The organism is Dyella sp. 01L423, from assembly GCF_056399945.1.
In genome coordinates, this window is sequence record NZ_JBFTSI010000002.1 from 57,672 (window position 1) to 115,342 (window position 57,671).

The window sequence follows — 57,671 nt, forward strand, 5'->3', positions numbered from 1 at the left end:
AAGCCCGCATTTACTTCCAACCGCCGCCGGAAGGGCTCGATGGTTTCGCTCGGCCCCCGGCGCCGCATCGGCACAATGATGGCTCGCGAAAGGATCGTATCGGGCAGGCTACCGAGACCCGCCATCGCGACCGCGCAGTACGCGGGGATTTCCTCGGTAAAGACCTGTTTACCACGCACAACGCATCGGCCGGCGAACGCGTGCTTGCGATGCCCAGCGTTCAACAGGCCGCGAATTTCCTCGTTGTCCTTCGCTCGCGGTCCGAAGACGGTGTCGATTTCGTCGTAGAGCAACGTTGGACGGCCCTCGTTTCCGCCAACTTTGCGGAACAAATACGCGGGCGTGACATTAATCGCCTCGACGGGATTAGGCACAAGCAATTCGGTTACTTCCAGCGCACGTGATTTGCCGCTTCCAGGCTCCGGCGAAAGAAAGGCCATGCGGGCTGTCGAGTCCCAGCAATCCATGGCGTGCGTATGGCCGATCCACAGTACGTGCGCATCGTGCGATGCCTGGTCGGGGTAGGCGACGAAACGACCAAGAAACGCGTAAACGGCGTCCAGAATGGCATCGCCACGCTCATAGGAGGCAAGTGTATGAGCAACATACTCGTCGTGCGTTGCGCTGGCGCTTTCGGGCGATTTCTCAGACATCGAAAAACTCGCCCGCATCAAAGACGCGCAACGCTGCGACCTTCAAGCGTTGCATGTCCTCATCGCTAAGGGCGATGCCGTCGCCGAGCTGGATCGCGGCAATGAGCACGACTGAGACTTCCGGAAGAAGGGTTGTCAGCGCCGCGCGCCATTGGGCATGACGTGCGCCTTCACGCAAAGAAGCGCGCTCGTCGCGCGTGAGCGACCGAAGGTCGCGATGCACGAAGAGGTCCGCGAGCGTCAGATCGAGCAGGGCAAGCACCTCGTGGTTTGAATGCCCGCAAAACCATCGCGCAAGTACGGTACCGTTATCGCCTTCGGCGACCGCGCCTTTGAGCGTAGGTGTTCCGCATACCGGGCAGGGAACGCGCCATTTTTTTCCGCTACGGCGCGGTCGATAGCCGGTCTTGGCCTCCAGTGCCGAAAGTAAGCGATCAATCGGCATGGTCATGCGGCGCGCCATCGCTTTGCGCCATTGAGCGGCGATGCTGCTCGATGGCGGATACAGGATCATGATGTATAAGCAGCGCAAAAGCGGCCGGCGCGAAGAGTTCGCGACGGCCGAGAATGCGCTGCTTGTTGGTTTTTGCGATGACGCCAAGCTCAAGCAGCTTGGCGCGATGGACGCCCAGAAAGTTGGACAAGGCCTTTCTCGATGACGAGATGCCTAGTTGATTTGCCTCGCGGCAGAAAGGAACCCACAGATCAAAGATCGGTTGCCACTGCGCGGCATAGATGTTTTTGATCGTCTTGCGCATTGGTCTATCTCGCTACTTCCCCGGCAGGGATACGTCCCCGGCGGGGGCGCGAGATAGGTATTTAGTAGCAAGGCGCGGGGTATAACAGCGCGGAAATTTCCGATCAATGATCGGAAATCTAAACCTATGATTCGCTTTGCTTTTTGAACCGTTCTTCGGCGGCCTTCACAGGAAAGCAGGCTTCAAAGGCAATCGCACGAGCCCTGTTGCGTTCTGGCTTCGTCATCTTGGCGAGTGCTTTGAGGCGCTGTGCAGTTCGCGTGCGGTCGGTGGGATCGGTGAGGGACAATTCCGCGTGAGCCAAAGCGCGCTTTAGGAAGTTGCGCGGCCAAGGCTTATCGGGCGTGCCTTGCCGACACACTTCGAGGAACCCAAAGGTCAGGGCGACAAAGGCTTCGGCGTCGGGTCGCGATTGTGAGCGCGCCTGCGCGCGCTTCTCGCTGTCCCGTTGGCGGGCATATGCAACCTGGGTAAGTTCGCGCATATGGGCGAGCGCATGCTCGTCGTCGCTTCCGAATGCGCCCCACGTGCCATCGGGCGAGTGATAGCCCGTCATGCCATTGGCGGCATGAGTAAAGTCGGGATACCAAGGGTTAAGGCCGGGCTCAACGATTCCAACGGCGCGCGCAATGAGCGCCAGCGCGCGCCGCTGGAACTGTCGATCTATTTGCTCCTGGGCTAGCCGTTCGTCCATGCGCTTTCCTGCGCGGCGCGAAGCGGTTGGGTTTCGAGATGCGCGTACCGGCGATGCAGAATGAGCGACGAATGCCCCAGTACTTGCGAGGCAACCCCCAGCGTCACGCCGGTACGCAGCAGGCGCGCGGCGGCGACATGGCGCAGGTCGTACACGCGAAGATCAGGGCGACCGATAGCAGTAGTGAGGTTGCGCCACGCCTTGCGGAACTTGTTAGGCGATCCCGTTCGGCCGCCGAAGACCAATTGCGTGCGGTCCTGCGGGCGCAGGCGGCGAGCAAGGCCGGCGGTTTGCGAGGTAAAGAACAGCACGCGCGGCTTTCCGGTCTTGGTCGTGGGGGCGAGAATTTCGCCCTTGTCCAGATCGATTTCGTCCCAGCGTCGGCTAAGGACTTCGCTGGGACGCGCGCCGGTATCCATCATCAGAGCGATAAACAGGGCGAAGCGGCGGTCGCGATGGGCGAACGCGCCCTCGCGTAGGCGTTTTAGTTCCGTCGCGTTGCATTCGACACGCCGCAGGTCTTCAGCCTTACGCCGGACGCCTAGGGTCGGCGAACGAAAGTTGCGCGGGGTGAGATGTTCGTCCTTGGCCCATTTGTAGGCACTGCCCAGCGCCGAGATTTGGCGATTGGTATAGCCGGGCGAGTAGCCGGCGGCCAGCAATGCTTTGACGCCCCGGTTGAGTTGGTCCGTGGTAATCGCCCATGCGTCCGTGTCGCCGATGGCAGTGAGCCAGCCGGTCAGATGGGGCGTGATGGCTTTCGTGGGGTAGTGAGCATCGAAGGCGGACGCCAATTCCCGAACGGTCAGGGAGGCGGCTTCAAAACGCTCAACGGCCGCAATGGCGGCCGTGAGATTAACGGTCTTTTTCATCGCACATATCCTCAAAGGTCATTGCCTTGAAGCCCCTGCCGGGGGAGCGCGAAACCGTTGGTACATAAAGCGGTGGTGGGCGATGCAAGGATCGAACTTGCGACACCTGCCGTGTGAAGGCAGTGCTCTACCGCTGAGCTAATCGCCCGCCGAGCCCGGAAATATATTAGGAGCTGCCGGACAGGTCAAGCCTCCCGGCCAAAAAAAGTGCCCGGGATGGCAGGCGATTGAAAGGTGGGCGAGTACAATATCCGGCTTTTCAGCTATCGGCCTGCCGTCCATGGACTTCCTGACCCACGAACTCAGCCACGTCTTCGAAGCCTTGCGGCGCTTTGAGCTTACGCCCTGGAAGATGGTGGGTCTGCTGGGCTCGATCATGTTCACCAGCCGCTGGTTTGTGCAGCTGTACTACACGCGCAAGCTGAAGCGGGTGGTGATGCCGCTGTCGTTCTGGTGGTTGTCGGTGGTTGGTAGTGCGTTGCTGCTGTCGTATTTCATTTTTGGCAAGAATGACTCGGTGGGCATTCTGTCTAACTTCTTCCCGGCGTTTGTGTCGATTTATAACCTTGTGGTGCATATGCGTGAGGTTAGGCGGCGGGAGTTGGTTGAGAGTGAGGTTTGAGGGGTTTCCAGTCCTTCTAGCCCTACCTGTGGGAGCGCACCCTGTGCGCGACAGCCGGGCGGAGCGGTAACGACGGGGCTCTGCGGTCGCGCACAAGGTGCGCTTCTACAAGGTCATAGCGCGACGTAATGCCTCGACCTAATACCTGTTGTAGGAGGGCATCTTGTGCGCGACCGCGGCGTCAGTCTGTGTCGCTTCGTTGGGCCGTCGCGCACAGGGTGCGCTCCCACAAAAGAAGCGCTCCCGCAAAAGGAAAGCGCTCCCGCAAGGGGAGCGCTCTCATGGACAGACACCAATCGACGTCGTCGATCAATCCGGGTCGTAATCCAGATTTGGCGCCAGCCAGCGCTCGGCTTGCTCGCGCGTCCAGCCCTTGCGCTTGGCGTAATCGTCGACTTGTTCGCGAGTGACGCGGCCGACCACGAAGTACTGGCTGTCCGGGTGGGAGAAATACCAGCCGGATACGGCGGCCGTGGGGAACATGGCGTAGCTGTCGGTCAGTTCGATGCCGGCGTTGGTCGTGCCATCGAGCAGGCGGAACAGGGTGCCTTTTTCCGTGTGGTCAGGGCAGGCCGGGTAGCCGGGGGCGGGGCGGATGCCGGTGTATTTCTCTTCGATCAGGGCGACGTTGTCGAGCGACTCGTCGGGCATGTAGCCCCAGAATTCGCGGCGCACGCGCTGGTGCAGTCGCTCGGCGAACGCTTCGGCGAGGCGGTCGGCCAGGGCTTTGAGCAGGATCGCGGAGTAGTCGTCGTGTGCCGCTTCGAAACGCGCCACATGTTCGTCGATGCCGATGCCGGCGGTGACGGCGAAGCCGCCTACCCAGTCCTGCTTCTTCGCGGATTTGGGCGCGATGAAGTCGGAGAGGCAGAAGTCGGGGCGTTCGGCCGGTTTGTCGGCTTGCTGGCGTAGGTGATGGAGGGTGGCGACGGGCTTGCCCGTGGGTTCGGGCAAGTCTTGGCCCCTCACCCCGGCCATCTCCCCTGCGGGGAGAAGTGCGATGTCGTCGCCAATGGAATAAGCCGGCCAAAAGCCGATCACACCACGCGCCGTCAGCCACTTCTCGGCGATCAGCTGGTCCAGCATCGCTTGCGCATCGTTGAACAGTTCGGTCGCCTGTGTGCCCACGATCTCATCGGTGAGGATGGCGGGATAACGGCCGGCCAGTTCCCACGCATTGAAGAACGGCGACCAGTCGATGTACTGGCGCAGTTCGGCAAGATCGTAGTGTTCGAACACGGTGATGCCGGGCTGTTTGGGCTGCGGCGGCTCGTAGTTCGCCCAATCGGTGGTGTAGCGTTGTCCGCGCGCCTTTTCCAGCGATACCAGCGATTTGCCGGCGCCGCGATGCTTGTGGCGTTCGCGCACTTCGGCGTATTCGGCCTGCACCTTGGCGATGAAGTTGTCGACCAGCTCCTTGCTCAACAGCGACTGCGCCACGCCCACGGCGCGCGAGGCGTCCTTCACCCATACGGTGGGCGACTTGTAGTGCGGGTCGATCTTCAGCGCGGTGTGCGCGCGAGAGGTCGTTGCACCGCCGATCATCAGCGGGATGGTGAAATTCTGGCGTTGCATCTCACGCGCGACCTGGCTCATTTCCTCCAGCGACGGCGTGATCAGGCCGGAGAGGCCGATGATGTCGGCGTTCTCGGCAATGGCGGTTTCCAGGATCTTCTGCGTGGGCACCATCACGCCCAGGTCGATCACATCGAAGTTGTTGCAGCGGAGCACCACGCCGACGATGTTCTTGCCGATGTCGTGCACGTCGCCTTTGACGGTCGCCATCACGATCTTGCCGTTGGACTTGCCGGCATCACCGGTGCGCGCCTTTTCTTCCTCGATATAGGGAATGAGGTGGGCCACGGCCTTCTTCATCACGCGGGCGGATTTCACCACCTGCGGCAGGAACATCTTGCCGGCGCCGAACAAGTCGCCGACGACATTCATGCCGTCCATCAGCGCGCCCTCGATGACATCTAGCGGGCGCGAGGTTTCCAGGCGTGCGGTTTCGGTGTCTTCGACCACGTATTGGTCGATGCCGTGCACCAGGGCGTGGCTGAGGCGCTCGCGCACCGGCTTGTCGCGCCAGGCGAGGTTCTCGACGATGACTTCTCCTTTCTTCGCCTTGAACTGATCGGCGATTTCCAGCAGGCGTTCGGTCGAGTCAGGACGGCGGTTGAGCACCACGTCTTCGACGCGCTCGCGCAGATCCTCGGGCAGGTCGTCGTAGATCATCAACGCGCCGGCGTTGACGATGCCCATGTCCATGCCCGCCTTGATGGCGTGGTAGAGGAACACCGAATGGATCGCCTCGCGCACCATGTTGTTGCCACGGAACGAGAACGACACGTTCGACACGCCGCCGGATACATGCGAGTGCGGAAAGCGACGCTTGAGCTCGCGCGTGGCTTCGATGAAGTCCACCGCGTAGTTGTTGTGTTCCTCGATGCCGGTGGCAATGGCAAAGATGTTCGGATCGAAGATGATGTCTTCGGGCGGGAAGTCGAGCCTGGTGGTGAGCAGCTCATAAGCGCGCGAGCTGATTTCCACCTTGCGCTCGCAGGTGTCAGCCTGGCCTTGCTCGTCGAACGCCATCACCACCACGGCGGCGCCGTACTGCTGCACCTTGCGCGCGTGTTCGAGGAAAACCTCTTCGCCTTCCTTCATCGAGATGGAGTTGACGATGCCCTTGCCTTGCAGGCAGCGCAGGCCGGCTTCGATCACCGTCCACTTGGAAGAGTCGACCATCACCGGTACGCGGGCGATATCGGGTTCGGCGGCGATCAGGTTCAGATAGCGCGTCATCGCAGCTTCCGAATCGATCAGGCCTTCGTCCATGTTGACGTCGATGATCTGCGCGCCGTTCGCGACCTGCTGGCGCGCGACATCGACCGCTTCCTCGTAGCGTTCTTCCTTGATCAGTTTGCGGAACTGCGCCGAGCCGGTGACATTGGTGCGTTCGCCGACGTTGACGAACAACAGGTCGGGCGTGATGACCAGCGGTTCGAGGCCGGAGAGTCGGGTGTAGCGAGGCATCATCGGGACTCAGGCAGCCTTGGCGTTAGAAGAGGGAAGTGCGCGCGGCGCGCAGTTGGCGACGGCTTCGGCGATGGCCTTGATATGCGCAGGCGTCGTGCCGCAACAGCCGCCGACCATGTTGAGCAGGCCGTCGCGCGCGAAGCCGCCGATGACGGAAGCCATCTGCTCGGGTGTTTCGTCGTATTCGCCAAAAGCATTCGGCAGACCGGCGTTGGGGTGCGTGCTGACGAAACAGTTGGCCGTTTGCGACAGCACCTGCACGTGCGGGCGCAAGTCGGCCGCGCCCAGGGCGCAGTTCAGTCCCACCGAAATCGGGCGCGCATGTTGCACCGAGTAGTAGAACGCTTCGGCCGTCTGGCCCGAGAGCGTGCGGCCGGAACGGTCGGTAATGGTTCCGGAGATCATCACGGGCAGACGCGCGCCACGCTCGCGGAACAGCTCGCTCACCGCAAACAGCGCAGCCTTGGCGTTGAGCGTATCGAAGATGGTCTCGACCATGATGAGGTCGGCGCCGCCATCGACCAGGCCGCTGGCCGATTCGATGTAGTTGGCGACGAGTTCTTCGAACGTCACGTTGCGGAAGCCCGGGTCGTTGACGTCCGGCGACAGCGACGCGGTACGACTGGTCGGGCCGAGTACGCCGATCACGAAGCGCGGCTTGTCCGGCGTTTTCGCTTCCACGGCATCGCAGGCGGCGCGCGCGAGGCGGGCGCCTTCGAGGTTCAGCTCGTAGGCGAGATGTTCGAGGTGGTAATCGGCCTGGCTGATGCGGGTGGAATTGAAGGTATTGGTTTCGACCATGTCCGCACCGGCTTCGAGATAGGCCACGTGCACGCCGCGGATGATGTCCGGGTTGGTGAGCGTGAGCAGGTCGTTGTTGCCCTTCAGGTCGCAGCTGCCGGGATGGTCATGCGCATGCGAGCTGTCGTGGCCTTCCACGAAACGCTCGCCGCGAAACGCGGCTTCGTCCAGCGGGTGTTGCTGCAGCATGGTGCCCATGCCGCCGTCGATGATCAGGATGCGCTCGCGCAGCAGGCGTTCCAGCAGGGCGACGCGTTCGGGGTGAAGCCAGGGGAGGGTGCTCATGGGGAGAATTCCTCGCACGGAAATCGATTTAGTGCTCGACGCCCACCGCTCGTCATTCCAGCGAAGGCTGGAATCCAGAGCCTTTCATGCGGATCAGAACGGAGCGAAGGCACTGGATTCCGGCTTTCGCCGGAATGACGGTGAGGGGGATGGGGTGTGTGACGAGACATGAAAAGCACCTCAAGGCTTGCGCGCGAGCAGGCTGATCACTTCGAAGTGAGGTGCCTTGCGTTCGCGGCTCAAGCGGGTACAGCTCATGGATTCGAGGCCGGCCTGCTTGGCGAAGCCGGTCAGTTCCTCGGATGAAAAACCGAGGTTGCGGTGATCGAACGGTTCCACCACGGCGCGGTGATCGTGCTTGCCCAGGGTGACGGCCAGCAATCGCCCGCCGCTGCGCAACACGCGCGCGGCTTCCGCGACGGCCTTGGCCGGCTGCTCGGCATAGGTGAGGGCGTGCAGCATCAGCACAAGGTCGAAACGGCGGTCGCCGAGGTCGAGTGCGTGCATGTCGCCCTTGAGCACTTCCACGTTGCCGAAGGATTTGAGGCGTTGCGCTGCAGCCTCGGTCACGCGCTCGCTGCTGTCCACGCAGACGATGGAGTGCGCGTGGGGCGCCAGCAGTTCGGCGGTGATGCCGTCGCCCGAAGCGATATCCAGCACGTCGCCGGTTTCCAGCAATTGCAGCAGGGAGCGCGCCAGCGTTTCCCAGGTGCGGCCGGGGGAATAGTGGCGTTCCATGTCGCCAGCCACGGTGTCGGCCCAGCCTTCTTCGCGCGCGCGCTCGGCCAACACACCGGGTAGGCGGGCCGCGTCTTCGCGCAGCAGCGCATCGTCGATGTTGTCGCGCAGGGACCTCAGCAAGACCTGCAGGTGTTCGTCCGTTTCGGCGTTGGCGCGGTAGTAGGCAGACACGCCGGCGCGGCGGTCGCGCACCAGCTCGGCTTCCTTGAGCTTGGCCAGATGGGTGGACACGCGCGGCTGCGCCAGATGGAGGACCGCAGCCAGTTCCGCCACGGTCAGCTCCTCGCGCTCAAGCAAGGCCAGCAGACGAACCCGGGTCGGATCCGCCAGCAGGCGCAGAACGCTGGAGGCGGTGGCCAGGTCCATCGTTATCCTTATATCGCGATGCAGAGATACATAAGGCTAGGCTTCGGCGCGCAGGGCGTCAAGTCGAGCCGTTCTTTTGTAGGAGCCCACCCTGTGGGCGACCGCTGAGCGGAGAGGCAAGCCTTGGGGGCCGCGGTCGCGCACAGGGTGCGCTCCCACAAAGGGGGGCGGGGCCTGGCTGCTTTTTTGTAGGAGCCCACCCTGTGGGCGACGGCAGAACGGAGGGGCAGCCTCGGAGGCTGCGGTCGCGCACAGGGTGCGCTCCCACAAAGCGCGACGGGGCCTGGCTGCTTTTTTGTAGGAGCCCACCCTGTGGGCGACGGCAGAACGGAGGGGCAGCCTCGGAGGCCGCGGTCGCGCACAGGGTGCGCTCCTACAAGGGGACGGGGCGTTGCTGCACCTGCACAGAAGTCCCTTGGCCGGCCGGGTTAAAATAGAGGGCTTCCTGTCTCCCATTCCCCTTGGAGTCTTCCATGGATTTCCGCTTTACCGACGATCAGCTGTCCATCCAGGCCATTGCCCGCGACTTCGCGCAGAAGCGCATTGTGCCGGTGGCCGCCGAACTGGACGCCAAGGGTGAATTCCCGCTCGAGAACATCCGCGAGATGGGCCAGCTGGGCCTGATGGGCATCGAAGTGCCGACCGAGTACGGCGGCGCGGGCATGGATCCGGTGGCCTATGTGCTGGCGATGGTTGAGATTGCCGCGGCCGACGCCGCCACCTCGACCATCATGTCGGTCAACAATTCACTGTTCTGCAACGGCATCCTCAAGCACGGCACCGAGGAGCAGAAGCAGAAGTACGTGCGCGCCATCGCCCAGGGCGAGGCCATCGGCGCCTACGCGCTGACCGAGCCGCAGTCCGGCTCCGATGCCTCGGCCATGCACACGCGCGCCACCAAGAATGCCAACGGCGACTGGGTGATCAACGGCAAGAAGAGCTGGATCACCTCCGGCCCGGTTGCGCGCTACATCATTCTGTTCGCCATCACCACGCCGGGCATCGGCGCCAAGGGCGTGTCGGCCTTCATCGTCGACACCCAGCTGCCGGGTTTCCATGCCGGCAAGAGCGAGCCCAAGCTCGGCATCCGCGCCTCGGCCACCTGCGAAATCGAATTCACTGATTACGTGCTGCCCAAGGAAAACCTGCTGGGCGACGAGGGCAAGGGCTTCTCCATCGCCATGGGCGTGCTCGACGCCGGCCGCATCGGCATTGCATCGCAGGCCGTGGGCATTGCGCGCGCTGCGTACGAGGCCACCCTGCAATGGGTGCGTGACCGCAAGGCGTTCGGCACGCCGATCGGCACCTTTCAGATGACCCAGGCCAAGATCGCCGACATGAAGTGCAAGCTGGACGCGGCCACGCTGCTGACGTTGCGCGCTGCGTGGACGAAGGGCGAGGCCGAGAAGAACGGCGGCCGCTTTGGTACGGAGGCCTCCGTCGCCAAGCTCACCGCGTCGGAAGCGGCGATGTGGATTTCGCACCAGGCCGTGCAGATCCATGGCGGCATGGGTTATTCGAAGGAAATGCCGCTGGAGCGGTACTTCCGCGATGCCAAGATCACGGAGATCTATGAGGGCACGAGTGAGATTCAGCGCATTGTGATTGCGCGTGCAGAGACTGGTTTGCGGTAAATCGGCCAGGTTCTTCGTGTTGAGAGGCCCTCGGTGAGAACCGGGGGCTTTTCTTTTCAGGGAATCGCAACCTGTTTTTTTTGTGGGAGCGCACCCTGTGCGCGACGGCGGGGCGTCTGAGGCACCCTCGGACCGTCGCGCACAGGGTGCGCTCCCACAAGGGGGACCTTGGTTTGTTGACTGGCGTGGAAGTAATCGCAAATACTTGCGATCACCACGGAGACAGGTCCCCTCCCGCCAAGGATGGCGACTCCCTCCCCCCGGGTTCGTCACCCCACGTCGGGAACTGACCGAGCGGGGCCAGATGGACTTCATGCGGGCTCACTGGCCCGATGGCGCCAAGCGCCAAGCTGGCTGCTTTTGCAGGCTTTCTCCCTCCGTCACCGCCGCGGCACGATGGTTGCTTCGCACCAGGGATCCGAAACCACCTGCCGCGAGCCGCCCATGACCGATGTCGTTGAGAAGCTGGAAGTAGAGAGCATGGTCTACAAGACCCTGCTCGAGTCCACCAAGGCCATTCCCTGGCGCATCCAGTGGGACAGCCTGTCGTTCTCCTATATCGGCCCGCAGATCGAGCATCTGCTCGGCTGGGCGCCGGACAGCTGGGTCAGCGTGCAGGATTGGGCCGAGCGCATCCATCCGGAAGATCGCGACTGGGCGGTCAACTTCTGCGTGGCGCAGTCCAAGGCGGGCGTGGATCACGAAGCCGATTACCGCGCGCTGTGCAAGGACGGCAGCTATGTGTGGATCCGCGACGTGGTGCATGTGGTGCGCAAGGATGACGGCAGCGTGGATGCGCTGGTCGGCTTCATGTTCGACATCAGCGAGCGCAAGCGCACCGAGCAGCGCCTGATCGAACTGCAGCGCGAACTCGAAGCCCTGTCCTTCAAGGACGGCCTCACCGGCATCGCCAATCGCCGCCGCTTCGACAGTGTGTTCGAGGAAGACTGGGAGCAGGCGCGTCGCAGCGCCCGGCCGCTGTCGCTGCTGATGCTCGATATCGATTACTTCAAGCAATACAACGATCACTACGGCCATGTGCAGGGCGATTACACGCTCAAGCTGGTGGCCAAGGTGCTGGAGAAGGCGGTGCGCCGTTCGCATGACTTCCTGGCCCGCTTCGGCGGCGAGGAATTCGTGCTGGTGCTGCCCGATACCGATGCGGCCGCGGCGCGCGAAGTGGCTGAGCGTTGCCACGCGCTGATCGAGCAGGAATGGATTCCGCATGAGCGCTCGATGGCGCGCAAGTCGCTGACCATGAGCATCGGCGTGGGCTCGGTGGTGCCGATGCTTGGCGATGAGCGCTTGTCGTTCCTGGAGCTGGTCGACCGGCGCCTGTATCAGGCCAAGCAGCAAGGTCGCAATACGACCGTCAACAGCGACGATTGATGCCTCACGCACGCACCGCGGGTGATTCCGCGGTGCGCAGCGGCAAGATGAAATGAGCGGCGAGCAGGCCGAGCAAGCCACCGAGCAGCGTCTGCCAGATGCGCGCGCTCAGGAACATGATCGAGTGCTCGCCCGATGCGGCAAGCGTGACGATCAGGGTGAAGGCGAACGCGGCGCAGGCAATGTCGTAGCGCTCCGGCAACGCCATCGCGTAAACCACCATCGCCATCGCGGCCAACGCCCAGATCAGCAGCGGCGCATGCTCGGCCAGCGGAAGGCAGGCGAGGCCGAGCGGCACGCCAATCAGCGTGCCCACGATGCGCCGGCGCACGCGTTGCGCCGTGCCCGTGGCACTGCCGGCAACCACATAGGTGCACGCCGTGACCGCCCATGCGGACTCGGGCAGGTGCAGCTTAGCGTTGAGCAGCACCACGATCAGCGATGCCACGGCAGCCTGCACGCCCATGATGAAGGGCGCCGACAAATGCCAGCGGCCGGGAATGTCCGCAGGTGAAAGCACCGCGAGTTCGGCGGGCCGCTCGGCGGGGCCGGAGAGCAGGCGCGGCACCACCGAGGCGATGGCCGCGATGCATCCGGCGATCAGGATGGCGGGCCACGCGGAAGCGTCGAGCCGCATGGTGTAGGCCAGCAACTGGCCAATGTAGATCTGCGAACCGACGCCGGCGCCAGTGACGCCATACCGCTTGAGATAACTGGCCAGGAATGAGCCGCTGACCAGCGTGAATTCCGCTCCGTTCTGCGACAGCGGGGAAAGTGCCGGCACCAGCAGTGCCTGCATCAACGCGCCCAGCGTGGCGGCCACGCAGAGCAGGGCGAGATCGCGGCTGGATTCGAAACGCGTATGCCGCGCTTCGGAAACGCTGGCCCACAACGCAAAATTCGCTGCCAATGAGCCAACGGCGACGAGGCTGCCGAACGGATGCGCCACATCGTGCAAGGTGCCGATCGCCGCCGCCAGGCCGTAGGCAGTGACCAGCCGCAGTCCCTTGATCCGGCGGTGCGTGCCGGGATCGAGTTGTTCGAGCCAGTCGACGAATGAGCGCATGCGGGCGAAAGCAGGGATGGCCGTAGCCGCACATTATCAGCGGTCGGCACGTGCGGCTTTTTCGGAAACGCAGGGTCACCCATAAAAAAAGCCCCGGTCGTTCGACCGGGGCTTTGCTTTGACTTCCGTGATTCCGGATTAACCGCCGCGACGCGGATCCGAATCGAACGGCTGCATGGCACTGCTCGGCGTACCGCCGTTGCCACCGCCGCCCTGCGGCGTACCCGACGCGGCTTCGCCATGGGCCGGGCGGATCTTGCGGGACGGTTCGTCCAGCTTGTCGCCCAGTGCGCGGCGCACCGTCACGTAGAACACCGGGATCAACAGCAGACCCAGGAAGGTGGCGAAGATCATGCCGCCGATCACGCCCGTGCCGATGGCATGGCGGGAGTTGGCACCGGCGCCCGTCGAAATGAACAACGGGAACACGCCGAGGATGAACGCCATCGAGGTCATCAGGATCGGGCGCAGTCGCTGGCGGGCCGCCGTGATGACTGCATCGAACAGCGACTTGCCGTCCTGTTGCTGCTCCACCGCGAATTCCACGATCAGGATCGCGTTCTTCGCTGCCAGGCCGATCACCGTGATCATGCCGATCTTGAAGTACATGTCGTTCGGCAAGCCGCGCAACATCGAGAACACGACCGTACCGAGCAGGCCCAGCGGCACCACCAGGAGCACGGCGACCGGGATCGACCAGCTCTCGTACAGTGCGGCAAGGCACAGGAACACGATCAGGATCGACAGCGCCAGCAGCAGGGTGGCCGAGTTGCCGGCCAGGATTTCCTGGTACGACTGACCCGTCCAGTCCGCGCCGAAGCCCTTGGGCAGGTCGTGGTCGACGATGCCCTGCAAGGCGTTCATGGCCTGGCCGGTCGAGTAGCCCGGCGCTTCGTTACCCACGATTTCGACCGCGGCGTAGCCGTTGTAGCGGGTCAGGGCAGGCGAGCCCATGTCCCACTTCGTGTTGACCACGCTGGAGATCGGAATCATGTTGTACGGATTGACCGTCGCCTGGTACGACGACGAGCTCGACGAACCGCTGTTGGCCGCCGCACCCGGTGCCAGGCTACTGGGCGTGTAGATGTGCTGCAGCGCATCCGGGCCCATGCGGTAAGCCTGGTCCGCCTGCAGGTAGACGCGCTTCACGCGGCCGCCGTAGACGAAGTCATTGACGTACACCGGCGCCAGCGTGAGCTGGATGGCCGAGTACACGTCGCTCACCGACATGCCCATCGCCTGTGCCTGCGTGCGATCCACCTTCATATCCCACTGCGGAGCATCGGGCAGCTGGTTGGGACGCACGCCGAACAGCGCCTTGTTGTCCTTCGCCTTGCCCACCGCGGTGCCCATCGCCTGCATCAGCTCGCCATGCGTCTGGCCCGCACGGGCCTGCAGATACATGTCGATACCGCCGAACTGGCTGAGGCCGCGGATGGTGGGCAGGTTGACCACGAAGATCTGCGCGTCGCGGATGCCGTGGAACACGCCGTTCAACTTCATGATCAGCTCATCGGCGGTGATCGCTCGCGCGTCCCAGTCCTTGAGCTTGATGAAGGCCATGCCGGTGCTTTCGCTCTGGCCGATGAAGCTGAAGCCGCTGATCTGGTACATGCCGATGATGTCATCGTTGTACGGGCTCTTCTTGACGCGCTCGCGCATCTCGGCCATCACGGCCTGCGTGCGCTGCAAGGTGGCGCCCGGCGGCAGATTGACGATGGCCAGTGCAAAGCCCTGGTCTTCGCTAGGCACGAAGCTGGTGGGCAGGCGCGTGTAGAGGAAGCCGGCAAGCACGGCAACCAGGGCGAACACGATCATCCAGCGCGGCGCATGGCGGGTGGCGCTGCCGATGTGGCCGCCATAGGTGCGCGTGACCCAGTCGAAGGTCTGGTTGAACTTGCGGTAGACGATGTTCTTCTTGTGCTCGTGCTCAGGCTTGAGCAGCGTGGCGCACAACGCCGGCGTGAACGACAGCGCGAGGAAGGCGGAGAAGCCCATCGACACGGCGATGGTCAGCGCGAACTGCTTGTAGATCACGCCCGACGCACCCGGCTGCAGCGCGGACGGCACGAACACCGCCGCCAGCACCACCGTGATGGCCACCACCGCGCCGGTGATCTGGCCCATCGCCTTGCGCGTGGCTTCCTTGGGCGAGAGTTGTTCCTCGCTCATGATGCGTTCGACGTTCTCGATCACCACGATCGCGTCGTCCACCACGATACCGATCGCCAGCACCATGCCGAACAACGTCAGCTGGTTGATGGTGAAGCCCAGCGCCACCAAGCCGATGAAGGTACCCAGCAAAGCCACCGGGATCACCAGGGTGGGGATCACCGTGGCGCGGAAGTTCTGCAGGAAGATCAGCATCACCAGGAAGACCAGGATGATGGCCTCGATCAGGGTGTGCACCACTTCCTTGATGGAGATCGTCACGAACGGCGTGGTGTCGTACGGAGCAAACCAGGTGACGCCTTCCGGGAAGTCCTTGGACAGCTCGTTCATCTTGGCTTTGACGGCGTCGGCCACGTCCAGCGCGTTGGCGCCGGGCAGCAGCTGCACACCGAGGCCGCCGACCTGCTGGCCATTCCACGTCGCGCCCAGGCCGTAGCTCTGCGGGCCGAAGTCGATGCGCGCCACGTCGCTCAGCTTCACCACGGTGCCGTCGCTGTTGGCGCGCAGGATGATTTCGCCGAACTCCTGCGGGGAGGAGAAGCGGCCTTCAGCGGAGACGGTGGCGGTAAAGCCCTGTTCCTTCGGCGACGGATCGGCGCCGAGCGAACCGGCGGCGAACTGCACGTTCTGCGCCGCCACGGCGGAGAACACCGCGCTGGGCGACAAGCCGTAGCCGTGCATCTTGTCCGGATTGAGCCAGATGCGCACGCCGTATTCGGCGCCGATCAGGCGGGTGGCGCCCACGCCGGGAATACGGCCGACCTGGTCCGCCACCTGCGACGCGATCACGTCGGCCAGGCGGTTGCCGTCGATGTCCGGGTTGTTGGACACCAGCGACACGAACATCAGGAAGTCCGGGTTGCTCTTGGCCACCACCACGCCTTGCTGGGTCACGGCGGTCGGCAGGCGCGGCAAGGCCAGCTGCACCTTGTTCTGCACCTGCACCTGGGCGATGTCCGGGTCAGTGCCGGTTTCAAAGCTCAGCGTGATCGAGGTCGTGCCGTTGGAGTTGGACGAGGAGCTGAAGTAGAGCAGGTGGTCGATACCGGTAAGCTGCTGCTCGATCACCTGGGTGACGTTCTTCTCCATGGTGTCGGCGTTCGCGCCCGGATACGTCGCGGACACCACCACTTGGGGCGGCGCGATGTTGGGGTACGACTCGATACCCATGTTCAACACGGAGATGGTGCCAACCAGAGTGATCAAGATGGCTACCACCCACGCGAAGATGGGGCGGTCAATAAAGAAACTCGGCATGTCGGTCGACTCCCTTTACTGCTTGCCGCCAGCAGCATGACCCGCCGCTGCCGGCTGCCCCTGCGCGCCGGGCTTCTGGTCGGGCTGGTAAGGCCCCGCCTTGGCCGGTTTGCCGGGCTGCACCGTCTGCAGGCCGGAGACGATCACCTGGTCGCCGGTGCTCAGGCCGCTGGTGACGATGAAGTTCGAACCGGCCAGGTTGTCCGCGGTGACATTCTTGCGGGCGACATTGCCGTCCTGACCCACTACCAGCGCATAGGCGCCGACCACGTCGCGCTGGATGGCCGCCTGCGGCACCAGGAACACGTTGTGGAGCTCGCCGAGGTTGGCGGTGATGGTGATGTAGGTGCCTGGCAACAAACGGCGGTCCGGGTTGGCCAGCAGGGCGCGCAGGTTGATCGAGCCGGTGGTCGGGTCGACGGTGGCGCCGGAGAAGTCCAGCGTGCCGTCCTGGGCGTACTTGCTGCCGTCGGGCAGGGTGACCTTCACGGTGGTCTTGCCCTGGTCGCTCAGCGACACGTTGCCGGCGGCCTGGGCGGCGCGCAGGCGATCGAGATCGGCGGCACTGACGGTGAAGTTGACGTACAGCGGGTCGAGCTGGTCGACCGTGGTCAACAGCGTCGAGCTCGAGCCGGAATCGGCGGCGCCGTTGCCGACGATGGCACCCTCGGTCACCTGTTGCTGACCGGCGCGGCCGTCGATGGGCGCGACTACGCGGGTATAGCTCAGGTTGATCTTGGCGCTTTCCACGGCGGCCTGCAGCTGCTTGACCGAGGCGGCGCCGCTGCGCTCGTTGGCTTCGGCGGCGTCGAGGTCGGACTGCGAGATGTAGTTCTGCGGGCGCAGCTTGCGGTCGCGCTCGGCCAGGTTGTGGAAGTTCACGTAGGTCGCCTGGCCCGCGGCCAGATTGGCCTTGGCCGAGTCCAGCGCTGCCTGATAGATCACCGGGTCGATCTCGAACATGACCTGGCCGGCTTTGACGTCGGTGCCTTCCTGATAGACGCGCTTGAGCAGCACACCCGACACGCGGGCGCGCACATCGGCGCTACGGTAAGCCGACACGCGGCCCACGAGATCCTTGGCTAGCGGCGTGCTCTGGGCCTGGGCCTTGACGACACCGACTTCCGGCGGCGGCGCCTGCGGCGGGCCTTGATCCTTGCCTTTGCCACAGGCGGCCAGTGAGAGCAGGCCAAGGCACAGCAGAGGTGTGCGCAGTGACGTGGACTTCATGTGGGCTCCATTTCTTTTTTAATGTGGTCGGGGATGCAGCGCGTCGACGCCTCTCCGGGCGGCGACAAAAGGGGCTTGCAACGAACACGCAGCGGCCCCGCTAGTCCGAGCGTCCCGTGAACGGGTAGGCAAGGAAGGGCAGGGTCGGTAAAGCCGTGGCTCGTTCAGGCAGGCGAGCTTGGACTATACCGTACAGTTTACAATTTGTAGAGACACCCCTGATACGCCGGATCGGCCTCCCTGGGCCATTCAGACGCGTCTTATGTGTTCCGCTGGGTTGGGTGGCTGTACTCCCAACGGGACGTGCGACCTAATTTTGGCTGAATTCCGTGAAGGAAGGGTGTCGGCCGCTAAGACAGGGGGATGGCCGTCGGTTTCATGGTGCCTGCGGCGGCTGGCAAACGCCTGTGCCGATGGTCCGGTTGCAGCATCTGCGTGCTTGCTTACAACAACCGGCCGCACCCGCGGATAGCGGGCCCAGGTTGTCGGCATGGCGGTTTGTCTGTCGACTATTTCATCTGCTGCGCTGCAACGTTTTGAATGCGTCGACGCCATGACATACGCAGCGGTATCGGTTGCCTGCGATGGACGGGAATCACCAGCGCTGCAGCGGCAACACGCGAGCGCAGCGAGTTTTTCGTCCAACTGCGCAAGCGCTGCGCATGTGCTTGGTTGTCATGCAATCGTCGCAGAAATCTCCTATCGCAGCCGTTGCTGCACGGGCGTCATGGCCTGCCGCTAGCTGAAGTGCATCTTTCGCAAGTGTGGATAAGGCATCACGCGAGGCGTATTCTTTTGAGGCTTTTTTAGCCTCATTCCGTCTCCCCAACACAGTAGATGCCATGAACGCGATTCGTGCGGCTAGCAACAGCTCGTTCCCCAGTGTTGTTTTCGAAGAACTGAAGCAAAGCGGATTTCCTACCGGGCGCCTTGATGAGGCGCAATTTTTTATCAGCGCTTTCTTCGCGCGCATCGCCGACGGCGATCTGCAACTCCATACCGCCCGCGAGTGGGCTGCCCTGATCGCAGACCTGCTCAGCTTCATGCAGCAGCGCCAGCCGGGCCGCGCCGCGGTGCGTGTGGTCAACCCGGCTACGGGCCACGCCGGCCGCAGTTACATCCAGGTCGTCACCGACGACATGCCGTTCCTGGTCGACACCGTCACTATGGTCGCGACCGAACAATTGCAGATCCACGCCGTGATCCATCCGGTGGTGGAAGTGGCACGCGATGCCTCCGGCAAGCTGCTTAAGATCGGCGCCCCCGACGGCCAGCCCGAATCGGTCATGCATTTCGAAGTGGACCGCGTGGCCGACGACGAGGAGCTGGCCAAGCTCAAGGCCAAACTCGAAGGCGCGCTGGAAGACGTGCGCGTGGTCGTCGCCGACTGGAAGAAGATGCGCGACCAGGCGCTCGCCACCGCCGACGACCTGCCGTCGCGCCAGCTGCCGCTGGACGCCGCCGCCGTGAAGGAAGCCTCCGCGTTCCTGCGCTGGCTGGCCGACGACAACTTCACCTTCCTCGGCTACCGCGAATACGAAGTGACCGAAGCCGATGGCGAGGAAGTACTGCGCGCCAACGAAAGCTCGGGCATGGGCATCCTGCACAAGAGCGAGCGCTCGCTCGCACCGCGCTCGCTGCGTTCGCTGGTGGCCAGCGACCTGCCGCAGTCCGGTTCCACCGACGCCATCATCCTGACCAAGACCAATGCGCGCTCGCACGCGCATCGTCCGGGCTACATGGATTACGTGGGCGTGCTCAAGTTCGATGCCAACGGCAAGCCGGTGGCCGAACAGCGCTTCCTCGGCCTGTTCTCCTCCAACGCCTATATGGCGCGTCCGCAGGACGTGCCGCTGGTACGCCAGAAGTTCGAATACGCGATGGAGCGCTCCGGCCTCAAGCGCGATTCGCATTCGGGCAAGGCGTTGCGCCATATCCTGGAAACTCTGCCGCGCGACGAGCTGTTCCAGAGCAGCGACGAAGAGCTCTACACCACCGCCATGGGTACGCTGGAACTGCGCCAGCGCGCACGCACGCGCCTGTTCGTGCGCCGCGACCGCTATGGCCGTTTCGTCACCTGCATCGTTTATGTGCCGCGTGACCGCTTCAACACCACGGTGCGCGAACGCATCGAAGCGCTGCTGAAGGATGCCATGCGCGGCGAAAGCCTCGATTCGTCCGTGCTGATGGGCGAAGCGGCGCTGGTGCGCCTGCATGTGGTGGTGCGTCCGAAGATCGGCGACCAGGTGCATTACGACGTGGCCGAACTCGAGAAGGGCGTGGCCACCATCGTGCGCAACTGGCACGACGATGTGCGCGACGAACTCGTGCGCACGCTGGGCGACCACGATGGCGTGGTACTGGCCAACCGTTACGCCAAGGCGCTGCCTGCCGGCTACGTGGAAGACGTCTCGCCGGCCACCGCTGCCGAGGACGTGCACCAGCTCTCGCTGCTCAAGGGCGACGACGCGGTACGCATGTCGTTCTATCACCCGGCCTCGCGGCCGGAAGAACTGCGTTTCAAGATCTACCGCAGCGGTGGCGACATCGCGTTGTCCGAAGTGCTGCCGCAGTTGGAGAACCTGGGTCTGCGCGTGCTCACCGAGCACCTGTACGACATCCATGTCGGCGACAGCATGCTGTACATCCAGGACTTCGAAGTGCAGACCGCCGGCAGCCTCGCTTTCAGCGTGGAGCAGGTGGACCAGTTGTTCGAAGACGCTTTCGAGCAGATCTGGCGCGGCAACGCCGAGAACGACGGCTTCAACCGCCTGGTGCTCGGCGCCAAGCTGAGCTGGCGCCAGATCGCCATGCTGCGCGGCTACTGCAAGTACCTGCTGCAGACCGGCGTGGCGTTCTCGCAGAGCTATATGGAAGACGCCTTCAACCGCTATCCGGCGATTGCCGGCCTGCTGGTGGAGCTGTTCCTGGCCAAGTTCGACCCGCGCCGCGAGTCGCTGTCCGCGGATGAACTCAAGCGCGCCGGTGGCTTGCTGCGCGGCGAAATGCAGGTGTTGATTCCCGAGGCGCTGCGCCAGGCGCATCCGGCCCTCGTCGACGGCCTGGTGGCGGCGCTGTCCAAGCCGCGCGACGAGCAGCTGGCGGTGATCGAAGAGACCATCGGCACGCTGCTGGAAACCGTCTCCAGCCTCGACGACGACCGTATCCTGCGCAGCTTCGTGGCGCTGATCCGCGGCACGCTTCGCACCAGCTTCTTCCAGCAGTGGAACGACCAGTACCGCAGCTACATCAGCTTCAAGTTCGATTCGCACCGCGTGCCGGATCTGCCCAAGCCGGTGCCGTACCGCGAAATCTTCGTCAGCGCACCGCGCGTGGAAGGCATCCACCTGCGCTTCGGTGCGGTGGCGCGCGGCGGCCTGCGCTGGTCGGATCGTCGCGAAGACTTCCGTACCGAAGTGCTGGGCCTGGTGAAGGCGCAGATGGTGAAGAACACCGTGATCGTGCCGGTCGGTTCGAAGGGCGGCTTCTTCGTGAAGCGTCCGCCGGTGAACGGCGACCGCGATGCGCAGCTGGCCGAGGGCATCGCGTGCTACCGCATGTTCATCAGCGGCCTGCTCGACATCACCGACAACCTGATCGAAGGCAAGGTGGTGCCGCCGCACGACGTGGTGCGCCATGACAACGACGATCCGTACCTGGTGGTGGCGGCCGACAAGGGCACCGCGACGTTCTCCGATATCGCCAATGCCATTTCGGTGGAACACGGCTTCTGGCTGGGCGATGCGTTCGCTTCGGGCGGCTCGAACGGTTACGACCACAAGGGCATGGGCATCACCGCCAAGGGCGCGTGGGAGTCGGTCAAGCGCCACTTCCGTGCGCTGGGCCGTGACAGCCAGTCGCAGGACTTCACCTGCGCGGGCGTCGGCGACATGTCGGGCGACGTGTTCGGCAACGGCATGCTGCTGTCGCGCCACATCAAGCTGGTGGCGGCGTTCGATCATCGCCATGTGTTCCTCGATCCGAACCCGGATGTCGAGCGTTCCTTCGTCGAGCGCGAGCGCATGTTCAAGCTGCCGCGTTCGAGCTGGGACGATTACAACAAGCAGCTCATTTCCGCGGGCGGCGGCGTGTATCCGCGTACGCTCAAGTCGATCCCGATTTCGCCGGAAGTGCGTGCGGTGCTCGGCCTCAAGTCTGACGTGACCCAGCTGGCGCCGAACGACCTGCTCAGCGCCATCCTCAAGGCGCCGGTGGACCTGCTGTGGAACGGCGGCATCGGTACCTATGTGAAGTCCAGCGCCGAGACGCACGCCGACGTGGGCGATCGCGCCAACAACGCGCTGCGCGTCAACGGCGTCGAGCTGCGCTGCAAGGTGGTGGGCGAGGGCGGTAACCTGGGCTTCACCCAGAAGGGCCGTATCGAAGCCGCCCAGCATGGCGTGCTGCTCAATACCGACTTCATCGACAACTCCGCCGGCGTGGACACCTCCGACCACGAGGTGAACATCAAGATCCTGCTCGGCGACGCCGTGCAGCGCGGCGAGCTGACCACCGAGCAGCGCAATACGCTGCTGGCCAGCATGACCGACGAAGTGGGCCAGCTGGTGCTGTGGGACAACTACCGCCAGAACCAGGCCATCACCTTGATGGAGCACCAGTCGGTGCATCGCATCGGCTCGATGGCGCACTTCATCCGCCAGCTGGAATCGGAAGGCCTGCTCGATCGCCAGGTGGAAAACCTGCCGAGCGAAACCGAACTGACCGAGCGCAAGGCGCGCGGCATCGGCATGACGCGTCCGGAGCTGTCGGTGCTGCTGTCGTACGACAAGATCAAGCTGTACCAGCAGCTGCTCGACTCGGACGTGCCCGAAGATGCGTACCTCTCCAAGGAATTGGTGCGCTACTTCCCCGAGCCGTTGCACGGCAAGTACGCCGAGCACATGCAGCGCCATCGCCTGAAGCGCGACATCATCGCCACGGCCGTGACCAACTCCACCATCAACCGCATGGGCGCCACCTTCATGATGCGCATGCAGGAGGACACCGGTCAGGGTCCGGCAGCCATCGCCAAGGCGTATACCGCAGCGCGCGAAATTCTCGATGCGCGTGAACTGTGGGCGCAGATCGAAGCGCTCGACGGCAAGGTGGCCGAGAACACCCAGATCGACGCCATCCTGCAGATCTGGTCGCTGCTGCGTCACACCACCCGTTGGCTGCTGAACCGTCCGGGCGGCACGCTGGACATCAACGCCAACGTGGCGCGCTACCAGACCGGCGTGACCGAGCTGCGCGCGGCCCTGCCTGACGTGCTCACCGAAACGGGCAAGCAGGACTTCGCCACCAGCCAGGAGAAGTGGGACGGCCTGGGCATGCCGGGTGAACTCGCGCTGCGCATGGCCCGCCTGCCGGAGCTGCGCGCCATGCTCGACATCGTCGAGGTGGCACAGCAGGGCAACCAGCCCATCGCCAAGGTGGCCGGCGTGTTCTACGAGCTCGGCCAGGCGCTGGACCTGGAATGGCTGCGCAACCAGATCGAAGCGTTGCCGGTGGAAGGTGCATGGCACGCGCAGGCACGCGGTTCGCTGCTGGATGAGCTCAACCACCAGCATCGCGCGTTGGCCCTGCAGGTGCTGTCGATGACCGGCAGCGCCAAGGACGTCTCGCCGGTGCAGGCGTGGCTGCAGCGTGACGATGCCACGCTCAAGTACACGCGCAACATGCTGGCGGAAATCCTCACCGAGAAGGCGGACTACCCGATCGCCTCGGTGGCGGTCCGCCGCCTGGCCCAGCTGGCGCAGGTGCCGGTGAACCAGTAAGTAATTCCAGCGGCTGCCCGGCTTTGCTGGGCAGCCGCTGAGGGTGCTCGACGATTCACTAAGGTTTGTACCCCCTCTCCGTCATTCCCGCGAAAGCGGGAATCCAGCGCCTTTAAAACGCAACGAGTGCCCTTAAAGACAAAGTCAGAGGCACTGGATTCCCGCTTTCGCGGGAATGACGGTGAGGGGATGGATGTATTTGGGAGCGAGACAAGCAGGGGGCGGGATCGGCAACGGTCTTGCGCCCTTCGTCCATCTACGCTCAACTGGCGTCCTCGCCCTGACCGTTGCCCGACCCTATGCGCTTCGCCTTTGTCGCCAGCGAAACCAATGTCGCCCAGCAGGCCCGGCGCAAACTCATCGACCGCTATGGCGATGCCGTGCCGGAGCAGTCGGACGTGATCGTGGCGCTGGGCGGCGACGGCTTCATGCTGCGCACGCTGCACGCCTATCGCGCGCTGCCGGCGCCGGTGTACGGCATGAAACTGGGACGCGTCGGCTTCCTGATGAACAAGCACCGCATCGACGAGCTTGAAGAGCGCATTTCGCGCGCGCATGCCGCGGTGCTCTATCCGCTGGACATGCGCACGGTCGATATCAACGGCGACGTGCATCACGCGCTGGCGTTCAACGAAGTGTCCTTGTTGCGCCAGAGCAACCAGGCGGCGCATCTGGAAGTGAAACTCAACGACATCGTGAAACTGCAGAACCTGGTCTGCGACGGCATCCTGGTGTCGACACCGGCGGGTTCCACGGCCTACAACCTCTCCGCACATGGGCCGATCCTGCCATTGGACGCCAATGTGCTCGCGCTGACCCCGATCAGCCCGTTCCGCCCACGTCGCTGGCGCGGTGCGATCTTGCCGCATCGCACCCTGGTCACCATGCGCGTGCTCGATCCCGGCAAGCGCCCGGTGAGCGCCACCGCCGATTATCACGAGGTGCGCGACATCCGCGAGGTGGAGATCCGCCAGTCGGAGGGGCAGGGCGTGCGCTTGTTGTTCGATCCGGAGCACAACCTGGAGCAACGCATTCTGGATGAGCAGTTCGCGCCGGATTGAGGAGAGCAGGAGTGAGTGGAGAGGAGTGAGTAGTGAGAGTAGAGCATCTCGCTGGCTGCCTTTTCTTACTCCTCACTCCTCTCCACTCACTCCTCGCCTTTTGCGCTAGATTGAGCGGCATGACCCGCCCAACGCCCGATGCACACGATCCCACCGCCGCCGGCGACAACCGCCTGGTGGTGGCCATTTCCTCGCGCGCTCTGTTCGACCTGGGCGACAGTCATGAGCTGTTCGAGCACCAGGGGCTGGATGCCTATCGCGCGTTCCAGATTGAGCACGAGAACGAGCTGCTCAAGCCCGGCGTGGCGTTCCCGCTGGTGCAGAAACTGCTGGGCTTGAACAAACTAGCGGGCGATGTGCCGCCGGTGGAAGTGATCCTGTTGTCGCGCAACTCCGGCGACACCGGCCTGCGCATCTTCAACGCGATCCAGCACTACGGGTTGGAGATCAGCCGCGCCGCGTTCACCAGCGGCGCGCCTACGTCCGATTACATCGCGCCGTTCAAGGCCGATTTGTTCCTGTCCGCCAACGCCGAAGACGTGGGCCGCGCGCTGGCCGCCGGCGTGGCGGCGGCCACCATCCTGCCGTCGGTGGCGCCGCCACGCGCTACCGAGCAATTGCGCATCGCCTTTGACGGCGACGCGGTGATCTTCGGCGACGAAGGCGAGCGGGTGTCGCGTGAGGAAGGTCTGGAAGCTTTCCATCGCAGTGAGCACAAGCTTGCCAACGAGCCGCTCTCGGTCGGACCGTTCCGCGGTTTCCTCACCGCCGTGCACCGCCTGCAGGCAGCGTTCCCGGCCGAAGATTCGCCCATCCGCACCGCGCTGGTCACCGCGCGTTCCGCGCCGGCGCACAAGCGGGTGATCCTGACCCTGCGGCGCTGGGGCGTGCGTATCGATGAAGCGCTGTTCCTGGGCGGTCGCGACAAGGGCCCATTCCTGGACGCCTTCGGTGCCGATATCTTCTTCGACGACTCACCGGCGAATGTGGAGTCCGCGCGCAAGCATGTGGCGACGGGGCATGTGCCGCATGGGGTCAGCAACCGCTAAAGGCTGACCTCAAGGCACCCTGTGGGAGCGCACCCTGTGCGCGACAGCCACCAGTGCAAGGTCAGCGTTCAGTTGAGCGGTCCCTTCATGTGGCCGGCTGCAAGATAGGTTGCCGTGTCGCAGTCGCGCACAGGGTGCGCTCCCACAAGGGCGGTTACGGAACCGAATGCCCCTTGCTGGCCGTCCATATCGCATACCAGTCTTCGGCATCCAGCTTCACATCCAGCGCCGCCACCGCCTCGCGCAGACCATCGATACGGCCGGTGCCGGTAATGACATGCGGACGCGAGGGATGGCGTAGCGACCACGCGAAGGCCAGCGTGGTGAGCGTGATGCCATAGCGGTGTGCGATGGCCGTCATTTCGGCGCGCACGCGTTCGACCTGTTCGTCATCACCGGTAAACAGTCGCCCGCCGCCCAACGGCGACCAGATCATCGGCCGCAGGCCCAGCTGCTGCGCCTGATCGAGCGTGCCGTCGTCCAAGGCATCCATCTGCAAGGGCGATAGTTCGATCTGGTTGGTGAGCAACGGATGATGCTGGTTCAGTAGCGCGAACTGGCTCGTCGTGTGGTTGGACACGCCCCAGTGCGCCACCTTGCCCTCGCGCGTGAGCGTGTCGAACGTCTCCGCCAGCGCCGCGGCATCCATCAGATAGTCGGGCCGATGGATCAGCACGAGATCCAGCTGTTCGGTGTGCAGGTTTTTCAGTGACTGCTCCACCTGTTGACGCACGTAGCCGGCGGAGCTGTCGTAGTAGTTGATGCGATAGGGGTGTTGCGCGGAGCGAAGACGGATGCCGCATTTGGTGATCAGCTGCATTCGTTCGCGCAGTGACGGTGCCGCCTTGAGCGCCTCGCCGAACTGTGCCTCGGCCTGGTAGTCGCCATAGATGTCGGCGTGGTCGTACGAGGTGATGCCCAGCTCCAGCGCTTGTTCGATCCAGCGCACGCGCTCCTGCACGCTGAGTTGCCAGCTGACGATGCGCCAGAGGCCGGCGACGATGGGGGAGAGGGGGAGGTTGGTGGTTGGCATTGGCGAGGGCTGGGGTGAGTGAGGTGGCAGTGTGACAAGGTGAGTTGATTGTCGCCAGCCTCAGATTTTTTAGTTTGTTTGCAGCGCGCACGCACCGGTTCTGGGCTGGTTGTTTGGCTTTCGGCAGCTTGCCGACCGCAGGATTTTGACCTTGGCTCGTCATCCCGGCGCAGGCCGGAAGCGCCCTTCAACAGCCGAAGGCTGCTCATCCAGTAGCGACTGGCTTCGGATGTCGCGATATCGCGATCTGGCTCGCCTGCCGCGGGCTTTCGTGCCGCTGCCGCGGCCCGAGTTACTTTTCTTTGCTTGCCCAAAGAAAAGTAACCAAAAGAAAGGGCCCCCCGGATGACGCGCCCTCCGGGCTGCGCCCGCCAGGTGCGCGGCCGGGTTGCGGGGTTTTTCGACAGGACATCCTTGTCCTGTCGAAAAACTGGCCGCATCCATGCGGCCACCCTTCGGGCTTTCCTCCACCCGCCCGCCGCGTCATACGGGGACTCCGGGGGCAAGAGCCACATCACGAGCCGAACCACGCCCGGCGTTGCCGGGCTGCTCTTTTGTAGGAGCGCACCCTGTGCGCGAACGCCGCCCGCAGGGCGGCCTGTTAGGCCGCGTTCGCGCACAAGGTGCGCTCCTACAAGGGAGCGCGCTGCCTTTTGGATGGCGGATCAACGGCGATGCTCAGCTTTTTTGTGGGAGCGCACCCTGTGCGCGACAAACCTACGGAGCGGTACACCGCAGCGTGGCTGTCGCGCACAGGGTGCGCTCCCACAGACAAGCGCCAGGCGTGGCACGAGTGCGGCATGCATGGGCCAAAGCCGATGCGCAGCGAGGCTCCGCTTTAAGTCCTCTTCGCTGTGGCGCGTTGCGGTGTAGCCGTAACGCGTGTCGGACGATCGCCACGCTTCCGAACCCCTCGAGCGACAGACGATCGTATTCAACAGAACGCTACGAGCCCTTGCTCTTTTAGGCCATTCTCTTTGGGTTACTTTTCTCTTACTCCGGGCATCCTGCCCTCCGCCCTTCGGGCCGGCTTCGCCGTTCGCATGCACTCCTGCGCATGCGTGGGCCAGCAAGAGAAAAGTGACTCGAGCGGCGGCAGCCGTTCGAAACGCCCGCCGCGTAGGCGGCACGCTGGCCTCAAGGCGACAACCGAAGACTGACGAAACTGGATGACCAGCCTTCGGCTGTTGAAAAGCGCATCCAGCCTAAGCCAGCATGACGAGCTCCAGACGAAGCAGTCGAGCAGTAGCCCAAATAAACCAACCCTACTGCGCCGCAGTCGCAGCAGCCGCCACCGGCGCATGGGCCAACTCATCCGCCGACCAGCCACCACCTACATCCCCCATCAACGACACCGCATCCAGCAACCGCTGCTGCTGCACACTCAACGCATCCTGCTTCGTGCTCAACTCCGTCGTCTGCGCCAAAGCAGCCGTCGTGTAGTCGACCGTGCCGGCCTGATACTCGTTGAACGCAATCTCCGATCCACGCGTGGCATCCTTCACGGCGGCATCCAGCACCTGCGCTTGTTGGGCGAGGATGTTGATGCCGGAGAGATCGTCTTCCACATTCTGGAATGCACCCAATACCGTGCCGCGATAGTTGGCGAGAGCGGCTTCGTAGTTCGCGCGGGCGGCGGCCACTTCGCCGTGGCGTGCGCCGGCGTCGAAAATCGTTTCGCTCGCGTCGGCGCCCAGCGACCACACATGGTTAGCTACATGGAGCAGGCCGGCGAGCGGGGATTGCGAGAAACCGTCTGCTGCAGAGAGCGACAGCGACGGGTAGTAGGCGGCGATCGCCACGCCAATGGCAGCATTCTGCGCAGCCATCTGGCGCTCGGCCACCGCGATATCGGGGCGGCGCTGCAGCAGCGTGGAAGGCACGCCAGCGGGGACCTGCGGTAGGGTCGGCAGCGTGGCGTTGTGCGGAAGGTCGAGCTCCTCGGGGTTCTTGCCCACCAGTACGGCGATGGCGTGCACATCTTGCGCACGCGACACGCCCAGCGCGATCAGCTTGGATTGCGCGTTTTCCAGCTGCGTGCGCGCCGTGATGACGTCCGAGGGCGCGATGGTGCCAGCCTTGTCCTGATTGGCCACGACGCGCAGGTATTCCTTGTCCGCGTCGACGGTCTGCTGCAGCAGGTCGATGTTGGCGTCGGTGACGCGCAGGTTGATCACCGCCGTGGCGAGTGCGATCTGTTCGGACAAGGTGGCGTTGGCGAGGGTCGCCTGGCTCGCTTGCGCGTTGGCCTTGTTCTCCTCCACCGTGCGGCGCACCTTGCCCCACAGATCCGGCGCCCAGCTCACATTGCCTTCCAGCGAGCCGGAAGTGCTCACTGGAGTCAGGTGTTCGACGCCGCTGCCGGCGTTGCCGGCGGCCGAGCGCTGCTTGCTGCCCGAGCCGGAGATGCCGATGGTGGGGAACAACGCACTGCGCGCCACCTGCACCTCGGCGACGGCGGCCTGATAGTTGGCGTAGCTCTGCGCCACCGTCTGGTTGGACACCGCCACTTGCGGTTCCAGCTCGTCGAGCAGCGGATCGTTGAAGGCCTTCCACCAGTCGCCCTTGGGCGCATCGTCGGCGGGCGCGGCGGAGGTCCAGCCGGGCATTTCCTTGTACTGCGTCGGTACGTTGACCTGCGGTCGGTGGTAGTCGGGACCCACCATGCAGCCGCCGAGCAGCGTCGCCAGCGAAACGGCCAGTAGATTGCGGGAAAAGATCTTGTTCATGCTTTTGCGTCCGATCGGTTCCACGGCAGATTCTCGGACCACCGCGCCAGGCGTGCGCGCAGGCGGTCGAGGTACAAGTAGATCACTGGCGTGGTGTACAGGGTGAACACCTGGCTGAAGATGAGGCCGCCCATCACCGTGATGCCCAGCGGTTGTCGCAGCGATGCGCCCTGGCCAATGCCGATGGCCAGCGGGACCGCACCCAGCACGGCCGCCGCGGTCGTCATCATGATGGGGCGCAGTCGCACCACGGCGGCGTCGTGGATGGCCTTGCGCGGATCGAGGCCTTCATCGCGCTGCAGATGGATGGCCACGTCGATCATCATGATGGCGTTCTTCTTCACGATGCCGATCAGCAGGATGATGCCGATCATCGCGATCACCGAGAACGGCGTGTCGAAGATCAGCAAGGCCAGCGTGGCGCCGATGCCTGCCGAGGGCAGAGTGGAAAGAATGGTGATGGGATGCACCGTGTTCTCGTACAGGATGCCCAGCACGATGTAGACGGCCGCGAGAGCCGCGAGGATCAGCAAAGGCATCGTGCCCATGGACTGCGCGTACACCTGCGCCGCGCCTGCCGTCGCGCCATGGATGGAGGCCGGCATGCCCAGCTCCTGCGCCGCCTCGTTGATGGCGGCCAGGCCGCCGCTGAGCGAGCCGCCCGGCGGCAGGTTGAACGAGATGGTGCCGGCGACCAGTCCGCCCTGGTGATTCACCTGGGTGGCGGTGTGATTGCTCACATACGAAGCCAGCGCCGGGAACGGCACCAGGGTTTCCGCCGAGGTGCTGTCCGCGCTGCCGCTGGAGCTGCCGCCCTTGGCGTTGGCGATGGCATTGGTGAGCTGGTTGGCCTCGGCGTCGCTGTTGCGCGAGTTGGTGCTGGACGTCGTGGTGCTCGTGGTCGTGTTGGCGGTGACGCCGCTCACGATGGATTTGGACATCTGCGTCTGCTGCGTGCCCGACGCATTGCCCGCCGCGGTGCTGAAGCGGATGCGATTGATGGTCTGCGGGTATTGCCAGTACTTGGGTGCCACTTCCATCACCACGAAGTACTGGTTCAGCTCGTTGTAGATGGTCGATACGGTGCGCTGGCCGAACGCGTCGTAGAGCACGCTGTCGATCTGGTTGGGTGCGAAACCGTAGCGCGCCGAGGTGGCGCGGTCGATGTTCACGTACAGCTGCAAGCCGTTCTGCTGCAGGTCGGAGTTCACGTCGGTGATGCGGTCGTGGTACTTGCCCAGCGCCGCCACCAGGCGTGGCACCCAGGTGAACAAGGCTTCGGGATCGTCGCTGGTCAGCGTGTACTGATATTCGGCGGCCGATTGCCGGCCGCCGATGCGCAGGTCCTGCGCGGCTTGCAGGAACAGCTTGGCGCCCGACACGGCATTGAGCTTGGGCCGCAGGCGATCCACCACCTGCGCTGCGGATATCTTGCGCTCGGCCAGCGGCTTCAATTCGATGAACACGTTCGCGGTGTTGAGCGCGCGCCCACCGGTGAAGCCGGCCACCGAGGCGACCGCCGGATCTTTCTGCACGATGCCTTGCAATTGCGCGAGCTTCTTCTGCATCGCCTGGAACGAGATGCTCTGGTCGGCAATGATCTGCCCGCTCAGGATGCCGTTGTCCTGCTCGGGGAAGAAGGTCGAGGGCACCAGCCGGATCAGCACCACGTTGAGCACGATCAGGCCGATCAGGGTGAGCATCACCGCAAACGCATGATCGAGCACGACGGTGAGCGAGCGCGCATAGGCCTGGCGGAAGCGCTCGAACTGCCGTTCGTACCAGACGGCCCAGCGCGCCTTGGAATGCAACGACTTGCGGCTGATGACGAAGGCGGCCATGGCCGGCGTCACGGTGAGCGAAATCAGCAGCGAAATCAGGATGGCGATGGACAGCGTCACCGCGAACTCGTGGAACAGCAGGCCGACGATGCCCGGCATCAGCAGGATGGGCAGGAACACCGCGATCAGCGAGAGGCTCATGGAAATCACGGTGAAGCTCACTTCCGCGCTGCCGACCATGGCCGCCTCGCGAACATCCATGCCTGCTTCGACGTGACGCACGATGTTCTCCAGCACTACCACGGCATCGTCCACCACGAAGCCGGTGCCTATGGTCAAGGCCATCAGCGAGAGGTTGTCGATGCTGTAGCCCAGCAGGTACATCGGCCCGAAGGTGCCGACGATCGACAGCGGCAGGGCCACCGCCGGCACCAGCACGGCGCGCGGCGATTGCAGGAAGATGTAGACCACGCCGATCACCAGCAGCACGGCCATGAACAGGGTGCGCTCGGTGTCGTTTACGGCTGCGTTGACCGACTGCGAGCGATCCACGGCGACGCCCACATGCACGTTGTGCGGCAGGGTGGCCTCGATCGCAGGCAGCGATTTGCGGATCTGCGCCACCGTCTTGACGATATTGCTGCCGGGCAACGGATACACGATCACCAGCACCGCATCCTGGCCGTTGTACAGGCCGGCATTGCGCAGGTTCTCCGCCGAATCGAGCACCTGCGCCACGTCGCGCAGCTGCACCGGCGAGCCATTGCGGTAGGCGACGATAAGATCGCGGTAGGGCGCGGCCTTGTTGATCTGGTCGTTGGACAGCACTTCGAAGCGCTGGCCGTTCTGGTCGATATGACCCTTCACGCTGTCTGCGTTCGCTGCACTGATCGCCGCGCGAACATCCTCCAGCCCGATGCCGTAGCTATTGAGCTGGTCTGGTTCCAATTCCACGCGAACCGAGGGCAGGGCACTGCCGCCGAGGGTGATCTGGCCCACGCCATCTACCTGCGAGAGCTGCTGCTGGATCACCGAATCGGCCGAGTCGTACAGCTGCGCGCGAGTCAGTGTCTTGGAGGTGAGCGCGAGCACCATGATGGGCGAGTCGGCGGGGTTGAACTCGCGATAGGTCGGGTTGTTGCGCAGCGTGGTCGGCAGATCGGCGCGGGCTGCCTGGATGGCCGCCTGCACGTCGCGCGCCGCGCCGTTGATGTCGCGGTTGAGGCCGAACTGGATGACGATCTGCGCAGCGCCGACGGTGCTGGTGGAGGTGAGCTCAGAGACGTCGGCAATCGTGCCAAGGCGCCGTTCCAAGGGTTCAGCCACCGTCGCGGCCATGATGCTGGGACTGGCGCCCGCCATGCTCGCCTGCACGACGATCACCGGGAAGGTGATATTCGGGAGAGGCGCCACCGGCAGGCGGAAATACGCCAGCATGCCCGACAGCAGGATCGCCACGGCCAGCAGCGTGGTCGCCACGGGCCGCTTGATGAAGACGCCCGGAATGTTCACGCGCCTTCCCCAGCCGCCTCTTCAGGCAGGCGCTGGCGGCGGAAACGCTGGGCCAGCCGGTCGAAGTAGAGGTAGATCACCGGCGTGGTGAACAGCGTCAGCAGCTGGCTGAGCAGCAAACCGCCGATGATGGCCAGGCCGAGCGGACGACGCAGCTCCGAACCGGTGCCCGAACCCAGCAGCATCGGCAACGCGCCCAGCATCGCCGCGAGCGTGGTCATCAGGATCGGACGGAAGCGCAGCAGCGAGGCCTCGAAGATGGCTTCCTCCGCCGGCTTGCCGTGTTCGCGTTCGGCCTCGAGCGCGAAGTCCACGATCATGATCGCGTTCTTCTTCACGATGCCGATCAGCAACACGATGCCGATGATGCCGATCACATCCAGATCGCTGCCCGCGATCATCAACGCGACCAGCGCGCCGATGCCGGCCGATGGCAGGGTGGAGAGGATGGTCACCGGATGGATGAAACTCTCGTACAGCACGCCCAGCACGATATAGACGGCGATCAAGGCGGCGATCAGCAGGTAGACCTCGCTGGATAGCGAGTCCTGGAACGCCTGCGCCGCGCCCTGGAAGGTGGACGTGATCGATGTCGGCAGATGCACCGCTGCCTCCGCCGCGTTCACTTCCTTCACGGCCTTGCTCAGGGACGCGTCCTTGGCCAGGTTGAACGACACGGTGACGGCCGGGAATTGGGAGAGATGGCTGATCACCAGCGGCGACTTGGTGATCTTGATGGTGGCGATGCCCTTGAGCGGCACCTGGCCGCTGCTCGCCGTCTGGCTGGGCAGATACAGATCGCCCAGCGATTCCACCGTGGGAATGCTTTCCGGCTTGGCCACCAAGATCACGCGGTATTGGCTGGCCTGTTCGAAGATGGTGGAGACAATGCGCTGGCCCAGCGCGTCATACAAAGCGTTGTCGATGGTGGCTGAAGTGATGCCGTAGCGTGCCGCCAGCTGGCGGTTCACTTCGACATTGACAGCGAGGCCATCGTTGTTGAGATCGCTGGTGACGTCGGTGATCGACTTGATCTTCTTCAGCCGCGTGAGCAGATCGGGTACGTATTGCTGGAAGGCCTGCTGGTTGGGCCCGCGCAATACGAACTGGTACTGGTTTGGCGAGATGGTGGTGTCGAGCGTCAGGTCCTGCTCGGGCTGCATGTAGAGCTTGATGCCCGGGATGTTGCTCACTTCCTGCTGGATGCGGCGCGCAATTTCCGCTGCCGTGGATGAGCGGTCGTCGCGCGCCTTGAGGTTGATCAGGAAGCGGCCGTTGTTGAGCGTGGTATTGGTGCCGTCGATGCCCACGTACGAGGTGAGGCTGGCCACGTCCTCGTCCTTGAGAATGGCGTCGGCCAGCTGTTTCTGGCGATCCACCATCACGCCATAGGAGACGGAGTTGTCCGCGACGCTGATGCCTTGCAGCACACCCACGTCCTGCACCGGGAACAAGCCCTTGGGGATGACGATGTAGAGCACGATGGTGAGCGCGAGCGTCGCAAAGAACGTCAGCAGCGTCGCCATCTGGTGCGCCATCACGAAGTGCAGGCCGCGCTTGTACGCCGCCAGCGTCTTGTCGAACAGACCCTCGCTGATGCGTTCAAAACGGCTGGGGTGGCGATCGGCCTGCGCCTTGAGAATGCGCGCGCACAGCATCGGCACCAGGGTCAGCGACACGACCGCCGACAGCACGATGGTCACCGCCAGCGTCACCGCGAATTCGCTGAACAAGCGGCCGATCACACCGCCCATGAACAGCAGCGGGATCAGTACCGCAATCAACGACACCGTCAGCGAGAGGATGGTGAAGCCGATCTGGCCGGCGCCTTCGAGCGCAGCTTCCAGCGGCGTCTTGCCTTCCTCCAGATAGCGCACGATGTTCTCGATCATCACGATCGAGTCATCCACCACGAAGCCGGTGGCGATGATCAAGGCCATCAGCGACAGGTTGTCGATGGAGTAGTTGAGCTCGTACATCAGCGCCAGGGTGCCGACCAGCGAGACCGGCACCGAGATGCTGGGAATAATCGTGGCCGGCAAATTGCGCAGGAATACGAAGATCACCAGCACGACGAGGATCACGGCAAGGACCAGCTCGAACGCTGCGTCACTGACCGAGGAGCGGATCACGCCGGTGCTGTCCGTGACCACTTCCACCTTCATGCCCGCGGGCAGGGTGGATTCCAGTTGCGGCAGCTCCTTCATGATCTGGTTGACGGTGGCGATCACGTTGGCGCCGGGCTGGCGCTGCACATTGAGCACGATCGCCTGCGTCTTGTTGAACCATGCACCCTGTTCGGTGTTCTGCGCGGCCTGCGTGACGCGGGCCACGTCGCGCAGATAGACCGGTGAGGAGTTCTGGTACGAAATGACGGTGTCCAGATAATCCTGCGGATTCTGGATCTGGTCGTTGCCGTTGATCGTGTAATCGAGATCGGGGCCGTCAAAGTTGCCCTTGGGCTGGCTCACGTTGACGTTGGCGATCAGCGAGCGCAGGTCATCGATATTGAGGCCGTAGCCGGCCAGCTTCTTGGGATCGGCTTCAATGCGGATGGCCGGCACATTGCCGCCCGCCGGCGTCACCAAGCCCACGCCGGGCACCTGCGAAATCTTCGCGCCCAGGCGGTTGTTCGCCACGTCCTGCAATTGCGGCAGCGACATGGAGTTGGACGTGACCGCCAGCGTGAGGATCGGGCGATCCGCCGGATTCACCTTGGCGTACGTCGGCGGCGCCGGCAGGCCGGAGGGCAGCAGGCTGTTGGCCGCGTTGATCGCCTCCTGCACATTCTGTTCGGCCACGTCGAGATTGAGCGACAGGTCGAACTGCAGCGTGATGATCGATGCACCGGCAGAACTATTGGAAGTCATCTGCTGCAGGCCGGGGATTTCACCCAGCTGCACTTCCAGCGGCGCCGTCACCGTGGTGGCCATCACCGATGGGCTGGCGCCTGGATAGAACGTCTGCACCTGGATCGTCGGATAATCGACGTTGGGCAGGGAAGACACCGGCAGGAACTTCATTGCCACGAGGCCCACCATCACGAGGGCGATCATCAGCAGCGAGGTGGCTACCGGCCTGATGATAAACAGGCGGGAAATATTCATTGGATCTTGCGCCCGCGACTCACGACGACGCGCTGGCGGCGTGCGAGCGCTTGCCGGTGTGCGTCGCGGCAGGGGCGCCTGCGCTGCTGGCGCCGGCCGGGTGGGCCTGCGCGATGCGGATCTTGGCGCCGTCGCTCAGGCGGTCCATGCCGTCGGTCACCACCTGCTGGCCGGCGGAAAGGCCGGCGAGGATCGCCGTGAACTTGCCGTCGCTGGGGCCGGGCGTCACCTTGTGCACCGACACCGTCTGGTCCGCATTGACCAGATATACATAGTCGCCGGGAGCGCCGCTCTGCACCGCCGAGGTAGGCACCAGCACCGCCTTCTGCAGCGTGTCGACCAGCATCTGCACGTTGACGAATTCGTTGGGGAACAGTGCTTCATCGTCATTGGCGAAGGTGGCGCGCAGCGTGACCGTGCCGGTGCTGGTGGCCATCTGGTTGCTCAGCGCATAGAGGGTGCCGCTGGCGACCTGCTTGCTGTTGTCGCTGCTATAGGCGGTGACCGGCAGCTTGGCGCCGCCGTTCACGCGCTGCAGCACTTTGCCCAGCGAATTCTGCGGCACGGTGAACTGCACCGTGGTCGGTTTCATCTGGGTGATGGTGACGATGCCCGGCGAGGTGGACTGTGTGACGTAGTTGCCCGGATCGACCAGGCGCAGACCGACGCGGCCGGCCACCGGCGCGGTGATATGGCAATAGGCGATGTTCAGGTCATCCTGCGCGATGGCGGCCTTGTCCGCCTTCACGGCTGCTTCGTCCTGCGCCACCGTGAACTTCTGGTCGGCATAGGTCTGTTCGGCGATCGACTTCTGCTCATGCAGCTGGGTGAAGCGGACCAGGTCGGCGCGCGCCTGATCGAGCGTCGCTTGATCCTTGGCCAGCTGCGCTTGCGCTTGCTGCTTGTTGATCTCGAACTGGCGCTGGTCGATCTGCGCGAGGAACTGGCCTTTCTCGACGTCCTGGCCTTCCTGGTAACCGACGCCGGTCAGATAGCCGCTCAGCTGCGGCAGCACATTGACCGTCGCCACCGGTGTGACCGTGCCCAGTGCGGTGAGCACTTCGGGCATATCGCCCAAGGTGGCAGTGGCTGCGCTCACCACTTGGGCCGGCTGCCCGGTTTTCGCTTTCTGCCCGGTGAGGATATGGACCACGATCAGCACCAGCAGGAGCACGATGATCACCGCAGCGATCAGTACGCCACGCTTCCTACGAGGGTGCCCGGACGTTTGGGCAGTGTCGGCACTCATCCACCATCTCCCAGCAACTCAACTTTGCAATTCACAAGACCAGCCATGTCGATTCGTTGTTCGCAACAAAGTTTCCGCGACGATGTCTCGCCGTAGAAACGTGTTGACTGACTTCTAACGATCCGTTGTCCATGTGGTTGACCCGGACACAGGCGTACGCGGCCATGGCCTTTCCCGGAAAGCGCGGTGCGCTGGGTAGGCATGCACTGGAAAAAGTGATGGCACAAGCGTTGTCACGGATGAGTGATGTCTCGCGACAAGGCCTGCGTCCGTGCTTGCTTGATTAAGAAATATTCATCTAAGGCGGGTCAAACCATGCGCGTGCGCTTCCACCAGTTCGTAACCTTTTCCTCGCGCACCAGCGTGAATAGTCCCGAACCAAGAATGAGCGCGATGCCGATCAGCATGAACCAATCCAGGTGATCGCCGAACAACCAGTAGCCGAAGAAGATCGCCCACAGCATCTGGCTGTACTGTGTGGGCGCGATGCGATTGGCTGGCGCGTGATGTGTGGCGAGCATCAGCAACACACCCGCCAGGCCGGCGAGCAGGCCGTAGCCGGCAAGCAGGAACCACTGATGCAGGTCCGGCCAGATGAAGCTGGGCAGCATCAGCACGCCACCGCTCACCAGCGGTCCCATCACGCCGGCGCCGTAGAGGCTGATGCGTTTTTCGTGCGGACCGGCCATGCGCAAGGCCACCACCGAGACCGCGCCGGAAAGGCCACAGGTCATCGCCGCGAGGTGTCCAACGCCCAGCTCGCGAAAACCCGGTCGCAATACCACCAGCACGCCGAGGAAGCCCACGATCACCGCCGACCAGCGCCGCCAGCCCACGTGCTCCTTCAAAAAGATCACCGACAGCAGCGTCACGAAGATGGGCAGCAGAAAGATCAGCGCAAACGCTTCGGCCATCGGCAGCGCGGTGAAGGCGATCACGGCCGAGATGTTGCAGATGGCGCCGGTGATGGCGCGGATCCACCACAGGTGCGGCTTGCGCGCGGCGAACACGTCGAGATAGCGATCGCCGGGGTTGCGGATGAAGGGCAGGGCGCTGAGCATCAGCACCGCGCCGAAGAACACCGCTTCATAGGCCGGCAGCGTGCCGTGCAGCGACTTCACGAACGCATCGCTGATCGCATAGGCGGCGTAGCAGGCAAAGCCGAGTAACACACCTTTCAACATGGACGATCCGGCGGGGAGCGGAATGTCGGACGTCATGCCCCGGTCAGGCCGGACCCGGCAGGCCGCAGGCGGTGCTGCGGTGATCCGGGCTCGGCGGAGGGCTTGACGGCACTGGCGTCCCAGCCGGGGCTGGGACGCGGGAGTACGCATGGTCCCACAGCCCGTCCCGCACGCCTACCCCGGGCCTGCTGCACCCCGCCATGATTCATCCCGTGGGCCGGGCTAGAATGGGGGATTGTCCCCTACGTCACGGTACTTCAAGCATGCCCGCTCGCCTGAATCCCCTCGATCTCTATGACGTCCGCTCCCTGCTTTCCGACGAGGAGCGCATGGTGCAGGACACCGTCGGCCGTTTCGTCGACGAGCGCGTCTTGCCGATCATCGGGGACTGCTTCGACCAGGCCCGCTTCCCCAAGGAACTGGTGCCTGAAATCGCCAGCCTGGGCCTGCTCGGCGCCACGCTGCCGGAGAAATACGGCTGCGCCGGCATGAACGGCGTCAGCTACGGCCTGATCTGCCAGGAGCTGGAGCGCGGCGATTCGGGCCTGCGCAGCTTCGCCTCCGTGCAGAGCTCGCTGTGCATGTACCCGATCTACGCGTACGGCACGGAAGAGCAGAAAATGCACTACCTGCCGAAGATGGCGGCGGGCGAAATCATCGGCTGCTTCGGCCTCACCGAACCGCACGGCGGTTCGGACCCGGCCAACATGAAGACCAACGCCAAGAAGGACGGCGGCGACTGGGTCATCAACGGCGCCAAGATGTGGATCACCAACGGCAACGTCGCGCAGATCGCCATCGTCTGGGCGCAGACCGAGGACGGCATCCAGGGCTTCATCGTGCCGACCGACAGCAAGGGTTTCACCGCGCAGGAAGTGCACAAGAAAATGAGCCTGCGCGCGTCGGTGACGTCCGGCCTGTTCTTCGACAACGTGCGCGTGCCCGAAGCCAATCGCCTGCCGAACGTCAAGGGCCTGAAGGGGCCGCTGGGCTGCCTCACGCAGGCGCGCTACGGCATCACCTGGGGCCCGATCGGCGCGGCGCAGGCCTGCCTGCAGGAAGTGCTCAACTACACCCAGGATCGCATCCTGTTCGGTCGCCCGCTGGCCTCCAACCAGGCGATCCAGATCAAGCTTGCCGAAATGGCCCGTCGCATCACCATGGCGCAGCTGCTGTCGCTGCAGCTCGGCCGCCTGAAGGATGCCGGCAACATGCAGCCGACCCAGGTGTCGATGGCCAAGTGGAACAACTGCCGCATGGCCATCGATATCGCGCGCGAATGCCGCGACATCCTCGGCGGTGCGGGCATCACCACGGAACACGTGGCCATCCGCCATGCGCTGAACCTGGAATCGGTGATCACCTATGAAGGTACCGAGACGGTGCATCAGCTGGTGGTGGGGCGTGAGTTGACGGGGATTAATGCGTTCTGATGGCCCGTTCACCATAACGGCAAGGCGAACATTTCCTCACCGTCATCCCCGCGAAAGCGGGGATCCAGTGACTTTCACACCAAAGCGAAGGCGCTGGATTCCCGCTTTCGCGGGAATGACGGTGAGGGCAGCCCGGCGTTGACGTTGGAATGCATTCCATGAGCTGGCAAACCATCCGCATCGAAACCGACCGCCTCGTCCTGCGCCCGCCGCAGGCCGAGGACTTTGATCGCTGGGCGGCCAACATGGCCGACCCCGAGTCCGCCCGCTTCATCGGCGGCCAGCAACCGCGCGCCGTCGCCTGGCGCGGCTTCCTCACCATGGTCGGTTCGTGGGCCATCCAGGGCTTCGGCATGTTCTCGGTGATTGAGAAGGACACGGGGCGCTGGATTGGTCGCATCGGTCCGTGGTTCCCGGAGGGCTGGCCGGGTCGCGAAGTCGGCTGGGGGCTGGCGCGGCATGCATGGGGCAGGGGATTGGCGATGGAAGGTGCCGTCGCCTGCATGGGTTTCGCTTTCGACCACCTCGGCTGGGAAGACGTGATCCACAACATCGATCCAGCCAATGCGCCGTCGCAGGCGCTGGCGGCAAGGCTCGGCTCGCGTTTGCGTGGCCCCGGCCGTTTGCCCGAGCCCTTCCAGGACGCCCCGGTCGAGATCTGGGGGCAGACTCGCGACGAATGGCGTCGACGCGCATGAGTCATGTCACGCCCGCGCTGTACGCCACGCTGGCCGAGATCGTGCCGGAGCTGCACGTGCATTGCGTGGCGCCGTGGTGCGTGATCGGCAGCGCGGCGGCCCTGCTTGCCGGCGCGGATGTCGGCGTGGCCGATGTGGATCTGTTGGTGTCGCGCGACGATGCGGACACTTTGATGAAGCTGTGGGCTGGGCGACGTGAATCGGTCTACGAACCGGCAGGCGCCGAACGTTTCCGTTCGCATTTCGCACGCTTCCGTTTCCCTGGGCTGCCCGTCGAAGTGATGGGTGGGCTGGAGCTCAATCAGGGCGATGGCTGGAAGCCGGTGGAAGCCGGACGCCTGACCCTGGCGGGCCTCAACGGCCTCGCCGTGCCGGTGCCTTCGCTCGAAGATCAGATTCGCATACTTGAAAGCTTTGGACGTGAGAAAGACGTACAGCGCGCCAAAGCGCTGCACGCTCTAGCTTCCTCTCCCCGCCGAGGAGAGGACTGAGGTGAGGGGCGGGTGCTCGCGATGACATCGATACGAAGCCTGCTTCGAATAAGCCATGTCGCGACCGTGGTCCCTCACCCCAACCCTCTTCCCGGAGGGGAGAGGGAGCAAAGACGCGGCTTGCTCGCGCCGCTGAGCTTCGATTTGACACCCTCTATTTCAGCCGTCCATACGGCCACCCGTTGACGAGACCTCAAGCCATCATGACCGCCATCCCCTATACCCTCACGGCACGCCACAAGGGCTTCAACCGCGCCGAGATCGTCGACCAGAACTTCATCGAGTTCGTGCAGCTCTGGCAGGGCGATGTGCACGCGCCGCTGGGCGGCCACTCGCCGGTGCTGCCCGGCAGCGCGCTCAACGGTCAAGGCTTTCGTGAGCTGCTCGAATCGCAATTGATCAGTCGACACCTCGACCTGATGGCGCGCGTCTTGCGCGTGCAGAACAAGGTGTTCTACACCATCGGATCCAGCGGCCACGAGGGCAACGCGATGGTGGCGCGCCTCACGCGCCATACCGATCCGGCCTTCCTGCATTACCGTTCCGGCGGCTTCATGGCCGAGCGCTTCCGCAAGTTGCCGGGGATGGATCCGGTGATGGATTCGGCCTTGTCGTTTGCCGCCAGCATGGACGATCCGGCCTCCGGCGGCCGCCACAAAGTGTGGGGCAGCAAGCCGTTGTGGGTGTTGCCGCAAACCTCCACCATCGCCTCGCATCTGCCCAAGGCGCTGGGTACGGCCGTGGCCATCGAGCAGGCGCGCCGCATCGGCCACAAGCTGCCGATTCCGGAAGACAGCATCGCGATCTGCTCGTTCGGCGATGCCTCGTCCAACCACGCCACCGCGCAGACCGCGTTCAACGCCGCGGCATGGACGGCCTACCAGAAGCTGCCGGCGCCCGTGCTCTATGTGTGCGAAGACAACGGCATCGGCATCTCGGTGAAGACGCCCAACGGCTGGGTCGCGAACAACTTCCGTCATCGCGCCGATCTTGATTACTTCTACGCCGACGGCCTGGATCTGGCTGAAGGCTATGCCCAGGTGCAGGAGGCGGTGGAACACTGCCGCACGACGCGCCGTCCGACCTTCCTGCATTTGCGCACCACGCGCGTGATGGGCCATGCCGGCACCGATTTCGAAATCGAGTGGCGCAGCGTGGAAGAGCTGTTTGCTGTCGAGGCGTCCGATCCGCTGCTGCGCTCGGCGGAGATCGCACTGTCGTCGGGCCTGTACACCAAGGAATCGCTGCTCGCGCTGTACGAGGCCACGCGCAAGCGTTGCTTCGAGGCCGCCGAGGATGCCGATCGCCGCCCGCGCCTGAGCTCGCTGGAGCAGGTGATGAAGCCGCTCGCGCCGTACACGCCGGCGGCAGTGAAAGCCGAAGCGGAGCGAACTGATTACCAGGACCGCCGCCTAGCCGCGTTCGGCAGCGAAGAGAAGCTGCCGGAAAACCAGCCGCCGCGTCATCTGGCCATCCAGATCGGCCAGGCGTTGCACGACATCATGGCCAAGTATCCCGAGTCGCTGCTGTTCGGCGAAGACGTGGCGCAGAAGGGCGGCGTCTACACCGTCACCAAAGGCCTGAACAAAACCTTCAAGGGCAGCCGCGTATTCAACACGCTGCTGGACGAAACCATCATCCTGGGTCTGGCGCAGGGCTATGCCAACATGGGCATGCTGCCGCTGCCGGAAATCCAGTATCTGGCGTACTTCCACAACGCCTGCGACCAGATTCGCGGTGAAGCGGCGTCGCTGCAGTTCTTCTCCAACGACCAGTACCGCAACGCGATGGTGATGCGCGTGGCCAGCCTGGGTTACCAGAAGGGCTTTGGCGGTCACTTCCACAACGACAACTCGATTGCCGCGCTGCGCGATATCCCCGGCCTCGTGGTCGGCTGTCCCAGCCGCGGCGACGATGCGGCGACCATGCTGCGCACGATGACGGCGCTGGCCAAGGTCGATGGCCGCGTGTGCGCCTACCTCGAGCCGATTGCGCTGTACATGACCAAGGATTTGTACGAGGCAGGCGACGGCCAGTGGCAGTTCGGCTATCCCGCGCCGGGCGAGGCGATGACGCTGGGCGAAGGTCGCGTCTACAACCAGGAAGCCAACGACCTGGTGGTGTTCACCTTCGGCAATGGCGTGACGATGTCCCTGCGTGCGGCACGCACGATCGAAGCTGAGCTGGGCTGGAAGGTGCGCGTGGTCGACCTGCGCTGGCTGGCCCCTCTCAACGACGCCTTCATCGCGGCGCAGGCAAAGTCCGCCAAACGCATCATCGTGCTGGACGAAGGTCGCAAGAGTGCTGGCGTGGGCGAGGGCATCATCACCGCCATCGTCGAAGGCGGCTTTGGGGGCACGCCGCTGGAGCGCGTGGTGGGTGCAGACACCTACACGCCGCTGGCCGGTGCTGCGTTGCTGGTGTTGCCGGGCGATGCCGATGTGGTTGCCGCGGCGCGCAAGCTGGCCTGATCGGTGGACATGGTGGCGCCGGGTCGCCGGCGCCACGTCGTCTCCATCGCGACGGGCACGAGTGCACGGCCACGCGAGGAGGCTTTCATGGATTACCGCTACGTAGTGATGCTGGGCTTCGTGCTGGCTTGTGGCGCGTGTTCGCAGCAACCGGAAGGCAAGACGGCCGCTGCCGCACCGCCGGGTCCGGCCGCCACCGCCGTGCCCGCACTCGCCACCAGCGCGAGCAATCCCAGTAGCCTGACCTATCTTTACGACCTGATGCAACGCCCGGATTTCGCCACGGCATTCGCTGCGTTGTATGGCGGCGACCAGTTGCCTGCCTGGGCAAGCCAGGGTGGCGTGGCGACACCGGCGCAACAAGTGATCGTTGGCGGACGCACGCAATTGCTCGCCACCGCCTGCAAGCCGCATGACTGCCCGGCCGAACGCATCCTGATTCTCTACGACGAGAGCACGCACGCCATGTCGGGGCTGTTCGCGCGTCGCAAGGCAAACGCGCTGAACGATGCAGACAGCAATGATCCGGCCAATGACGATTTGCTGTGGCTGGGCTCGCCGGATGAGGCGTCGAAGGAGTTGTTGCGGCGGAAGCTCTATTCGCCGAATTGAACGGGGCTTCAGATTTCCCTGTGGGAGCGCACCCTGTGCGCGACTGGCTATCGCGAAGACCTTGATGCCTTAGGTAGAACTGAGGCAGTCGCGCACAGGGTGCGCTCCCACAGGGGCATCGATCGGGTTATGTCCTCGCGCCCCGCAACCGCCACCACTCCGCACCCCCAATACACACCACCAGCCACGCCATCCCGCTGACATACCCGGCCATCACATCGCTGAAGTAATGCACTTGCAGCACGATGCGGCTGAGGCCGATCACGCTGATCATCGCGACCGCGCCGGCTATCACCCAGCGATGCCAGCGATGCGGCAGCAGGCGTAGCAGCACATAGGCGAGCATGCCGTAGAACACCATGGCGCCGAACGCGTGACCGCTGGGAAAACTCCAGCCGTGCTCCACCAGGTAGCCATGGTTGTGAAGCGGACGCGGTCGTTCGAACCACGCCTTCAGGCCGCTGTTGATCGGCACCACGCCGGTCATCGCGATGGTCCAGCAAGCGGCAAGCCGCAGCTGTCGCTTGAACAACAACATGCCCAGGATCACCACCGTGATGGCCGCCACCGTGCCGAGGTCACCCAGATGAGAGACGGCCGCCACCACGCGCAGCACGCCAGGCTGCACGGCGCTGCGCAAATCTTCGGCCAACGTGTCGTCGAAGGCCGGCAGCCAGCGCGTGGCTTCCTCCTTGAGCGCGATGGCGATCGTGGCGAACAGCAGGCACATCGTCACCAGCAGCAGGAACGCCGTGATGCCGCGCAGCGCCACGGGCTCACTGCCGGCAGCCAGCCTCTTCACGCCGTGCCGGCGATTCCATTGCCATGCCAGGTCACCAGCCAGCAAGGCCGCCACCAGCAACGCCGACCACAGGGGCAGGGCGTGCGTGGCGATCCATTCAATCCAATCGTTCATGCGCAGTCCTCGATGCAACGTCCCATGATCCGGGGCGCGAGGTCCCGCGTCGAGATGGCCGTCAACATGACTTTCAGTGCTGGATCAGCAAGGCCTTTGCGGCGATAGTGCTGCTCTTTGCTATGGCGGAGCCGCCGAATGTTCCTGCGAACCCTTTCCCCGCGAGTGGCGGGCTGTGTGGCATTGATGGTGCTGGCCGCGCCGGCCTGGGCGCAGACGAGCTCGGCGAGCGCGCCAGCGGCCGCCATCTCCACCAGCGCACAGCCGGCCTTGCCGGCCCAGTTGCAGGATTTCACCGCCTACGTCGACGGCGTACGCAAGCAGTTCGAGGTGCCGGGCATTGCCGTCGCCATCGTCAAGGACGGCCAGATCGTGCTGGAGCAGGGCTACGGCCTGCGCGAAGTGGGCAAGCCCGAGCCGGTCGATGCGCGCACGCGCTTCGCCATCGCGTCGAACACCAAGGCGTTTACGGCAGCAGCACTGCAGATGCTGGCCGAACAGGGCAAGCTCAGCATGGATGATCGCGTGATCGATCATCTGCCCTGGTTCCAGATGTCCGATCCGTACGTGACGCGCGAAATGCGCATCCGCGATCTGTTGGCGCACCGCAGCGGCCTGGGCCTGGGCGCGGGCGACCTGCTGTATTGGCCGCCCACCTCGTATTCGACCAAGGAAGTGGTGCAGCACCTGCGCAACGTGCCGCTGGCCACCAGCTTCCGCAGTGCCTACGCCTACGACAATATTCTGTTCGCCGTGGCCACCCTGGTGATCGAGCAGGCGTCGGGCCAGAGCTTTGCCGATTTCATCGGCCAGCGCATCTTCGCGCCGGTGGGCATGGACGAATCGCTGGTCGACATGACCCAGCTCAAGCCGGGCATGGACGTGGCCATGGGCCACGCCAAATTCAACTTCACCGAGCTCAAGCCGGTGCCGCCGATGGCCTGGTCGAACAACTCCGGTGCCGGCGGCATCTACGCCAGCGTGCACGACATGGCCAAGTGGATGAACGTGCAACTGGCTGGCGGCAAGCTGCCGGACGGCAAGGCGCTGTTCTCCGAAGACAGCCAGAAACAGATGTGGTCGATGCTCACGCCGATGAAGATTTCCGAGCCGCCGGTGCCGGAACTCAAAGCCATGCGACCTAACTTCTCCGGTTATGGCGAAGGCTGGTTCCTCTCCGACTACCAGGGCCAACGCCTGGTGTGGCATACCGGTGGATGGCCGGGCATGGTATCGCGCGTGACGCTCGTGCCGGAACTTCATCTGGGCGTGGTGGTGCTCACCAATCAGGAATCGGGCGCGGCTTTCAACGCAGTGACTTATCGCGTGCTCGATGCTTACCTGGGCAAGGACAAGAAGAATTGGAGTGCAGCGTACGCCGCTGCGGTGAAGAAGTCCGAAGGCAACGCCGACGACAGCTGGAACAAGCATGAGGCGGCGCGCGCAAAGAGCGGCAAGCCGACCCTTCCGCTGGCGAGCTACGCAGGTACCTTCCATGACCCCTGGTACGGCGATATCGAGGTCAGCCAGCAGGGCGGCAAGATGCGCATGCGCTTCTCCAAGACTGCGCAGCTGGTGGGCACCATGACACCGTGGCAGCACGACACCTTCATCGTGCGCTGGGATGATCGCGCGCTCAACGCCGATGCCTTCGTGAGCTACGCGCTGGATGCCGACGGCAAGATTCGCGAGGTGCGCATGGAGCCGGTCTCACCGCTTACCGATTTCAGTTTCGACTTCCAGGATCTGCGCCTGTCGCCCGCCAAGGCGGCCAAGGCCTCCGGCGCGCCCTGACCAATAGCAGGGGCGATGCATGCGGGACGCTGCCTATAGTGGCGGCGTCCCCACGGTGGAGTTCGCTTTCCATGAAACGGCTCGTTGCAGGTCTGCTGTGTGTCTCGTTTGCAAGCGTCGCGTTCGCCGCACCGGCAACGTGCGACTACGGCGTGTATGGAGAGTCAGGCAAGTCGCTGGTGGTGATCTCCAATCCTACCGCTGGCAGTGCGAATGCACCGGAACGCTATACGTTCCTCGATGGCCATCGCGGCGACGTCAATGGCGACGATGCATGGGTACGCTGCGAACAAGGCGTGGTGAGTGTGCGTCAGCCTGATGGACGCTACATCGCGCAGGCAAAAGTGGCGTTGCGCGAAACGCCGGCACGCTTCAAGAGTCACGGCACCGAGCTGGCGGGTGTGTTGATCGAACCGGCGCAGTCCAATGGCAAGCCGCCGCTGGTAGTGTTTGTGCACGGTTCGGAAAAGACCCCAGGCATTGGCGGCTATTACCCCTTGGTATTCGCTGCCGAAGGCCTGGCCGTGTTTGCGTACGATAGACGCGGCACCGGTGATTCCGCCGGCGACTACACGCAGAACTTCGAATTGCTCGCGGACGATGCCGCTGCCGCGCTCGGTCAGGCGCGCAAGCTTGCAGCGGGCCGCTATTCGCGTGCCGGCTTCTTCGGCGGCAGCCAGGGTGGCTGGGTGGCGCCGCGTGCGGCGGCCTTGGCGCATGCCGACTATGTGGCCGTCGGCTTCGGTCTGGTGATGACGCCGCTGGAGGAAGACCAGCAGCAAGTCGCGCTGGAGATGCAGGAGAAAGGCTATGACGCCGCGGCGATCGCCAAGGCACGCGAAGTCACCGATGCCACCGACGCGGTGATGGCGTCGCATTTCACTGCCGGCTACGATCAACTGGCCGCGGTGAAGCGCAAGTTCGCCAAGGAACCCTGGCTGCATGCCATCGAGGGCGAATTCACCGGCGAGCTGCTGGCTGAGCAAGAAGCCGATCTGCGTCGCACCGGCGCACCTCGCTACGACAATCTCAATATCCTCTGGAACTACGACGCGATCGCCGCCATCCGCGCGTTGAGCATGCCGCAGCTGTGGGTTTTGGCCGGCGACGACCGCGACGCCCCCAGCGGCGAGACGCGCGAACGCCTGGTCGCACTCAAACACGAAGGCAAGCCGATCGACCTCTACGTGTTTCCACACACCGGTCACGGCATGTACGAATTCGTGCAGAACCCGGATGGCAGCCGCCGAGTCACGCGCATCACTGATGGCTACTTTCGTCTCCTCGCGGACTGGATCAGGCAACAGGACGCGCCCCCCTATGGCACTGGCGAGCGCATCCCCTGAAGCTCCCCGGCGTGAGGCAGGGTGATGGACTTTGTCGGCCAGTCCGTTGAATGTTCGTTTTAAAGGTAATCACCCACCTGGGAGTGAGTCATGCTGTCACATCGATTGAAGTTTGCCGTCCTGCTCTGCCTGGGACTGGCCGCCGCCACTTGCGTGGCCGCCGACCAGACCAGCGCGGCGCAGCGTTTCCACGTGGACCTGGCGGTCGCCGGCACGGAGGTGGCGTCCGGTCGGCTGCTGGTCTTTGCCGAGCCGGCCAAGGACGCTGAGGCTGGCGCCAAGAACGGCAAGGTCCAGGAGGTGGATCTCGATCCGCTCTCACCCGACAAGGTCAACGTGGCCGCGCGCGAAGTGAATCGCCTGGTGGCGGGGCAGGGCGTCGACATCGATGCCGACCAGCAGTCCTACCCGGCAGCGTTCAGCAAGTTGCCTCCTGGTGACTACTACGTGCAGGCGGTGCTCGACGCCAACCATAGCTACAACTATGGCGGCCGTGGCGAGGGCGATCTGGTCAGCGGCGTGATCAAGGTGCATCTGCCGGCCACTGGCCTGCCGCCGATCAAACTGGCGACTCGATTGCCTGCCGCCGATCCGTGGGCGCTGTCGCCTTCGATCAATCCGGCTGCGCGCGAGGCGTTGCCCGAAGCACGCAAGCACGTGCAGACCATCGACTTCGTCAGTCCCGCACTCACCGCCTTCTGGGGCCGGCCGATCCATATGCGCGGCATGGTTTTGCTGCCGCCTGGCTACGATGCCAAGGCCAGTACGACCTATCCCGTGGTGTATTACACGCACGGCTTCGGCGGCGGCATGGATCACTTCGCCGGCGTCGTCGCCAACACCTGGCTGGCCATGTCCAACGGGCAGATGCCGCCGATGATCTGGGTGCTGCTCGACGAATCCCTGCCCACGGGCACGCACGAGTTTGTCGATTCGGTGAACAACGGGCCGTGGGGCAAGGCACTGACCGAGGAGTTGATGCCGCAGCTGGAATCCAGCTATCGCATGGATGCCAAGGCCTCGGGCCGCTTCCTCAACGGCCACTCGTCCGGCGGCTGGGCCACGCTATGGCTGCAGACGCGCTACCCGAAAATCTTCGGCGGCACTTGGTCCACCTCGCCCGATCCGAGCGACTTCCATGATTTCACCGGCGTTGATCTGTATGCGGCGCACGCGAACGTTTATCGCAACCCTGAAGGCACCGCATATCCGCTCATACGCGACCAGGGCAAGGTGATCGCAACCTACCAGCAGTACGCGCAGCTGGAGCGCGTGTTCGGCAGCTACGGCGGCCAGATGGCGTCGTTCGAATGGGTGTTCTCGCCGCGCGGCGCCGATGGCCGTCCGCTGGCGATGTTCGATCGCGATACCGGCGACGTGAACGCAAGCGTGGTCGACTACTGGCGCGACCACTATGACATTGCCCATCGCCTGCAGGCCCAGTGGCCGCAGCTGGCGCCGGACCTGGATGGCAAGATCCACCTGATCGTGGGTACGGCCGACACCTTCTACCTGGATGGTTCGGCGCATCGGCTCAAGACGGTGCTCGATGGACTGCACGCGAAGTCGGACATCCGCTTCCTGCCCAACAAGACGCACTTCGATCTGTATGCCGTCGGTGCGGACCGCACGGCTCTGCTCAAGCAGATCGCGTGGGAGATGTATGCGGTGGCGCGCCCGCAGTCCAATCTGAAGCGCGCAGCGGCACCTTGAGTTTCGTCGCACCAACGATCTGATATGTCTTAAGCCATAGACCGTCGGAGCATTTCCTGATGATGTGAGGCCATCGATTGTGATGGCCATCACATTGCCTCGATCCAGCTTTCGCGAAACGGACAATGTCGAAGCGATCGGGTCGCCAATCTCACGCATCTTGCGAATCTCACGCTTTTTCACCTTGTTTTTAGGCCTCAAGGCGATCTTCCCCACGCCGATACCTCTCACGCGGGAGAGACAAACGCGGTAGCCGACGCCCCACGCGCAACGTGTTTGGGGCGGCGCTGCGCATCGCTGGAAGAGGAGCCGGATCGCTGCGCGCAGCGATCCGTGCCAGCGCCCTCCCGCAGGGATTTCACGGGCATGCAGCCAATGCGTGCCCAATAACGGGGGGAGAGGGCGATGGGAAAAGAGACACCGGAGTTGCAGCTCGTGCCGCACGAGCTTCGCGCCGTCAGCGACGCGTTGCATCGCGTGCAGGCAGTGATCGAGTTCGACCTGAAGGGTAAGGTGCTCCACGCCAACGACAACTTTCTCAAGGCGATGGGTTACACGCTTGAGGATATTCGCGGCCAGCACCATCGCATCTTTTGCGATCCGGCTTATGCAGCCAGCGCCGAGTACAAGAAATTCTGGGAGAACCTCGGCAAAGGCGTGCTCGATCGCGGCGAATACAAGCGCATCGGCGGCGACGGCCGTGAGGTGTGGATCAACGCCTCGTACAACCCGGTGTTCGACGAAAACGGCAAGCCGTACAAGGTCATCAAGTTCGCCACGGACGTGACCGCCAATCGCCAGCAGAAGGCGGAATTCGAAGGCAAGGTCAACGCCATCGACAAGGCCCAGGCGATGATCGAGTTCGATCTGGGCGGCCACGTGATCAGCGCGAACGATAATTTCCTCAAGGCGATGGGCTACGAGCTGGAGGAAATCCAGGGCCACCATCACCGCCTGTTTTGCGAGGACAGCTACACGGCCAGCCAGGCCTACGCGGACTTCTGGGCCAAGCTCAACCGCGGCGAGTTCGACGCGGGCCGCTACAAGCGTCTGGGCAAGGGTGGCCGGGTGATCTGGATCCAGGCGACCTACAACCCCATCTACGACGGCAACGGTCGACTCAGCAAAGTGGTGAAGTTCGCCACCGACGTCACCGCCCAAGTTGAAATGGAAGAGGGCGTGAAGCACCGCGCTGCGGACGACCAGCGCAAAGTCGAAGCGCTGCTCAAGGCCGTCCGCCTGGCCGCGGAGGGCGATCTCACCGGTGAAGTGCGCGTGGAGGGCAGCGAGCCCATCGATCAGCTCGCCGACGGCATCCAGCAGATGATGAGCGACCTGCGCAGCGTGATCGGCAAGGTAGTCGACAACGCCAGCGGCTTTTCCGGCAGCTCGCAGGAGATCGCCGGCCGCGCCAGCGGCGTGGCCAGTGGCGCGCAGCTGCTCGGCGCCACGGTGGAAGAAATGAATGCGTCGATCGAAGAGCTCACCGCCTCGATCAACTCCATCGCCACCAACTCGCGCAGCGCCGATCAGCTCGCCAAAGACACCCACCAGGAAGCCGAACGCGGCGCCAAGGCGATTGCGCGCTCGATCGAGTCGATGGAGCTGATCAACAAATCCTCCGAAGACATCAGCGAGATCATCAAGGTGATCGGCGAGATCGCCAGCCAGACCAACCTGCTCGCCTTCAACGCCGCCATCGAAGCGGCGCGCGCGGGCGAGCACGGCCTGGGCTTTTCGGTGGTGGCGGACGAAGTGCGCAAGCTGGCCGAACGTTCCTCGCAGGCCACCAAGGAAATCTCCAAACTGATCAACGAATCGGTGAAGCGCGTCGCGCAAGGCAGCGAGATCTCCAAACAGGCCGGCGAAGCCTTCGAGAAGATCGTCGCCGGCGTGGGCCGCACCACCCAGGCGATTTCCGAGATCTCCTGCGGCGCGGACGAACAATTGGTGGCGGCGCGCGAAGTGAGTGCGGCGATCCAACAAGTGGCCGAAGAAACCGAGAAGTCCGCCGCTGCCTGCGACACCATCGCCCGCTCCACCACCTCGCTCACCCAGGGAGCCGATGAACTGAATCGGACGGTCCAGCGGTTCGTGGTCTGAGGAACGCGCGGATGGAAATCGAGAGCGAGATCGATCTGGCCACCCAGCGCGCCCTGCTGGACAGAGTGCAGCGCCATACGGGCATCCATATGGCGGACCGCAAGTGGACCTTGCTACAGGGCCGCCTGCGCCGCCGCCTGCAGGCGCTGTCGCTCAACCGGTACCGCGACTATCTCGCGGTGCTGGAGGCGCAGCCGGAGGAAGTGGGCGCTTTCATCAACCTGGTGACCACCAACGAGACCTCGTTCTTCCGCACGCCGCGCATCTGGGATCAGCTCTGGCAGCAGCTGCTGCCGGAGTGGTTCCGCGAGCATCGCGGCGCCACGCTGCAGCTGTGGTCGGCGGCGGCGTCCACCGGCGAAGAGGCTTACTCGATGGCCATGATGTGCGAGGAATTTCGCGAGCATCATCCGGCATTCAAATACCAGATACTCGCCACCGATATCGCCAGCCAGGTGCTGGCGGTGGGCAAGGCGGGCTTTTATCAGGGCAAGAGCATCGAAGGCCTCAAGCGCGCCAGGCCCGAGTGGTTGGCCAAGTACTTCCAGCCGAGCAGCGACGGCTATCTTGCGTCGCCGACACTGCGTTCGCACATCGTGTTCCGCGAGCATCATCTGCACAAACGGCTGGACGGCGCTGCCGGCTTCGACATCACCCTGTTGCGCAATGTCCTCATCTATTTCGACGAAGACGGGCAGTGCAGCGTGCTCGAGAACGTGCGCCGCGCCATGTCGCCCGGCAGTGTGCTGATCATCGGCGAATCGGAATCGCTGACCCGGCTCAACGTCGGCTTCGATTTTGAGCAGCCGCTGATTTATCGACGACAGGAGCGCATGCATGCCTGAGGGTGAGGATATCCAGGTACGCATGTGCGAAGTGAGGGTTGGCAGCGGCAACGACGTGCTGCGCGCGATCCTGGGCTCATGCGTCGGCATCGGATTGCTGTGGCGTCGCCGCGGCATTTACGGGATGGCGCACTGCCTGTTGCCGGAGTCGCCGCAGGAGCCGGCAGGCGAGGGCGCGAAATACGTCACCGGCGCCGTGCCCACCTTGCTGTCCATGATGGAACTCGATCGTGCCCGGCAGGACGAGGTGGAAGCCGTGATCGTGGGCGGCGCCTGCATGGTGCAGCACGTCAAGGCGCCAAGGCACGGTTTGATCGGCGAGCAGAACGCGCGCATGGCGCAGCAGCTGATCAGCCAGACCAGGATCAAGCTCGTGCACCTTGACGTAGGGGGTGAAAACGGCCGCCAGCTCGTGATCGATTGCGCGCAACACCACTACGCCATCAAAACCATCGGCCGTACGACGTGAACCGGAGCCTCGCCATGGACCCATCCATCACCACCCCGACGCGTCAGGAAGCCACTGAACTCTTCGGTTCGTTCCACCTGGGCGATACCGAACTCGTACTGCCGGTGACGGCCGTGCAGGAAGTGGTGACTTTTCCGGCGGTGGTCACCCAGGTGCCGTTGGCGCCCAGCTATCTGTTGGGGCTGTTCAACCTGCGCGGACGCCTGATACCCATCGTGCATCTGGGCCAGTTATTGAAGCTGCCTGAGGGCGGCGCGCGCGATGCCTCGAAGATCGCCATCGTAGAGTTCCGCCAGGGACGTATCGGCCTGTTGTTCGATGCCACCGGCGAGATCCTGCGCGTGAGCAGCGAACAGAAAGTGATCTTCGGCGACGGCGAGGGCACGTCGATGATCGCCGGCGCGCTCAAGCTCGACGGTGGCAACCGCATCCTGCAGATCTTGAATGTGGATGCCATCCATCAACTGCACGACATGCCGGTGCCAACGGCGGACAGCGTCGCGTCCGAACCGGCCAGGCAGCGTGCAGCCTTGGGCCAGCGTCGCCAGGGCGTGTCCTTCCGCGTGGGCGATGCGCGCCTCGCCCTGCCGATGGGCGCCATCCACGAAATCATCCGCGTGCCGGAGCTGCTCAAGTCCGTGCTGGCCAGCGACTTGTGCATTGGCTTGCTCAACCTGCGCGGCAATACGGTGCCGGTGGTGGATTTCGCGCGATTCCTCGGCTTGCCAGGCACGGCAGCGGTGACGGCGGCTTGCGGCGATTTCGAGGATCCACGGCGCATCGTGGTGATACGCCAGCAGGCGATGGACGTCGGTTTGCTGGTGGACGACGTGGAGAGCATCGTCGGCTATCGCGACGAGGAGCTGCTGGCAATCCCCTCGTTCAACGCGGATCGACCGCAGCTGTTCACCGGCTGCATCAGTCGCGAGGACGCGCCGGACATCATCCTGATCGACGAGACCGCCTTGTTGAGCGACGCCACGGTCGCCGACCTCACGCAAGGCCATCGCGAGTTGTACGCCGTCGAAACCGCGGCGGACCGCGGGCAGGGCAAGCAGCGCCGCGGCGTGCGCGAAACCTATGTGACATTCAAGCTCGATCAACTCATGGGCATGCGCATCGACCAGCTGCGCGAGGTGATCAATTTCCCGCCGGACGTGATTCAACCGCCGGGAGCGCCCGACTATGTGCGCGGCATGCTCAATCTTCGCCGCAAGCTGATCACCATCATTGACCTGCGCGCCCTCTACGGTATGAAAGGCTATGCCGATCTCGACGGCGCGAAGGTGTTGGTGGTGGAAAACGATGAAGAGAAGTTCGGCCTGATCGTGGACGCGATCGAGAACATCGTGACCATCGACGCGGCGGACAAGATGGGTGTGCCCGGCGTGCTGCGCAACCAGATCGATCAGGACTTGCGCAACGACATGCGCGAAGTCGTGGAACTGCCCGATCAACGTACCCTGCTGCTGCTTGATGCAGCGCCGCTCAAGCAGCGGCTGAGCAGCCGGATGGTGCATTGAGCCTCAGTGTTTGGATGTCCCTTGATCTTGAAATAGGGAGCAGGGGCTGGCCAGGGATGGCTTCTTTCTCGGGCAATACGTACAGCGGCGGCTGGTGCATCGCAGCACCCAAACCTAACGACGCATCAACGCATGAACTTGCGTGGCGCAAGCGCACCGTTTTGCGAACGAATTCACCCATCGTGCATCGTTGCGAATCACATCATGGCGCCGCCGTGGAAACGTGCGCCAGGGGGCGCGCCTGATCCACGGCGCTACCCCATGGAGAGTTCGCATGAAGAAGACCTTGTTCGCACTGATGCTGGGCGCAGTGATGGCTTCCACCACCGTTGCAGCCGCACCGTTTCAGTACGACGACCACCATGACCAGCACGATCAGGATCGCCACGACGATCATCACGATCAGGGTCACGACCGGGACCACGACCACGACCGCGGCTACGATCGCGACCACGATCGCCACGACTACGTGATCGTGCATGACCGCGGCAACCACGAAGGCTGGTATCACCGCGGCGGCCGCGTGCCCGAGGAGTATTACCACGACCGTCGCTACTACGTGGACTACCACGCCTACCACCTCGCCCCGCCGCCGCCGGAACACGTGTGGGTGCGCAGCGATACCGGCGATTTCCTGCTGGTTGCCGTGGCCACGGGCGTGATCGCCGACCTCGTCCTCAATCATTGATGGTCGCGGACCGCATCGCGCGCATCGCGATGCGGTCCGTTGTCGTATGAAGTTGCGAAACAGCATCACGCCAGATAAACGCCGCTTGCGGCAGCGTGATGAAGCGTCACGGGGCAGGCGCATATTGGTTGCGCAGGCGCTCGGGCGCTTGGGGAGCGTCATGCATCGACAGTGACTCCGTCGATGTGGATGGCGCCGGGACATGCCAGCCACGCCGGGCATTCGCCCATCAGGCAGGCGACATTCGCTGGAGGGATCGAAGATGAAATCGTATGGTCTGATCGCCGTTTTGTTCGCGGGTCTTTTGGCCGGGCCGGCCGTCTATGCTCAGCAGTCCGCCGCACCCGCCGGCTCGACCGGGCAGTGCAAGGACGGCAGCTACACCAATCACGCCACCAAGAAGGGCGCTTGCTCCGGCCATCAGGGCGTGAAGGAGTGGTACACCGCAGCAGCCACAGCGGCTCCGGCAGCTGCAACAGCCCCGGCAGCGGCGCCTGCGCCGGCCAGCAACAGCATGGCTCCCAAGAGCACGGCTGCCGCGCCTGCCGCCGCAGCCAAACCCGCCGGACCGCAGCCGCCGGCCAATGCCGCGCCGGGCGGTGGTCCGGGCATGGTGTGGGTCAACGACAGCAGCAAGGTCTATCACTGCCAGGGCGACAAGTGGTACGGCAAGACGAAGTCGGGCGCCTATATGAGCGAGGCCGATGCGAAGGCCAAGGGTTATCACGGCGATCACGGCAAGGCTTGTACGCAGTAACTTTTGTGTCGCCGAGAAAGGCCCGCGCATGCGGGCCTTTTTCATGCGGGAATTGAGTTGGATTCAATCCAGGCGCTTGTGGAACAAGCGAATAGCCAGCGTAAGCATGACCGCGATGAACGCCACCAGGGCGACCGCGTCGTGCCACAGATCACCCAGGTCGGCGCCGCGCAGCATGATGCCGCGAATCAAACGCATGAAATGGGTGAGCGGCAATGCCTCGGAAATCCACTGCGCGGGCAACGGCATGCCGGCATAAGGGAACATGAAACCCGACAGCAGGATCGACGGCAGGAACACGAAGAACGTCATCTGCATCGCCTGGAACTGCGAACGCGCACGCGTCGAAATCAGCAGGCCCAGCGATAGATTGGCAAGAATCAGCAGGCCGGAAGCCAGGTAGACATCCCACAGGCTGCCGCGGATCGGAACGCGAAACAGCCAGACGCCCAGCAGTAACACGACGGTTGTCTGCACCAGGCCGATCGCCGCATACGGCAGCACCTTGCCGATCATCAACTCGGTACGGCTGACCGGTGTCGTGATGAGCAACTCCATATTGCCGCGCTCGGTTTCGCGCACGATGGCCACGGCGGTGAACAGCACCATGGTCATGGTGAGAATGACGCCGATCAGTCCCGGCACGATGTTGACCGGCGAGCGCCGCTCCGGATTGTAGAAACTCACCACGGTGATCGGCGTTTGCGCCTGCGCGTGGAAGTTGTCCGGCTGGTTGAGCGGGTACTGCGCCAACTGCGCGGCGGCGGACTGCACGACGTTGTCGCTGCCGTCGACCATCACCTGGATGGCTTCGCGACCATCGAGCTTGCGGCGCTCGAAATCCGGCGGCACGGCAATGCCGACGCTGATGCGGCCCTCGCGCAGCAGGTCGACCAGTTGTTGCGGCGACTGCGCGCTGGCTTTGATCTCGATGACGCCGCTGGCCAGCATGTCTTGTACAGCGGCGCGCGATCCGGACGTCTGTGCCTGATCGACGACTGCGGCCGGCAGATTGCGCAGGTTGAGATTGATGGCGTAGCCAAACAACAGCAGCTGCAGGATCGGCATGCCCATGATCATGGCGAGCGTGACGCGATCGCGCCGCATCTGGCGCAACTCCTTCACCATGATGGCCCACAGTCGTCGCAGATTCACGCCGCTTGCTCCTCAGGTCGGCCGAGCTTGCGCGTGGCGACGACGAAGACGTCCTCGAGATTGGGCGCCACGCTTTCGATGTCCATGGAGGCATCGACATCGCTCAGCGCATGGCGCAGGGTTTCCACCGCGACGTTGTCTTCGCGCATCAGCACGCGCAGTTCGTTGCCGATCTGGGCCACGCTCAACACCTCGGGTCGGTCATCCAGCGCTGTCTTGGCCTGGCGAGGCGAGTTGGCGCGGACCACAAAGGTGCGTCCGTGCAAGGTGTCGGTCAGCTCTTTGGGCGTGCCATCGGCAACGAGATTGCCTGTGTCGAGAATGGCCAGCCGATGGCAGCGCTCGGCCTCGTCCATGTAGTGGGTGGAGACCAGGATGGTGGTGCCGCCATCGGCGAGCTCGAACAGCTTTTCCCAGAAATCACGCCGCGATTCGGGATCCACTGCGCTGGTCGGCTCGTCCAGGAACAGCAGTTCCGGCTTGTGCACGATGGCGCCCGCAAGCGCGAGGCGCTGCTTCTGCCCGCCGCTCATGGTGCCGGCCAGTTGTTGCTGGCGATCGTCCAGCCGATAGCGCTGCAGCAGTTCGTCCACGCG

At 63.9% G+C, this 57,671-nt stretch carries 40 protein-coding genes and 1 tRNA gene (2 of these 41 cut by a window edge); 20 read left to right on the plus strand and 21 right to left on the minus strand.

The window, feature by feature from the left end:
- The 6 genes from AC1DMY_RS06875 to AC1DMY_RS06900 all read right to left on the minus strand — a co-directional run.
- Positions 1-653, minus strand: partial view of a DUF3631 domain-containing protein gene (locus tag AC1DMY_RS06875; RefSeq protein WP_477164250.1) — the 5' portion only. It extends 619 nt beyond the left edge of the window; 653 of the gene's 1,272 nt are visible here — the first part of the coding sequence; its start codon is at positions 651-653; its stop codon lies off the left edge, out of view.
- Positions 646-1,104, minus strand: coding sequence for a hypothetical protein (locus AC1DMY_RS06880; protein ID WP_477164251.1), 459 nt, complete (start codon positions 1,102-1,104; stop codon positions 646-648). The genes AC1DMY_RS06875 and AC1DMY_RS06880 overlap by 8 nt, the downstream gene beginning before the upstream one ends.
- Entirely contained in the window at positions 1,088-1,411 is a 324-nt protein-coding gene (locus tag AC1DMY_RS06885) for a hypothetical protein (RefSeq protein ID WP_477164252.1), read from the minus strand. Before AC1DMY_RS06885 ends, AC1DMY_RS06880 begins: the two co-directional genes overlap by 17 nt.
- A 124-nt stretch (positions 1,412-1,535) precedes the next feature.
- Positions 1,536-2,105: a hypothetical protein gene (locus AC1DMY_RS06890; RefSeq protein WP_477164253.1), complete on the minus strand. Its 570-nt coding sequence runs from the start codon at positions 2,103-2,105 to the stop codon at positions 1,536-1,538.
- Positions 2,090-2,977 (minus strand): tyrosine-type recombinase/integrase, encoded by an 888-nt coding sequence (locus tag AC1DMY_RS06895; RefSeq protein WP_477164254.1) that lies wholly within the window; start codon positions 2,975-2,977, stop codon positions 2,090-2,092. Before AC1DMY_RS06895 ends, AC1DMY_RS06890 begins: the two co-directional genes overlap by 16 nt.
- 73 nt (positions 2,978-3,050) lie before the next feature.
- Positions 3,051-3,125 (minus strand) — tRNA-Val (locus AC1DMY_RS06900).
- 132 nt (positions 3,126-3,257) lie between these two features.
- Between AC1DMY_RS06900 and AC1DMY_RS06905 the strand changes: the two genes are divergently transcribed.
- On the plus strand, positions 3,258-3,599 hold the full coding sequence (locus tag AC1DMY_RS06905; RefSeq protein ID WP_477164255.1) for a lipid-A-disaccharide synthase N-terminal domain-containing protein: 342 nt from the start codon (positions 3,258-3,260) through the stop codon (positions 3,597-3,599).
- A 309-nt stretch (positions 3,600-3,908) separates the two neighbouring features.
- Here AC1DMY_RS06905 and metH read toward each other — a convergent pair whose 3' ends face one another.
- The 3 genes from metH to AC1DMY_RS06920 form a co-directional block, all read right to left on the minus strand.
- Positions 3,909-6,638, minus strand: coding sequence for a methionine synthase (gene metH, locus AC1DMY_RS06910; RefSeq protein ID WP_477164256.1), 2,730 nt, complete (start codon positions 6,636-6,638; stop codon positions 3,909-3,911).
- A gap of 6 nt (positions 6,639-6,644) precedes the next feature.
- Entirely contained in the window at positions 6,645-7,724 is a 1,080-nt protein-coding gene (locus AC1DMY_RS06915) for a homocysteine S-methyltransferase family protein (RefSeq protein WP_477164257.1), read from the minus strand.
- Between the two features lie 180 nt (positions 7,725-7,904).
- On the minus strand, positions 7,905-8,831 hold the full coding sequence (locus AC1DMY_RS06920; RefSeq protein WP_477164258.1) for an ArsR/SmtB family transcription factor: 927 nt from the start codon (positions 8,829-8,831) through the stop codon (positions 7,905-7,907).
- A gap of 473 nt (positions 8,832-9,304) precedes the next feature.
- Here AC1DMY_RS06920 and AC1DMY_RS06925 point away from each other — a divergent pair, with 473 nt between their 5' ends.
- A complete protein-coding gene (locus tag AC1DMY_RS06925; RefSeq protein ID WP_441603662.1) occupies positions 9,305-10,465 on the plus strand; it encodes an acyl-CoA dehydrogenase family protein in 1,161 nt (386 codons plus the stop codon).
- A 444-nt stretch (positions 10,466-10,909) separates the two neighbouring features.
- A complete protein-coding gene (locus AC1DMY_RS06930; protein ID WP_477164259.1) occupies positions 10,910-11,854 on the plus strand; it encodes a GGDEF domain-containing protein in 945 nt (314 codons plus the stop codon).
- A gap of 4 nt (positions 11,855-11,858) precedes the next feature.
- Here AC1DMY_RS06930 and AC1DMY_RS06935 read toward each other — a convergent pair whose 3' ends face one another.
- The 3 genes from AC1DMY_RS06935 to AC1DMY_RS06945 form a co-directional block, all read right to left on the minus strand.
- Entirely contained in the window at positions 11,859-12,920 is a 1,062-nt protein-coding gene (locus tag AC1DMY_RS06935; RefSeq protein ID WP_477164260.1) for an FUSC family protein, read from the minus strand.
- A gap of 138 nt (positions 12,921-13,058) precedes the next feature.
- Positions 13,059-16,349 (minus strand): efflux RND transporter permease subunit, encoded by a 3,291-nt coding sequence (locus AC1DMY_RS06940; protein WP_477164261.1) that lies wholly within the window; start codon positions 16,347-16,349, stop codon positions 13,059-13,061.
- Between the two features lie 15 nt (positions 16,350-16,364).
- On the minus strand, positions 16,365-17,579 hold the full coding sequence (locus AC1DMY_RS06945) for an efflux RND transporter periplasmic adaptor subunit (RefSeq protein WP_477164262.1): 1,215 nt from the start codon (positions 17,577-17,579) through the stop codon (positions 16,365-16,367).
- A gap of 842 nt (positions 17,580-18,421) precedes the next feature.
- Between AC1DMY_RS06945 and AC1DMY_RS06950 the strand changes: the two genes are divergently transcribed.
- From AC1DMY_RS06950 to AC1DMY_RS06960, 3 genes are all read left to right on the plus strand, one after another.
- The gene (locus AC1DMY_RS06950) at positions 18,422-23,356 is read left to right on the plus strand and encodes an NAD-glutamate dehydrogenase (protein WP_477164263.1); all 4,935 of its coding nucleotides are present in this window, start codon (positions 18,422-18,424) and stop codon (positions 23,354-23,356) included.
- Between the two features lie 299 nt (positions 23,357-23,655).
- Positions 23,656-24,417, plus strand: a complete 762-nt coding sequence (locus AC1DMY_RS06955; RefSeq protein WP_477164264.1) for an NAD kinase — start codon at positions 23,656-23,658, stop codon at positions 24,415-24,417.
- Between the two features lie 119 nt (positions 24,418-24,536).
- The gene (locus AC1DMY_RS06960) at positions 24,537-25,466 is read left to right on the plus strand and encodes a 5'-nucleotidase (protein ID WP_204635384.1); all 930 of its coding nucleotides are present in this window, start codon (positions 24,537-24,539) and stop codon (positions 25,464-25,466) included.
- Positions 25,467-25,620: 154 nt separating this feature from the next.
- Here AC1DMY_RS06960 and AC1DMY_RS06965 read toward each other — a convergent pair whose 3' ends face one another.
- The 6 genes from AC1DMY_RS06965 to AC1DMY_RS06990 all read right to left on the minus strand — a co-directional run bounded on the left by AC1DMY_RS06965 (position 25,621) and on the right by AC1DMY_RS06990 (position 38,061).
- On the minus strand, positions 25,621-26,499 hold the full coding sequence (locus tag AC1DMY_RS06965; RefSeq protein ID WP_477164265.1) for an aldo/keto reductase: 879 nt from the start codon (positions 26,497-26,499) through the stop codon (positions 25,621-25,623).
- Between the two features lie 1,265 nt (positions 26,500-27,764).
- A complete protein-coding gene (locus AC1DMY_RS06970) occupies positions 27,765-29,228 on the minus strand; it encodes an efflux transporter outer membrane subunit (protein ID WP_477164266.1) in 1,464 nt (487 codons plus the stop codon).
- Positions 29,225-32,521, minus strand: coding sequence for an efflux RND transporter permease subunit (locus AC1DMY_RS06975; protein WP_477164267.1), 3,297 nt, complete (start codon positions 32,519-32,521; stop codon positions 29,225-29,227). Before AC1DMY_RS06975 ends, AC1DMY_RS06970 begins: the two co-directional genes overlap by 4 nt.
- Complete coding sequence (locus AC1DMY_RS06980; RefSeq protein WP_477164268.1) at positions 32,518-35,628, minus strand: efflux RND transporter permease subunit; 3,111 nt, start codon at positions 35,626-35,628, stop codon at positions 32,518-32,520. The genes AC1DMY_RS06975 and AC1DMY_RS06980 overlap by 4 nt, the downstream gene beginning before the upstream one ends.
- A 19-nt stretch (positions 35,629-35,647) precedes the next feature.
- Positions 35,648-36,877, minus strand: a complete 1,230-nt coding sequence (locus AC1DMY_RS06985; protein ID WP_477164269.1) for an efflux RND transporter periplasmic adaptor subunit — start codon at positions 36,875-36,877, stop codon at positions 35,648-35,650.
- 308 nt (positions 36,878-37,185) lie between these two features.
- Positions 37,186-38,061 (minus strand): DMT family transporter, encoded by an 876-nt coding sequence (locus tag AC1DMY_RS06990; RefSeq protein WP_477164270.1) that lies wholly within the window; start codon positions 38,059-38,061, stop codon positions 37,186-37,188.
- A gap of 263 nt (positions 38,062-38,324) precedes the next feature.
- Here AC1DMY_RS06990 and AC1DMY_RS06995 point away from each other — a divergent pair, with 263 nt between their 5' ends.
- The 5 genes from AC1DMY_RS06995 (at position 38,325) to AC1DMY_RS07015 (ending at position 43,766) form a co-directional block, all read left to right on the plus strand.
- The gene (locus AC1DMY_RS06995; protein ID WP_477164271.1) at positions 38,325-39,494 is read left to right on the plus strand and encodes an acyl-CoA dehydrogenase family protein; all 1,170 of its coding nucleotides are present in this window, start codon (positions 38,325-38,327) and stop codon (positions 39,492-39,494) included.
- Between the two features lie 158 nt (positions 39,495-39,652).
- On the plus strand, positions 39,653-40,192 hold the full coding sequence (locus tag AC1DMY_RS07000; protein WP_477164272.1) for a GNAT family N-acetyltransferase: 540 nt from the start codon (positions 39,653-39,655) through the stop codon (positions 40,190-40,192).
- A complete protein-coding gene (locus AC1DMY_RS07005) occupies positions 40,189-40,683 on the plus strand; it encodes a nucleotidyltransferase family protein (protein ID WP_477164273.1) in 495 nt (164 codons plus the stop codon). Before AC1DMY_RS07000 ends, AC1DMY_RS07005 begins: the two co-directional genes overlap by 4 nt.
- A 203-nt stretch (positions 40,684-40,886) precedes the next feature.
- Positions 40,887-43,154, plus strand: coding sequence for a thiamine pyrophosphate-dependent enzyme (locus AC1DMY_RS07010; RefSeq protein ID WP_477164274.1), 2,268 nt, complete (start codon positions 40,887-40,889; stop codon positions 43,152-43,154).
- Between the two features lie 87 nt (positions 43,155-43,241).
- Positions 43,242-43,766 (plus strand): Ivy family c-type lysozyme inhibitor, encoded by a 525-nt coding sequence (locus AC1DMY_RS07015; RefSeq protein WP_477164275.1) that lies wholly within the window; start codon positions 43,242-43,244, stop codon positions 43,764-43,766.
- Between the two features lie 127 nt (positions 43,767-43,893).
- Here AC1DMY_RS07015 and AC1DMY_RS07020 read toward each other — a convergent pair whose 3' ends face one another.
- Positions 43,894-44,682, minus strand: coding sequence for a phosphatase PAP2 family protein (locus AC1DMY_RS07020; protein WP_477164276.1), 789 nt, complete (start codon positions 44,680-44,682; stop codon positions 43,894-43,896).
- Between the two features lie 138 nt (positions 44,683-44,820).
- On the opposite strand from AC1DMY_RS07020, the gene AC1DMY_RS07025 reads away from it, so the two are divergent.
- The 9 genes from AC1DMY_RS07025 (at position 44,821) to AC1DMY_RS07065 (ending at position 55,920) form a co-directional block, all read left to right on the plus strand.
- Positions 44,821-46,476 carry a serine hydrolase gene (locus tag AC1DMY_RS07025; protein ID WP_477164277.1) on the plus strand — a complete coding sequence of 552 codons (1,656 nt, stop codon included), beginning with the start codon at positions 44,821-44,823 and terminating at the stop codon, positions 46,474-46,476.
- A gap of 71 nt (positions 46,477-46,547) precedes the next feature.
- Positions 46,548-47,822 carry an alpha/beta hydrolase family protein gene (locus AC1DMY_RS07030; RefSeq protein WP_477164278.1) on the plus strand — a complete coding sequence of 425 codons (1,275 nt, stop codon included), beginning with the start codon at positions 46,548-46,550 and terminating at the stop codon, positions 47,820-47,822.
- 90 nt (positions 47,823-47,912) lie between these two features.
- Positions 47,913-49,535, plus strand: coding sequence for an alpha/beta hydrolase (locus AC1DMY_RS07035; protein WP_477164279.1), 1,623 nt, complete (start codon positions 47,913-47,915; stop codon positions 49,533-49,535).
- Positions 49,536-49,940: 405 nt separating this feature from the next.
- On the plus strand, positions 49,941-51,638 hold the full coding sequence (locus AC1DMY_RS07040; RefSeq protein WP_477164280.1) for a methyl-accepting chemotaxis protein: 1,698 nt from the start codon (positions 49,941-49,943) through the stop codon (positions 51,636-51,638).
- Between the two features lie 11 nt (positions 51,639-51,649).
- A complete protein-coding gene (locus AC1DMY_RS07045) occupies positions 51,650-52,483 on the plus strand; it encodes a CheR family methyltransferase (protein ID WP_477164281.1) in 834 nt (277 codons plus the stop codon).
- Positions 52,476-52,952 carry a chemotaxis protein CheD gene (locus AC1DMY_RS07050; RefSeq protein ID WP_477164282.1) on the plus strand — a complete coding sequence of 159 codons (477 nt, stop codon included), beginning with the start codon at positions 52,476-52,478 and terminating at the stop codon, positions 52,950-52,952. The genes AC1DMY_RS07045 and AC1DMY_RS07050 overlap by 8 nt, the downstream gene beginning before the upstream one ends.
- Positions 52,953-52,966: 14 nt before the next feature.
- On the plus strand, positions 52,967-54,475 hold the full coding sequence (locus AC1DMY_RS07055; RefSeq protein ID WP_477164283.1) for a chemotaxis protein CheW: 1,509 nt from the start codon (positions 52,967-52,969) through the stop codon (positions 54,473-54,475).
- A 274-nt stretch (positions 54,476-54,749) separates the two neighbouring features.
- Positions 54,750-55,163 carry an RcnB family protein gene (locus tag AC1DMY_RS07060; protein ID WP_477164284.1) on the plus strand — a complete coding sequence of 138 codons (414 nt, stop codon included), beginning with the start codon at positions 54,750-54,752 and terminating at the stop codon, positions 55,161-55,163.
- Between the two features lie 262 nt (positions 55,164-55,425).
- Entirely contained in the window at positions 55,426-55,920 is a 495-nt protein-coding gene (locus AC1DMY_RS07065; protein ID WP_477164285.1) for a DUF3761 domain-containing protein, read from the plus strand.
- A gap of 63 nt (positions 55,921-55,983) precedes the next feature.
- On the opposite strand, the gene AC1DMY_RS07070 is transcribed toward AC1DMY_RS07065, so the two are convergent.
- Together AC1DMY_RS07070 and AC1DMY_RS07075 are read right to left on the minus strand one after the other, a co-directional pair.
- Complete coding sequence (locus AC1DMY_RS07070; protein ID WP_477164286.1) at positions 55,984-57,075, minus strand: ABC transporter permease; 1,092 nt, start codon at positions 57,073-57,075, stop codon at positions 55,984-55,986.
- Positions 57,072-57,671, minus strand: partial view of an ABC transporter ATP-binding protein gene (locus tag AC1DMY_RS07075; protein WP_477164998.1) — the 3' portion only. It continues 330 nt past the right edge of the window; only the last 600 of its 930 coding nucleotides appear in the window; its start codon lies off the right edge, out of view; it ends in the stop codon at positions 57,072-57,074. Before AC1DMY_RS07075 ends, AC1DMY_RS07070 begins: the two co-directional genes overlap by 4 nt.

What these genes read in the sequence shown, in the direction of transcription:
- AC1DMY_RS07025 (WP_477164277.1), top strand. Translation starts at nt 44,821, where the DNA reads ATGTTCCTGCGAACCCTTTCCCCGCGAGTGGCGGGCTGTGTGGCATTG.
- AC1DMY_RS07030 (WP_477164278.1), top strand. Translation starts at nt 46,548, where the DNA reads ATGAAACGGCTCGTTGCAGGTCTGCTGTGTGTCTCGTTTGCAAGCGTC.
- AC1DMY_RS06880 (WP_477164251.1), bottom strand. Translation starts at nt 1,104, where the DNA reads ATGACCATGCCGATTGATCGCTTACTTTCGGCACTGGAGGCCAAGACC.
- AC1DMY_RS07040 (WP_477164280.1), top strand. Translation starts at nt 49,941, where the DNA reads ATGGGAAAAGAGACACCGGAGTTGCAGCTCGTGCCGCACGAGCTTCGC.
- AC1DMY_RS07050 (WP_477164282.1), top strand. Translation starts at nt 52,476, where the DNA reads ATGCCTGAGGGTGAGGATATCCAGGTACGCATGTGCGAAGTGAGGGTT.
- AC1DMY_RS06960 (WP_204635384.1), top strand. Translation starts at nt 24,537, where the DNA reads ATGACCCGCCCAACGCCCGATGCACACGATCCCACCGCCGCCGGCGAC.
- AC1DMY_RS06890 (WP_477164253.1), bottom strand. Translation starts at nt 2,105, where the DNA reads ATGGACGAACGGCTAGCCCAGGAGCAAATAGATCGACAGTTCCAGCGG.
- AC1DMY_RS07045 (WP_477164281.1), top strand. Translation starts at nt 51,650, where the DNA reads ATGGAAATCGAGAGCGAGATCGATCTGGCCACCCAGCGCGCCCTGCTG.
- AC1DMY_RS06950 (WP_477164263.1), top strand. Translation starts at nt 18,422, where the DNA reads ATGAACGCGATTCGTGCGGCTAGCAACAGCTCGTTCCCCAGTGTTGTT.
- AC1DMY_RS07035 (WP_477164279.1), top strand. Translation starts at nt 47,913, where the DNA reads ATGCTGTCACATCGATTGAAGTTTGCCGTCCTGCTCTGCCTGGGACTG.
- AC1DMY_RS06980 (WP_477164268.1), bottom strand. Translation starts at nt 35,628, where the DNA reads ATGAATATTTCCCGCCTGTTTATCATCAGGCCGGTAGCCACCTCGCTG.
- AC1DMY_RS07065 (WP_477164285.1), top strand. Translation starts at nt 55,426, where the DNA reads ATGAAATCGTATGGTCTGATCGCCGTTTTGTTCGCGGGTCTTTTGGCC.
- AC1DMY_RS07010 (WP_477164274.1), top strand. Translation starts at nt 40,887, where the DNA reads ATGACCGCCATCCCCTATACCCTCACGGCACGCCACAAGGGCTTCAAC.
- AC1DMY_RS06990 (WP_477164270.1), bottom strand. Translation starts at nt 38,061, where the DNA reads ATGTTGAAAGGTGTGTTACTCGGCTTTGCCTGCTACGCCGCCTATGCG.
- AC1DMY_RS06920 (WP_477164258.1), bottom strand. Translation starts at nt 8,831, where the DNA reads ATGGACCTGGCCACCGCCTCCAGCGTTCTGCGCCTGCTGGCGGATCCG.
- AC1DMY_RS07015 (WP_477164275.1), top strand. Translation starts at nt 43,242, where the DNA reads ATGGATTACCGCTACGTAGTGATGCTGGGCTTCGTGCTGGCTTGTGGC.
- AC1DMY_RS06955 (WP_477164264.1), top strand. Translation starts at nt 23,656, where the DNA reads ATGCGCTTCGCCTTTGTCGCCAGCGAAACCAATGTCGCCCAGCAGGCC.
- AC1DMY_RS06895 (WP_477164254.1), bottom strand. Translation starts at nt 2,977, where the DNA reads ATGAAAAAGACCGTTAATCTCACGGCCGCCATTGCGGCCGTTGAGCGT.
- AC1DMY_RS06945 (WP_477164262.1), bottom strand. Translation starts at nt 17,579, where the DNA reads ATGAAGTCCACGTCACTGCGCACACCTCTGCTGTGCCTTGGCCTGCTC.
- AC1DMY_RS07055 (WP_477164283.1), top strand. Translation starts at nt 52,967, where the DNA reads ATGGACCCATCCATCACCACCCCGACGCGTCAGGAAGCCACTGAACTC.
- AC1DMY_RS07060 (WP_477164284.1), top strand. Translation starts at nt 54,750, where the DNA reads ATGAAGAAGACCTTGTTCGCACTGATGCTGGGCGCAGTGATGGCTTCC.
- AC1DMY_RS06985 (WP_477164269.1), bottom strand. Translation starts at nt 36,877, where the DNA reads ATGAGTGCCGACACTGCCCAAACGTCCGGGCACCCTCGTAGGAAGCGT.
- AC1DMY_RS07020 (WP_477164276.1), bottom strand. Translation starts at nt 44,682, where the DNA reads ATGAACGATTGGATTGAATGGATCGCCACGCACGCCCTGCCCCTGTGG.
- AC1DMY_RS06965 (WP_477164265.1), bottom strand. Translation starts at nt 26,499, where the DNA reads ATGCCAACCACCAACCTCCCCCTCTCCCCCATCGTCGCCGGCCTCTGG.
- AC1DMY_RS06970 (WP_477164266.1), bottom strand. Translation starts at nt 29,228, where the DNA reads ATGAACAAGATCTTTTCCCGCAATCTACTGGCCGTTTCGCTGGCGACG.
- AC1DMY_RS06905 (WP_477164255.1), top strand. Translation starts at nt 3,258, where the DNA reads ATGGACTTCCTGACCCACGAACTCAGCCACGTCTTCGAAGCCTTGCGG.
- AC1DMY_RS06915 (WP_477164257.1), bottom strand. Translation starts at nt 7,724, where the DNA reads ATGAGCACCCTCCCCTGGCTTCACCCCGAACGCGTCGCCCTGCTGGAA.
- AC1DMY_RS06995 (WP_477164271.1), top strand. Translation starts at nt 38,325, where the DNA reads ATGCCCGCTCGCCTGAATCCCCTCGATCTCTATGACGTCCGCTCCCTG.
- AC1DMY_RS07000 (WP_477164272.1), top strand. Translation starts at nt 39,653, where the DNA reads ATGAGCTGGCAAACCATCCGCATCGAAACCGACCGCCTCGTCCTGCGC.
- AC1DMY_RS06930 (WP_477164259.1), top strand. Translation starts at nt 10,910, where the DNA reads ATGACCGATGTCGTTGAGAAGCTGGAAGTAGAGAGCATGGTCTACAAG.
- AC1DMY_RS07005 (WP_477164273.1), top strand. Translation starts at nt 40,189, where the DNA reads ATGAGTCATGTCACGCCCGCGCTGTACGCCACGCTGGCCGAGATCGTG.
- metH (WP_477164256.1), bottom strand. Translation starts at nt 6,638, where the DNA reads ATGATGCCTCGCTACACCCGACTCTCCGGCCTCGAACCGCTGGTCATC.
- AC1DMY_RS06925 (WP_441603662.1), top strand. Translation starts at nt 9,305, where the DNA reads ATGGATTTCCGCTTTACCGACGATCAGCTGTCCATCCAGGCCATTGCC.
- AC1DMY_RS06885 (WP_477164252.1), bottom strand. Translation starts at nt 1,411, where the DNA reads ATGCGCAAGACGATCAAAAACATCTATGCCGCGCAGTGGCAACCGATC.
- AC1DMY_RS06935 (WP_477164260.1), bottom strand. Translation starts at nt 12,920, where the DNA reads ATGCGCTCATTCGTCGACTGGCTCGAACAACTCGATCCCGGCACGCAC.
- AC1DMY_RS06940 (WP_477164261.1), bottom strand. Translation starts at nt 16,349, where the DNA reads ATGCCGAGTTTCTTTATTGACCGCCCCATCTTCGCGTGGGTGGTAGCC.